Source organism: Methylophaga marina (assembly GCF_030296755.1).
Taxonomy (GTDB): domain Bacteria; phylum Pseudomonadota; class Gammaproteobacteria; order Nitrosococcales; family Methylophagaceae; genus Methylophaga; species Methylophaga marina.
Map to the genome: position 1 here is coordinate 1553814 of NZ_AP027741.1, position 57671 is coordinate 1611484.

58 protein-coding genes (2 of these 58 cut by a window edge) are annotated in these 57671 nt (G+C 44.2%); 27 read left to right on the plus strand and 31 right to left on the minus strand.

Annotation, left to right across the window (positions count from 1 at the left end):
• A protein-coding gene (locus QUE24_RS07995) for a TonB-dependent receptor (protein ID WP_286306061.1) crosses the window boundary here: on the plus strand, nucleotides 1–825 show its 3' end. The gene continues 894 nt to the left of window position 1, outside the view; 825 of the gene's 1719 nt are visible here — the last part of the coding sequence; the start codon falls outside the window, past its left edge; the stop codon is at nucleotides 823–825.
• A 2-nt stretch (nucleotides 826–827) separates the two neighbouring features.
• A complete protein-coding gene (locus tag QUE24_RS08000; RefSeq protein WP_286303335.1) occupies nucleotides 828–1541 on the plus strand; it encodes a TonB-dependent receptor domain-containing protein in 714 nt (237 codons plus the stop codon).
• Between the two features lie 83 nt (nucleotides 1542–1624).
• On the opposite strand, the gene QUE24_RS08005 is transcribed toward QUE24_RS08000, so the two are convergent.
• From QUE24_RS08005 to QUE24_RS08025, 5 genes are all read right to left on the minus strand, one after another.
• Nucleotides 1625–1990 carry a Fis family transcriptional regulator gene (locus QUE24_RS08005; RefSeq protein WP_286303337.1) on the minus strand — a complete coding sequence of 122 codons (366 nt, stop codon included), beginning with the start codon at nucleotides 1988–1990 and terminating at the stop codon, nucleotides 1625–1627.
• A 58-nt stretch (nucleotides 1991–2048) separates the two neighbouring features.
• On the minus strand, nucleotides 2049–2714 hold the full coding sequence (locus QUE24_RS08010) for a pyridoxamine 5'-phosphate oxidase family protein (RefSeq protein WP_286303338.1): 666 nt from the start codon (nucleotides 2712–2714) through the stop codon (nucleotides 2049–2051).
• A gap of 115 nt (nucleotides 2715–2829) precedes the next feature.
• Nucleotides 2830–4464 (minus strand): PepSY-associated TM helix domain-containing protein, encoded by a 1635-nt coding sequence (locus QUE24_RS08015; protein WP_286303339.1) that lies wholly within the window; start codon nucleotides 4462–4464, stop codon nucleotides 2830–2832.
• Between the two features lie 12 nt (nucleotides 4465–4476).
• Nucleotides 4477–4758: a hypothetical protein gene (locus QUE24_RS08020; RefSeq protein WP_286303341.1), complete on the minus strand. Its 282-nt coding sequence runs from the start codon at nucleotides 4756–4758 to the stop codon at nucleotides 4477–4479.
• 340 nt (nucleotides 4759–5098) lie between these two features.
• Entirely contained in the window at nucleotides 5099–7147 is a 2049-nt protein-coding gene (locus QUE24_RS08025) for a TonB-dependent receptor (RefSeq protein ID WP_286303342.1), read from the minus strand.
• 106 nt (nucleotides 7148–7253) lie between these two features.
• Here QUE24_RS08025 and QUE24_RS08030 point away from each other — a divergent pair, with 106 nt between their 5' ends.
• Nucleotides 7254–8366: a helix-turn-helix transcriptional regulator gene (locus QUE24_RS08030; RefSeq protein ID WP_286303343.1), complete on the plus strand. Its 1113-nt coding sequence runs from the start codon at nucleotides 7254–7256 to the stop codon at nucleotides 8364–8366.
• Between the two features lie 221 nt (nucleotides 8367–8587).
• On the plus strand, nucleotides 8588–9094 hold the full coding sequence (locus QUE24_RS08035) for a sigma-70 family RNA polymerase sigma factor (protein WP_286303344.1): 507 nt from the start codon (nucleotides 8588–8590) through the stop codon (nucleotides 9092–9094).
• Here QUE24_RS08035 and QUE24_RS08040 read toward each other — a convergent pair.
• From QUE24_RS08040 to QUE24_RS08090, 10 genes are all read right to left on the minus strand, one after another.
• Nucleotides 9091–9465, minus strand: coding sequence for a YbaN family protein (locus tag QUE24_RS08040; RefSeq protein WP_286303345.1), 375 nt, complete (start codon nucleotides 9463–9465; stop codon nucleotides 9091–9093). The genes QUE24_RS08035 and QUE24_RS08040 overlap by 4 nt on opposite strands.
• A gap of 3 nt (nucleotides 9466–9468) precedes the next feature.
• Complete coding sequence (locus QUE24_RS08045) at nucleotides 9469–10077, minus strand: biliverdin-producing heme oxygenase (protein WP_286303346.1); 609 nt, start codon at nucleotides 10075–10077, stop codon at nucleotides 9469–9471.
• 81 nt (nucleotides 10078–10158) lie between these two features.
• On the minus strand, nucleotides 10159–11418 hold the full coding sequence (locus QUE24_RS08050; RefSeq protein ID WP_286303347.1) for a tetratricopeptide repeat protein: 1260 nt from the start codon (nucleotides 11416–11418) through the stop codon (nucleotides 10159–10161).
• A 103-nt stretch (nucleotides 11419–11521) separates the two neighbouring features.
• Nucleotides 11522–13030, minus strand: a complete 1509-nt coding sequence (locus tag QUE24_RS08055) for a surface lipoprotein assembly modifier (protein ID WP_286303348.1) — start codon at nucleotides 13028–13030, stop codon at nucleotides 11522–11524.
• Nucleotides 13031–13106: 76 nt separating this feature from the next.
• A complete protein-coding gene (locus QUE24_RS08060) occupies nucleotides 13107–13619 on the minus strand; it encodes a Slam-dependent surface lipoprotein (protein WP_286303350.1) in 513 nt (170 codons plus the stop codon).
• The gene (locus tag QUE24_RS08065) at nucleotides 13620–13838 is read right to left on the minus strand and encodes a hypothetical protein (RefSeq protein WP_286303351.1); all 219 of its coding nucleotides are present in this window, start codon (nucleotides 13836–13838) and stop codon (nucleotides 13620–13622) included.
• A 205-nt stretch (nucleotides 13839–14043) separates the two neighbouring features.
• Nucleotides 14044–16953 carry a TonB-dependent receptor gene (locus tag QUE24_RS08075; protein WP_286303352.1) on the minus strand — a complete coding sequence of 970 codons (2910 nt, stop codon included), beginning with the start codon at nucleotides 16951–16953 and terminating at the stop codon, nucleotides 14044–14046.
• 203 nt (nucleotides 16954–17156) lie between these two features.
• Nucleotides 17157–18107 (minus strand): FecR domain-containing protein, encoded by a 951-nt coding sequence (locus tag QUE24_RS08080; protein ID WP_286303354.1) that lies wholly within the window; start codon nucleotides 18105–18107, stop codon nucleotides 17157–17159.
• Nucleotides 18104–19072, minus strand: coding sequence for a FecR domain-containing protein (locus QUE24_RS08085; RefSeq protein ID WP_286303355.1), 969 nt, complete (start codon nucleotides 19070–19072; stop codon nucleotides 18104–18106). The genes QUE24_RS08080 and QUE24_RS08085 overlap by 4 nt, the downstream gene beginning before the upstream one ends.
• Nucleotides 19069–19569: a sigma-70 family RNA polymerase sigma factor gene (locus tag QUE24_RS08090; protein WP_286303356.1), complete on the minus strand. Its 501-nt coding sequence runs from the start codon at nucleotides 19567–19569 to the stop codon at nucleotides 19069–19071. The genes QUE24_RS08085 and QUE24_RS08090 overlap by 4 nt, the downstream gene beginning before the upstream one ends.
• Before the next feature lie 256 nt (nucleotides 19570–19825).
• Between QUE24_RS08090 and QUE24_RS08095 the strand changes: the two genes are divergently transcribed.
• Both QUE24_RS08095 and QUE24_RS08100 read left to right on the plus strand, forming a co-directional pair.
• Nucleotides 19826–22228 carry a TonB-dependent siderophore receptor gene (locus QUE24_RS08095; RefSeq protein ID WP_286303357.1) on the plus strand — a complete coding sequence of 801 codons (2403 nt, stop codon included), beginning with the start codon at nucleotides 19826–19828 and terminating at the stop codon, nucleotides 22226–22228.
• Between the two features lie 5 nt (nucleotides 22229–22233).
• Nucleotides 22234–23076, plus strand: a complete 843-nt coding sequence (locus tag QUE24_RS08100) for an alpha/beta hydrolase (protein ID WP_286303358.1) — start codon at nucleotides 22234–22236, stop codon at nucleotides 23074–23076.
• 131 nt (nucleotides 23077–23207) lie between these two features.
• Here QUE24_RS08100 and QUE24_RS08105 read toward each other — a convergent pair whose 3' ends face one another.
• Nucleotides 23208–23912, minus strand: a complete 705-nt coding sequence (locus tag QUE24_RS08105) for an FMN-dependent NADH-azoreductase (RefSeq protein ID WP_286303359.1) — start codon at nucleotides 23910–23912, stop codon at nucleotides 23208–23210.
• Nucleotides 23913–24051: 139 nt separating this feature from the next.
• Here QUE24_RS08105 and QUE24_RS08110 point away from each other — a divergent pair, with 139 nt between their 5' ends.
• The 6 genes from QUE24_RS08110 to QUE24_RS08135 all read left to right on the plus strand — a co-directional run bounded on the left by QUE24_RS08110 (nucleotide 24052) and on the right by QUE24_RS08135 (nucleotide 28016).
• The gene (locus QUE24_RS08110; RefSeq protein WP_286303360.1) at nucleotides 24052–24903 is read left to right on the plus strand and encodes a LysR family transcriptional regulator; all 852 of its coding nucleotides are present in this window, start codon (nucleotides 24052–24054) and stop codon (nucleotides 24901–24903) included.
• Between the two features lie 128 nt (nucleotides 24904–25031).
• Nucleotides 25032–25712 (plus strand): hypothetical protein, encoded by a 681-nt coding sequence (locus QUE24_RS08115; RefSeq protein ID WP_286303361.1) that lies wholly within the window; start codon nucleotides 25032–25034, stop codon nucleotides 25710–25712.
• A 195-nt stretch (nucleotides 25713–25907) separates the two neighbouring features.
• Entirely contained in the window at nucleotides 25908–26459 is a 552-nt protein-coding gene (locus QUE24_RS08120) for a hypothetical protein (protein WP_286303362.1), read from the plus strand.
• 309 nt (nucleotides 26460–26768) lie between these two features.
• Nucleotides 26769–26978, plus strand: a complete 210-nt coding sequence (locus QUE24_RS08125; RefSeq protein ID WP_284723449.1) for a cold-shock protein — start codon at nucleotides 26769–26771, stop codon at nucleotides 26976–26978.
• Between the two features lie 278 nt (nucleotides 26979–27256).
• The gene (locus tag QUE24_RS08130) at nucleotides 27257–27802 is read left to right on the plus strand and encodes a DUF2975 domain-containing protein (RefSeq protein ID WP_286303363.1); all 546 of its coding nucleotides are present in this window, start codon (nucleotides 27257–27259) and stop codon (nucleotides 27800–27802) included.
• A 1-nt stretch (nucleotide 27803) separates the two neighbouring features.
• On the plus strand, nucleotides 27804–28016 hold the full coding sequence (locus tag QUE24_RS08135) for a helix-turn-helix domain-containing protein (protein WP_286303364.1): 213 nt from the start codon (nucleotides 27804–27806) through the stop codon (nucleotides 28014–28016).
• A gap of 167 nt (nucleotides 28017–28183) precedes the next feature.
• Here the strand turns inward: QUE24_RS08135 and QUE24_RS08140 are convergent, their stop codons facing one another.
• Entirely contained in the window at nucleotides 28184–28471 is a 288-nt protein-coding gene (locus QUE24_RS08140) for a DUF3144 domain-containing protein (RefSeq protein WP_286303365.1), read from the minus strand.
• Nucleotides 28472–28739: 268 nt separating this feature from the next.
• Between QUE24_RS08140 and QUE24_RS08145 the strand changes: the two genes are divergently transcribed.
• Nucleotides 28740–29072 (plus strand): YnfA family protein, encoded by a 333-nt coding sequence (locus QUE24_RS08145; RefSeq protein ID WP_286303366.1) that lies wholly within the window; start codon nucleotides 28740–28742, stop codon nucleotides 29070–29072.
• Nucleotides 29073–29230: 158 nt separating this feature from the next.
• Here the strand turns inward: QUE24_RS08145 and QUE24_RS08150 are convergent, their stop codons facing one another.
• Genes QUE24_RS08150 through QUE24_RS08165 form a run of 4 tightly spaced genes read right to left on the minus strand, consistent with a single transcriptional unit; the run spans nucleotide 29231 to nucleotide 30865 of the window.
• Nucleotides 29231–29596, minus strand: a complete 366-nt coding sequence (locus QUE24_RS08150; RefSeq protein ID WP_286303367.1) for a VOC family protein — start codon at nucleotides 29594–29596, stop codon at nucleotides 29231–29233.
• Nucleotides 29597–29632: 36 nt separating this feature from the next.
• Nucleotides 29633–29836, minus strand: coding sequence for a hypothetical protein (locus QUE24_RS08155; RefSeq protein WP_286303368.1), 204 nt, complete (start codon nucleotides 29834–29836; stop codon nucleotides 29633–29635).
• Between the two features lie 22 nt (nucleotides 29837–29858).
• Nucleotides 29859–30473 (minus strand): class I SAM-dependent methyltransferase, encoded by a 615-nt coding sequence (locus QUE24_RS08160; RefSeq protein WP_286303369.1) that lies wholly within the window; start codon nucleotides 30471–30473, stop codon nucleotides 29859–29861.
• Nucleotides 30474–30484: 11 nt separating this feature from the next.
• On the minus strand, nucleotides 30485–30865 hold the full coding sequence (locus QUE24_RS08165; protein WP_286303370.1) for a hypothetical protein: 381 nt from the start codon (nucleotides 30863–30865) through the stop codon (nucleotides 30485–30487).
• A 271-nt stretch (nucleotides 30866–31136) separates the two neighbouring features.
• Between QUE24_RS08165 and QUE24_RS08170 the strand changes: the two genes are divergently transcribed.
• From QUE24_RS08170 to QUE24_RS08195, 6 genes are all read left to right on the plus strand, one after another.
• On the plus strand, nucleotides 31137–33410 hold the full coding sequence (locus QUE24_RS08170; protein ID WP_286303371.1) for a bifunctional diguanylate cyclase/phosphodiesterase: 2274 nt from the start codon (nucleotides 31137–31139) through the stop codon (nucleotides 33408–33410).
• A gap of 514 nt (nucleotides 33411–33924) precedes the next feature.
• A complete protein-coding gene (locus tag QUE24_RS08175; RefSeq protein ID WP_286303372.1) occupies nucleotides 33925–36189 on the plus strand; it encodes a nitric-oxide reductase large subunit in 2265 nt (754 codons plus the stop codon).
• Nucleotides 36190–36219: 30 nt separating this feature from the next.
• A complete protein-coding gene (locus QUE24_RS08180; protein ID WP_286303373.1) occupies nucleotides 36220–36618 on the plus strand; it encodes a SirB2 family protein in 399 nt (132 codons plus the stop codon).
• A 70-nt stretch (nucleotides 36619–36688) separates the two neighbouring features.
• Nucleotides 36689–37132 (plus strand): CopD family protein, encoded by a 444-nt coding sequence (locus QUE24_RS08185; RefSeq protein ID WP_286303374.1) that lies wholly within the window; start codon nucleotides 36689–36691, stop codon nucleotides 37130–37132.
• 26 nt (nucleotides 37133–37158) lie between these two features.
• The gene (locus tag QUE24_RS08190) at nucleotides 37159–37506 is read left to right on the plus strand and encodes a DUF488 domain-containing protein (protein WP_286303375.1); all 348 of its coding nucleotides are present in this window, start codon (nucleotides 37159–37161) and stop codon (nucleotides 37504–37506) included.
• Between the two features lie 409 nt (nucleotides 37507–37915).
• Nucleotides 37916–38563, plus strand: a complete 648-nt coding sequence (locus tag QUE24_RS08195; RefSeq protein WP_286303376.1) for a hypothetical protein — start codon at nucleotides 37916–37918, stop codon at nucleotides 38561–38563.
• Between the two features lie 36 nt (nucleotides 38564–38599).
• Here QUE24_RS08195 and QUE24_RS08200 read toward each other — a convergent pair whose 3' ends face one another.
• The 3 genes from QUE24_RS08200 to QUE24_RS08210 form a co-directional block, all read right to left on the minus strand.
• Nucleotides 38600–38872: a type II toxin-antitoxin system RelE/ParE family toxin gene (locus QUE24_RS08200; protein WP_286303377.1), complete on the minus strand. Its 273-nt coding sequence runs from the start codon at nucleotides 38870–38872 to the stop codon at nucleotides 38600–38602.
• Nucleotides 38872–39144 carry a type II toxin-antitoxin system RelB/DinJ family antitoxin gene (locus tag QUE24_RS08205; RefSeq protein ID WP_286303378.1) on the minus strand — a complete coding sequence of 91 codons (273 nt, stop codon included), beginning with the start codon at nucleotides 39142–39144 and terminating at the stop codon, nucleotides 38872–38874. Before QUE24_RS08205 ends, QUE24_RS08200 begins: the two co-directional genes overlap by 1 nt.
• A gap of 309 nt (nucleotides 39145–39453) precedes the next feature.
• The gene (locus QUE24_RS08210) at nucleotides 39454–39834 is read right to left on the minus strand and encodes a hypothetical protein (protein ID WP_286303379.1); all 381 of its coding nucleotides are present in this window, start codon (nucleotides 39832–39834) and stop codon (nucleotides 39454–39456) included.
• 198 nt (nucleotides 39835–40032) lie between these two features.
• On the opposite strand from QUE24_RS08210, the gene QUE24_RS08215 reads away from it, so the two are divergent.
• Nucleotides 40033–40974 (plus strand): alpha/beta hydrolase, encoded by a 942-nt coding sequence (locus tag QUE24_RS08215; RefSeq protein ID WP_286303380.1) that lies wholly within the window; start codon nucleotides 40033–40035, stop codon nucleotides 40972–40974.
• A gap of 130 nt (nucleotides 40975–41104) precedes the next feature.
• Here QUE24_RS08215 and QUE24_RS08220 read toward each other — a convergent pair whose 3' ends face one another.
• A complete protein-coding gene (locus QUE24_RS08220; RefSeq protein ID WP_286303381.1) occupies nucleotides 41105–43921 on the minus strand; it encodes a mechanosensitive ion channel domain-containing protein in 2817 nt (938 codons plus the stop codon).
• A 254-nt stretch (nucleotides 43922–44175) separates the two neighbouring features.
• On the opposite strand from QUE24_RS08220, the gene QUE24_RS08225 reads away from it, so the two are divergent.
• Nucleotides 44176–45276, plus strand: a complete 1101-nt coding sequence (locus tag QUE24_RS08225) for a M23 family metallopeptidase (protein WP_286303382.1) — start codon at nucleotides 44176–44178, stop codon at nucleotides 45274–45276.
• A gap of 190 nt (nucleotides 45277–45466) precedes the next feature.
• On the opposite strand, the gene QUE24_RS08230 is transcribed toward QUE24_RS08225, so the two are convergent.
• Nucleotides 45467–47104, minus strand: coding sequence for an inverse autotransporter beta domain-containing protein (locus QUE24_RS08230; protein WP_286303383.1), 1638 nt, complete (start codon nucleotides 47102–47104; stop codon nucleotides 45467–45469).
• Between the two features lie 333 nt (nucleotides 47105–47437).
• Between QUE24_RS08230 and QUE24_RS08235 the strand changes: the two genes are divergently transcribed.
• A complete protein-coding gene (locus QUE24_RS08235) occupies nucleotides 47438–48223 on the plus strand; it encodes a response regulator transcription factor (RefSeq protein WP_286303384.1) in 786 nt (261 codons plus the stop codon).
• 199 nt (nucleotides 48224–48422) lie between these two features.
• Here QUE24_RS08235 and QUE24_RS08240 read toward each other — a convergent pair whose 3' ends face one another.
• The 4 genes from QUE24_RS08240 to QUE24_RS08255 are packed head-to-tail and all read right to left on the minus strand — an operon-like array spanning nucleotide 48423 to nucleotide 52806.
• Nucleotides 48423–49436 (minus strand): ABC transporter ATP-binding protein, encoded by a 1014-nt coding sequence (locus QUE24_RS08240; RefSeq protein WP_286303385.1) that lies wholly within the window; start codon nucleotides 49434–49436, stop codon nucleotides 48423–48425.
• Nucleotides 49433–50959, minus strand: coding sequence for an ABC transporter permease (locus QUE24_RS08245; protein ID WP_286303386.1), 1527 nt, complete (start codon nucleotides 50957–50959; stop codon nucleotides 49433–49435). Before QUE24_RS08245 ends, QUE24_RS08240 begins: the two co-directional genes overlap by 4 nt.
• Nucleotides 50956–51993 carry an extracellular solute-binding protein gene (locus QUE24_RS08250; RefSeq protein ID WP_286303387.1) on the minus strand — a complete coding sequence of 346 codons (1038 nt, stop codon included), beginning with the start codon at nucleotides 51991–51993 and terminating at the stop codon, nucleotides 50956–50958. The genes QUE24_RS08245 and QUE24_RS08250 overlap by 4 nt, the downstream gene beginning before the upstream one ends.
• Nucleotides 51994–52806: a hypothetical protein gene (locus tag QUE24_RS08255; protein WP_286303388.1), complete on the minus strand. Its 813-nt coding sequence runs from the start codon at nucleotides 52804–52806 to the stop codon at nucleotides 51994–51996.
• Between the two features lie 416 nt (nucleotides 52807–53222).
• Here QUE24_RS08255 and QUE24_RS08260 point away from each other — a divergent pair, with 416 nt between their 5' ends.
• Nucleotides 53223–54278, plus strand: a complete 1056-nt coding sequence (locus QUE24_RS08260) for a succinylglutamate desuccinylase/aspartoacylase family protein (protein WP_286303389.1) — start codon at nucleotides 53223–53225, stop codon at nucleotides 54276–54278.
• An 84-nt stretch (nucleotides 54279–54362) separates the two neighbouring features.
• Here the strand turns inward: QUE24_RS08260 and QUE24_RS08265 are convergent, their stop codons facing one another.
• Nucleotides 54363–54995, minus strand: coding sequence for an SDR family oxidoreductase (locus QUE24_RS08265; protein ID WP_286303390.1), 633 nt, complete (start codon nucleotides 54993–54995; stop codon nucleotides 54363–54365).
• A 234-nt stretch (nucleotides 54996–55229) separates the two neighbouring features.
• Between QUE24_RS08265 and QUE24_RS08270 the strand changes: the two genes are divergently transcribed.
• The 4 genes from QUE24_RS08270 to QUE24_RS08285 form a co-directional block, all read left to right on the plus strand.
• Complete coding sequence (locus QUE24_RS08270) at nucleotides 55230–55955, plus strand: hypothetical protein (RefSeq protein WP_286303391.1); 726 nt, start codon at nucleotides 55230–55232, stop codon at nucleotides 55953–55955.
• Between the two features lie 156 nt (nucleotides 55956–56111).
• Entirely contained in the window at nucleotides 56112–56813 is a 702-nt protein-coding gene (locus QUE24_RS08275; RefSeq protein ID WP_286303392.1) for a phosphatase PAP2 family protein, read from the plus strand.
• 6 nt (nucleotides 56814–56819) lie between these two features.
• The gene (locus QUE24_RS08280) at nucleotides 56820–57605 is read left to right on the plus strand and encodes a DUF1206 domain-containing protein (RefSeq protein ID WP_286303393.1); all 786 of its coding nucleotides are present in this window, start codon (nucleotides 56820–56822) and stop codon (nucleotides 57603–57605) included.
• Nucleotides 57606–57629: 24 nt separating this feature from the next.
• Nucleotides 57630–57671: the start of a lipid kinase gene (locus tag QUE24_RS08285; protein WP_286303394.1), read on the plus strand. The gene runs 855 nt beyond the window's last position; 42 of the gene's 897 nt are visible here — the first part of the coding sequence; the start codon lies at nucleotides 57630–57632; its stop codon lies beyond the right edge, outside the window.

Sequence of the window (57671 nt, forward strand, 5' to 3'; positions counted from 1 at the left end):
AAAAATGATTTCGAATATACGCTTGGCCTAAGTTACGAAAGACAAGGTGTGTTTCTGGATGCCGATGGTACCGAAATTGGTGTCGATAATGTGCAGGGCGATATCATGAACTCCAAGAGTTACGACCTGTTTACCAAGCTGGGTTACTGGATAAATGATGATCAGCATATAGAAGCTTCTCTAAATCGTTATCAAGTCAAAGGTGGCAATGATTACATTAGCGTCGACGGTGATATTGAGAAAGGTATACCCACCACCTCAGTCAGGGGAACCCCAGTCGGCGATGCGCCATATATCAGAGTCTTAACTACCAGCCTCAAATACCAGAATTATGATTTGGCGGGAATGGAGTTTACTGCCCAGGCCTATCGTCAGGAGTTTGAAGCTTTATATGGGGCACTAGCATCCAGTAGTTTCGAAGATCCTGTTTTGGCACCTGATAGCATTGATCAAACTCAGATTGAGTCAGTGAAGAAAGGGGCGAAATTCACCTTTGTTAAAGATGGTTTATTGGAAGACAGATTGAAAGTCACGACTGGTTTGGATTTGATTGAGGACAGCTCATTACAAAATCTGGCCATGACAAACCGTAATTATGTACCGGAAGTGGTCTATAAAAATTATGCACCTTTCTTGCAACTACAGTTGCAACCTATAGACGCCGTTGTATTACATGCTGGGGTTCGTTATGAGCACTCGGAGCTGGACGTCGATGACTTCACTACTGTTTATGGCAAGGGCAGTGTTGATGTCAAAGGGGGAATCCTGATTTCAGTGAGACCTTGTTTAATGGTGGTATCGTCGTTAGTCCTCTGTCCTGGATGAGCGTGTTTGCGAATTACTCAGAAGGCTTTGGTATGCCTGATGTGGGGCGTGTCTTACGCGGTGTGAGTGTCGCTGGCCTGAGTGTGGATAGTTTGCTGGATCTAGAACCCATTCTGACGACTAATAGAGAAATTGGTTTACGGTTTGACTGGGACACTGTTGACTTTGAGATCAGCTACTACGAGTCAGACTCTGACTTGGGCTCGCATCTCTCTGCTAATGCCGATAAAACAGAATATTTTGTGAATCGTGAAAAAACAGAAATCAATGGTGCTGAGGCTAACTTAGGCTGGAAAATGAATGATGACCATAAACTCAACTTGGCTTATTCCTATATTCGTGGCCGTTACGACAGCAATGATGATGGCAAAGTCGATACTGATCTCAATGGTCAAAATATTCCACCGAACCGTTTAATTGCTAGCTGGCAGGCAGAATGGACACCAAAGCTGTCGTCATTTGTACAAGCCAGTTACAACTTCGATCGTAACTTTGATGAAGAGCCGGGGAAGGATGAAGAGCAGTTCAAATCCTATGGGCTAATTGATGCCACCATGGCCTATAAACTCTCTGCTGGTAAGCTTCATGCTGGTGTCACCAACCTACTGAATAAGGATTATTTCAGCTACTCATCACAAACCAGTTATGGCTCAGATACTCGTAACTTCAAAGGTCGAGGTAGAACCTTAACAGTAGGGTATTCATTAGACTTTTAATGAGAGTAAAAAAGCCACCACTTCTGTGGTGGCTTTTTTTAGAGGTTAACCTTTGATAAGAGGCTGTCAGTTGGGCGTCGTCATTAATGGCTAGTAAAGCGAGATGGTTCATTTAATCTGCTTGCCCAATGACCATTGTGCTGAAGTGTGCAGTTTTCCTCAGTATCGTAGCTCACATGATCGGCTAGGCGTTTTAACTTGATATTACGTTTCTTAAGCTCCGATTCAATGAGTAATAGCAAACGGTCGTGCTTATCTGATTGAAGGTAGTTGTCCAAACTCTCATTGTCATCAAACACACAGATGATCTTTAGGCTGTTGGGATAGTTGTCATAGTTCACTAAGTGGGTTAACCACTCAAAGCCATGGATATCTTTTAATGCTTGCTCACATACTTCGGTGAGGAGTAGTCGTAAGGCATTGTCTAATTTTTTATCTGTTTTACGCATAATGTGGGTAAGTCTAATAGCCCTAGCTTGTGCTTAAAGATATGGTCTGCGACAAAGCTTACGCCTTGTCATCACCTGATTGAATATAGCTAAACCATTCTTCAATTGGCATGGTGCCCCCTTCTTCGGCTACCTGGTTTAATTCATGCTCACGTAATACATCTTGCAGGCTATCAATACGTTTCCAGGTGGCGATAGGTGTTTTGTATTCCTCTTTAGGAATATAACGTGACTCTTTCACTTTTTGATAACGATGAACATAGCGCGGGCAGTTTTGCCATAGTTCAGAAACGGTTACGCGTACCACCATTTCGGCTTCTTTCCATTCTTTTATCAGTGGATCGTTATTCGATGCTGTTGCTGTACCCTGCACACGAATGCGATGCGGTGTCTCAAAATTAATAAACAATAAACCGACTTCTGGATTGCCCTGAATATTGCCCATGGAGTAATACATACCATTGCCGTCATAGCTGGGAAACGCAATGGTTTTCTCATCCAACACTTTGATAAAACTGCCGGCTTCACCGCCTTTATAAGACACCGTTGGCCGACCACGCTCATCCACCGTTGTCAGAAAAAACATATCACGGCTTTCGATAAAGTCTTTGGCCATCTCATCCACTTCTGTGACTAGCGCCACTTCCTCGACCCGATCGGCCATCTCCCGGCTATTGAATAAGTCCTGAAGAGCCCGATGTTTTTCGTTATAGAGTCTGCTCATAGTGTTTCTCTCTGTGTGTTTCTATTTATTTTTGATAAGCCTTCACTGTACTGTACAAAAACAGTGGATGCCAATAGTGAAAACACGATCAGAAAACGTCGACAAAATGCCCGTTTTATACAGAGCGAATGGCTGGACGGTATGACCAGACGCTGTCGGTGACTTGACTATGATACACGCGTTGAGATGTTGCTTTGGCAAGCATGATAAAACTCACAGCTAGCATGAGTGCCACACTATCCACCATCAAAGTGTCCAGTTCAGTATGCATCCACAGCCCTGTTGATGGAATGAGGATGCTCAGTAAGCTGGTAAGTGGCATCGCAGCAGTAAGCATAGAAGCTAAGTACAGCAACTCAACCAAACTCCGGGCAGCACCACGTATGAAGCTCCATGCGATTGCGGCAAAAAACATAAAGTAATACACCCATTGGAAATGAGCGTAGGTGGCCTGGGACTCTAATGCTAACCATTTACTGCTGGCAAGCATCAAAGAAATGCCACAGACACTGCCCAGGCAAATGCCAACCGTGAGTGAGGCCATCACTTTTACATCTTTTCGTTGAGTGAATAATGTTCCATCGGGCTTACTTCGGCGACGGCGGTTTTCCACCCAGAGTAAATTACCAGTATAAAACAGCCATGCTCCGGCTAGACCCAGAATGAAATATGCCCAACGTATAGGTGAGCCGCCAAAGGTAGCAAAATGCAAAGCAAAAAAACTACTGACTGCTACCATTTCTCCCGGCTGCTGGCCTGGTAAATAATCGGTCGATTGCACTTCTCCCGAATATGGATTGATCGCAATGAAGCCTCCCGGAGCCCGGGGAGCAATGGCATGTGCTTCATGCCCCCAGATCATGACACTAGCTCGTGGTGTGGTTATACCTGAATATTGCAGCTGATAAGGTTCGAACGACGGCGCCACTTCTCTGGCGGTGGCCAGCAATCGTTCTGGTGACAACATCATTGCAGGATCAGTACTTTGTTCAGGATTCGGCTTCGGGGCACTTGAAAATAACGCCTGACGTAACTGGCCTTCATGAATGAGTTTATCCTGAGCGTCATAGATAAGATCATGGTAGGCAAAACCAAAAGCTGTGATCGCCATAATCAAGTGAAAGGGCAAACTGGTCACACCGACCACATTATGGGCATCGAGCCAGACCCGTTTTGGTTTTCTTCCCAGACGGAACGCAAACAGCTCTTTGACCAGAATAGGTAGCAGAATAATCAAGCCTGATACCAGTGCCAAGACATACAAAATGGCAAAAACACCCATAATCCAGCGATTAGGATCACTATCAACCGGCAGACCAACCACCCGGTGCAGGGTATCAATAAATTGAGCAACAGGGGCTGGGCTGACTTCTTCTGTGACGAGTGTTTGCTGTTTATCTAAATGGGCGCTGAAGTAACGCAGTGAGGACACATCATGATCGCCGCCTTTGTCACCTTCAACTGTCCACATGATCTGATGAGTGTGATGTGTTTCGGGGTCTAAATTCACTTGTATATTTCGTGCGGCGGATGGCTCTGACTCAACCAGCTGATCAAGCACAGAGGGTATTTTTTCTAGATCAATACGCTCTGATTGCTGAATAGGCGGTGTAGCCCAATGGGTAATGGGTTCTTTAAAGATGGTTAATGCACCAGCATAAAAAGCGATGAACAATGCCATGCCGCTGATAATACCCACCCAGGTGTGCAGCGATTTATAGGTACGAATAATGTCTGCTTTTACTTTCATGTGGGAGTCATCTCAGAAGGATTTAAATAAAAAATACAGTGCATACAGCACAACATTAGTTAGTCCCAGCCAAAACCAGGCACGAGCACCAGAGCGAAACAAAAAACAGGTGCTGAGAATGGTGAGCCAGATAGGGCCAAGTAACCACATGATTAATTGAGCTTCACCACTTCGACCTATCTGTAGTGGCAAAAGAAAAAACAAACCGCATATCGACATCGCAGCAAAAAAGCCTAAGACGATGCCGGCTAGGGATTTACTGATCCAGTCTGCTCGAAATGGCGTGCTTGTCATTAGCGTGCTCTCCTCAGTGATTTCCAGGCACCTATATAGGGGAATAAGACCAAGAGAAGCATTACCCATATCAGCATCATGAACACACCTGCTACGAGCTGCATGGTGGTGATGACTAATATCAGGCTTATACTCATTAATAAAAGCCCAATTCGCCTTAAATAGGATGCAGGCCAGACCTTGCTCAACCAAAGTTGATGCCGCGAGGCTAAATAAACACACACACTTCCGCCGAACGACAGCATTAGCGCAATATAAGGATAAATGGTCATACTTTGGGATCTCTAAAAATAAAAGCAGCCGTCAATAACGGCTGCTTGGTTTTACCCGTGACTAAGGCTTAAAAGAATGAATACGTGGCAGAGATACCGACGTTACGCGCCTCAACAAAGTCTGCATACGCTACCGGGACTCTAGCACCAACAGGTTCACGAGAACGGCGAGCGCGTTTATCGGTCAGGTTGTTAACAAATGCAGACAACTCCAGATCAGCAATACGATAATTGGCACGTAAGTTTATTAAAGAAAAACCGCTGACTTCACGCTCTTTCGTATTTTCTACATCACTGAAATAACCACTGGTGTATTGAATATTACCGCCGAGATCAAAATCATCAGACACATAATAGGTAGCGGCAAAATTGACCGTTTTATCGGGGGCTGAGTTAAGTTCATTACCATCAAGCCCTGTATAGTCGTCACCAGCATCTTTGATTTCGGTGTGTAATAAACCGATTCCTAGACGAGTTTGAAGATTATCCGTCACCAAGGCTGTACCCTCTATTTCGGCTCCGTAGGTTTCCACTTTCTTGATATTGTCAATGCGGCGAAGCGAATTCACACCTTGATAACCATCAAAGTCATTGAAGAACACATTCGCATGGACTTCGTAGCGGTTATCATCAAAGCTGGTGCGAATAAATGCCTCGTAAGTATCTACTTTTTCTTCGTCAAAGTAGTAATAGGCATTATCCGTTACAGAGAGTGCACCACCGGCAGAGTTATAGCCTTTTACAGCACTGACACCGATCCGAGTTTCTGGCGTGATGTCGTATTTCAACGCGACTTTGGGTAGCAAAATCGTATCGTCCTCTTTCAACGTATATGGTAGCCCACCATAAGTAAAATCACGCTCTTGAGATTCATCCTGATAACGCAATCCGGTTGTTAAAATTAACTTTTCAGTTAAGCCGAAGTTAAGTTCACTGTATATTGCTTTTGAGTCGGTGGTGTCGTCACCGTTATAGTCAGCTGAGCCACCGATACTATCGATATCTTGATCACGTTTGTAATAGTCGAGACCGATAAACCCGTTAAAGGCATGGTTACCTTCACCAAAATTTAATTTCACATCAATGTTTCTGCTTTTATCATCAATATCCAGATTTTGTGTATCAGCAGGATCCGCTTGATACGTTTCAAACGCATATTGGTAGTCTAGTTGAGCCAGCTTGATGTCCAAAGAAGTACTCGTGTTGATTTGATAATGTGCATCAATGCTGTTCATCACACTTTCTGTGTCCATATCACGGAAAAAGGTTTTGAAATACGCATCGGTGTCAGTATCTTCAAAATAACGACGGCCTCCATCACCTTTTTCAGTGTATTGAGAGTGAGTGAACATTAACTCCAAATTATCAGTCGGTGTCCAAAGTAATTTGAAGCGACCTTGTTTGGTATCCAGCTCATTCAAATCAATATTGGTTGGATTACTTTCATAGGGTTCGTTGCTGGTATCGGTTTGTCCATCAATTAACTGACCAGAAAAACGAAATGCCAATGTATCTTCAATAACAGGACCAGACAGCATGACCGCTTTGTCTATATAGCGTTCGTTATTACGGTAGCCCAACCTCACTTTACCTTCCCAATCAAACGTTGGATCAGCTGTCTTGATATACATGGCACCAGCGATACTATTACGTCCATTATTGGTAGATTGAGGGCCACGGAAGACTTCAATTTGCTCAATATCCCACAAGCCAGAATCACCGACTAAGTCAGCGATAAAAGGTTGGTTAACACCATCAATCAATGTTGAAAAACGAGCACTGGCTCCACCTGTTACGGCATTAAAGCCACCTGCAGCACCATTACCTAAAACACCTCGAACATTCGCTACAGCACCGGTTTGTACAACAACATTCGGTACAGAAGAAATAGCATCACGCAAGGTGTGGTATTGGTTTGATTTCAATGCTTCTTGATCAATGACGGAAACGGAAGAAGCTGTGTCTTTCAGAGTCCGTGTTTGTTTTTCACCTTCAACAGTGATGCTGCCTAACTCAACACGGTTGCTCTGATTTGAGTTGCTGTTTACCGCGTCTTCAGCAAAGACTTGTGTACTCATACAGGCTGATATTGCGATGGCTAAGATATGTTTGTTCATAAATCCCCTTAACATTAAGCGTAGATCGATTTTCTTGTTATTGTTTGTAAATGAAAATCATTATCATTATATAATGTGACTATAGAGCAAGTTCCCAAAAAGAGTTATGAGCAAACGTCATAGTGTTATGAAAAATCACCAGTCAGTCGAAAGCGTGCTATCAAATGATGAAAAAACAGCCCTGACAGTAGCTGAACAGAATGACTATTCACCAAACAAACAAAATAATCAGGTGACAGCGAGACTGGATAATATGATTTATCTGTCTGAGCTGAATCGAATGAATGTGCGTTATGTCAGCTTTTCAGAAGACAAGGCACAGGATGAAGTCGTTTTAAAAGGCCTCTTTCATCATCATTTTGATCGGCATGGTCTGTCTGTGCATGCCGGTAACTTAATAGAAATGGCGGATAGAACCAGCTTTGCAGAACTGCCTCCTGCGATCAGCATGACCATCTTATTTGATGGAAAAGTGTCATTTTCGCTTGGCTCGCAACGTTATCAGCTAGGTTGTCTTGGTGAGGGCCGTGTGGAGTGTTCCGCTTTTATTATTAATCAACCTGAAATGCTTAGTCGCCGTTTCGAACGCGGTATGCATGTGAATAAACTCAATATATTTATCGAACGACAATGGCTTGAGGAAAGAGCGACTACACCAGATGAAAAGCAGCATATTCAACAGCTATTTCAAGCTCATGCTGCTTTTTACCATTGGCAAGCTTCTGATGTGGTTGCAAAGCTGGCCAGTGATTATTTATTTAAAGCTCAACAAACGACTATTCAGGATGAGCTACTGAAAGAGGCGATCATCTTTCAACTGATCGCTGAAAATCTAAAGGTACTCACGTCACTTCAACGAACAGAAATGCCACAAAAAACAGATCAACCCTGTGCAACTTCATTACAGGAAAACCAACTAAGACATCAAATTGATGACATGCTGATGCAATCCATGACCGTTGCAGAAATGGCTTCAGCGATAGGGCTGAGTGTGAGCACCTTACAGCGTAAGTTTAAAACGACCTATGGGATGACGGTGAATAACTACTGTCGCCAACGACGTCTGGATATGGCAAAAAAAGCATTATTGGTCGACAAGAAATCCATTGGTGAAGCTGCCTTTATAGCCGGTTATGCTCACCCCTCAAACTTTATTACGGCTTTTAAAAAACGCTTCAAACTCACTCCTTCAGAACTGGTTGCCACCATACTGCCGTGATGTTTCGACAAACAGGGGGTGATCTTGGCTAAAAATGAATAACGGAATTTATCCATACTTAAGTCACTCGGATTAGCGCTAAGGGTGCAATCACGTGAGAATAAATCCAATAAAAATCAATTAACTATTATCTAAACGTGGCATTTGCAATTTTTTAGTTTATAGATGATAATGATTCTCGTTAAGATTTGTAAGTTTTTACTAAGTTTAAGGGGATCATCATGCGTGCTACACACACAGACACTATTGAAAATCTGTACCTGGAGCACCGTGGTTGGTTGTCGGTCTTTATCCAACGCCGCATGGGGTGTCCTGAAACCACCGCCGACCTGATTCAGGATACCTATCTACGAATACTCACGAGTGGTCGATTACCCGAGCAAAAAGATGCCCGTAAATATCTGACGCATATTGCCAAAGGTCTGGTGATTGATGTATTTCGTCGCCGTCGTGTTGAAGAAGCCTATCTGGAATTTCTGAAACAACAACCGGAGGACACAGCCCATTCGGTTGAAACTCAAGCATTGATGATAGAAGCCTTAACCCAAATTGATAGCTTATTGCATCGTTTGCCTGCTAATGTGCGTCAAGCCTTATTAATGAGGCAGCTTGATGGCATGAGCTATAAGGACATTGCTAAACAGTTAAATGTCTCTGTATCCTCAGTGGAAAAATATATCGCCAAAGGTTTGCAGGCATGTCTTGCTACCTCACTCTCATCAGACTAACTCGCGATGTTTGATGGTTCTGGTCGGGTGATTAACCAGTACAACACGGCCACCATCATGCTTGAACTCACACATTTCACCCACAGTGGTAGTCCACTTAAAAATAGCAGATAACAGCTGATTGTCATCGAAACTAACGCTATCACTTTGGCGCGTCGTGGTATGGCTCGGTGTTGCTGCCATTGCTGAATCATATAACCAAATCGTGGATGCGCTAATAACCAGCGATGCAATTGTGGCCAGCCTTTTGCCGAACACCAGAGTGCCATCAAGACAAACTCGGTAGTAGGTAAGCCCGGTAATATCAGGCCTACGAAGGCAATACCGAGAAAAATCAATGCGAAAAGGCGCCACAATAAGGTTATAACCATGGTTTAACTCGCTACAGCATCATCTATCATTACATCGTTAACGGCATCAGTGACAAAAATAAAAGCCTGTGTTGCACCCGCTAATGCTTTTTCACGTTGTGCTTGTGTTAACTCAAGTTGATCTAACATCGCTTTAAACTGTTTCCAGTGAGTGGCGCGTCCATCCGAGTGTGCTGCCATATGGCTGGCACCAAACGTTTCAGACAAGTTCAGTTGGTTTTTGACATGTTTGAGTAACATCGCCGCGCCTAGCGTTGAACCTTCAAGCGCGTATAACCAACCAAGGCCTTCATACTCATCTGCGATCTTGATGTAGCTTGCGATACGCTGATCTTCTGCGATGAGCGTATTATTTAATTCAACGTCCTCACAGTCTGATAAAACCGCATTAAGACGGCTACGACCACTCAAGTCAGGCAGTAAGTTTAAGAGCTTGGTATTGTGATAGAGCGGTTCTGCTGCAGTATGCAGACGTAATTGCATACGCAGAAACCCTTGATAATGTTTGCTATCCGCAAATGGATTTAGTTGCATCACGCGTTTATCCAGTACTTCATGTAAATCATGTGTTTCGCTGCGTAAAGCATTTGAGAGAGTCAGTTGGTCTGTCATCGGTTTATCCTGTTCATAAAATGTCTGTGTTATTTGATATACCGAAGCAGACGCTGATTTCCGTAATGCAGCAGCTGATTTTTAATGAAGTTGTTGTTTAATCTCCTGAATGGCTTGATTGTACTGAGCGGCTTTAGCAGGTTTATCCCAAGCGATATAAAGCGACTGTATATTTTGTAAAGCCAGTAGCAGGTTTTCATCTGTTGCAGATCGGGTCTTTTGCAAGTTCTCTACGGCGGTGAGAAAAGCCGTTTCGGCTTTAGCAAATTGTCGTTTGTTGTAATACAAAGTGCCGAGATAACCGGCAATGCCTGCTGCCTCAACAGGTCTTTCCTGCATACTTTGATATAACGCTAAGCTCTGCGATAAAGATGCTTCAGCCGATTTTGTATCATGTGTCGCCAGTTGTAACGCGCCGAGATTACCTAAAATGGTGGCTTGCTCAATACTGTGTTCTTTGTTCAATAACTTAAGTTGTGACAAGGCTTGCTGATAATACTGTGCTGCCTGCTCAAGATGATTTTGCTGCTGTTGGTATAAGCCTAATTCATTGAGCTGCATCACTGTTGCCATCGAGGCGGGGGCATCATTTTGTGCATTGAGATTTTGCTTTCGGATTGAAGCTGCTTTTTCAGTCTGACCAGATTTGTCATAGGCTATGGCGAGTAAATTCAGTAATTCTGGCAACCGTTCAGCGGTCAGTTTTGATTCACCATTGAGTTTCTTTTTCATCTGTTCAAGTGAGGTGATGGCTTGATAATACTGCCCCTCTTTTAATTGAATATTAGCAGCTGATAACACTAAATCGCTTTCTATGGATAAGGGTAATTGAGCACCTGTTTTATCCATTGAGTCGGATAAGGTGGTTGAAACCAGATGTAATGCCTGCTGCTGATTGCCTAGTGAGATCAGGATTTGCGTCTTTAATAAAATGGCCTGCCACATCTTGCCGTTACCATCACTCTGGCTGAGCTGGAATTGTTCTATCGACTCACCCAACACGCTATCGGCTTTATTTAGCTGATGATTTTTTTGCAGTAACACGCCCTGATTAAATAATAAGGTGGCGAGCTGTTCATCAGGCGAAGCGGATGCTTTTTTGGCTAAGGTCACCGCGGTTGATAAGGAGGCCATTGCCTGCTCAGGCTGACCTTTTGCCTCCTGAATAAATGCCAATAGATTGAGGCTGCTGGCTTTGTAGATATCACCATTATCAGCTTTTTCAGCACGAGCAATGGCTTTGCGGATGGCTGTTTCAGCGGCTTCATAATTGCCCGCTTGATAGGCGCTGGATGCTTCAGATTGCCATTTTTGCCATTCATTTTGCTCAGCAGCTTGCACACTTAATGAGCTGAAAACAAGGCAAACCAGTAAGACAAAAAATGGGGGGTATCAACATAAATAATCCTAATTCTTTTCTGCTTTTGGCTGATTTTAAAGTGGTTTAAAACCGCTTTTCCAATTTCAAACTGGTGATATTCCTATCATAGGAATAAAGCCAATTCACATTGCTATGTACTTTGCGATGCTTGAAGGTAAGGTTTGGTTCCAGCCCATAAAAACTCAGTCCGGGAAACCGCACAATAAGGGTGTAGTTTTGTTCAATATCTTCACGCTGCTCACCCAGTAAAGCGTTAAATTCATCATGCTTACGTTGACGCACAGAGGTGAAAAGGACGGCATTGATGTTGTCACTAAACTCTTTGGAGACACCTGCTCTTATGCCATATTGTTGATAAGCGAAGGGTTCTGTCTCTGCTTCTTTCTTGGTCCAGTCCACCCCGCCAAATAGCGTCCATTGATCAGGGAATACATACCAGGCGGTGGCATAAGCTGACCAAATATCACCGTTGTAAGCAGCGTAGTCTTTTTGTCGATATTGCTGATCTTTATAATCGGCTTCAAGTTTAAACAGCACACGATCGGACACATAATGTAACCACTCACTATGTAGTCCCCAGGCTCCATATATGGATCGATGACCATAACGAGAGAAATCAAAAGACGGTGCTAGTGAAAATTGATTGCGTTGAGTTTGGTAGCTATAACCGAGCTGTGAGGTAATTTGGCTTTCATTAAAATCAGAGTGGTCTTTGTAACTTTGGCCAAATAATAACGAACGAAAAAATAGGCCATGATGACCGGACAAAGCAAATCGTTTATTGAGTGTGGCTTCGTAGTCCAGACCATGTGCTTCCACCGCTTCGGGTGTCTCGCGTTCGTAAAAACAGACATTACCAAAATAGAGTAAACAACTGTAACTCTCGGATGATTGGTTTAAGTTATCAACCCAGGTGGGACCAATCGAAAACGAACCTTGCCAGGACTGACGTTTATCTAACGCCTGCAAAAAACTATCCACTGTGGTGCTAACGCCTTGCTGACGAGCATCGGCGGGATTGAGTGTCTGTTGAATAGTACTGAATACTTTATCTGAGTCTGCATCTTTTCTGTTCTCAAACAGCACGCGTGCCAGCTCTAACTGACCGGGTAAAAAGTCGGGTTTTAAGTCGATAAGCTGGCGGTATTCTGATTCTGCCTGTTCCAGATTGCCTTCCATCCGAGCAATAGCGCCCCGGGCATAAGCGAGCAGCATAGGATCTGTATCAGCAAACTCTTCATATTCTTCTAGAAAAAACTTCACCGATGACCACTGTTTTTTCTGCAATGACACATACAGGGCGCGACCCACATCATTACTGTTGTGCTGAACAGTATATGACTGACCATCAATGATTAAACTGGGCCGTTCACCTCGCAGATAGTCTTCATCTTTCAGGATTTCCTGCTCTTGTTGATCAGCGCGTAACTCAATGCCCTGATTTAAGCGAAGAGACGTGTCTTTATCATCTGCCCAACTGTTCGGACTGGTTAACGATAAAACGGTCAGGCACAAAAACGCTACCCATCTTGAGGTGGGGTAGTGGTGAGATCGGTATACATCAAACATCATGTTGAAACTCATGAAAAGGAAAAAGCCAGATGCCCGGAAGCATCTGGCCATGTTTCATCCTTGAACTAACTAATGATTATTGAGCACCACCAAAAGCAGTGTCATAATCACGGTTAGCAAATTTAGCAATCCCTGCTAAAGCGGCAGCATCTGCACCATAGAAGTGACCTTCAGATGTACCAATCGCTGAGCTATTAGCTACAGCGTCACCTGAGAAGCTGGCATCAGCACTATTAATCGAGGCATTGATAGCAATGCTCAGACCAGTTCGGCTCATTGTTCCAGATAAGTTACCCGTGCCGAAGTTAGCATTCAGCGTTCCGGTCAGTAAGTTAGAGCCGTTGTAATTGTTGATACCTTTAACAGTGTAGGCGGCTGTACCAGTGGTTGGCATGGTAGTGTCTGTGTCATCACCAGAGTAGTAGACCACTCGGGTTGGGTCATTTGTGGTGCCATTTTGTGACCATTCACCGAAATAGATTTCCTGTCCAGCGACCTGAGCAAAGTCAAAATTTCCAAACGCAGCGTGACTTGGAGGCGTCATCGCCGTGGTGATGGCGTAGATATTGTTCGCATCAACGCTGCCCATTCATTTTAGGCTGGAGAAACCAATCATGGTGCCACCATAGAAAGCATTCACTCCAACACCTGGCGCACCTATCGTGCCTGGGTGATCTGGAGATGTACTGGTGGTACCTCCGACGGTGATGGTACCGTCATAGCTTTGACCTGATTCTGTCGCATGAGCCATACCAGTTAGACCTAAAGCTAAAGCAAGAATTGATAGTTTTTGTACTGTTTTCATCATATTGTCCTCGTATTTAAAAAATAGTTAGTTATTCGGTAACGCTGCTTTTTTTGAGAAACCACCTCCTTGTTCCATGATTAAAATTTAGCCGTGAGGCTGAGTTTGAATGTGCGCCCCGGGGCGGGAATAGCAGAACGACTCATCGGATCGATGTAATATTCATTACTGAGATTAGTGCCGGTCAGTTCTACACTGATGTCATCGTTTAACTGGTAGCTGGCATAGGCATCAAATAGCAGAATGGTGTCCCATGACAGGGGGTATTCGCGTAGTAACTAATGGCTGAAGGATCACGGTAGTTACTTTCAAACTTGTCTTCGTGTTTGTAGTAATAGGTGACACGACTTCCTAGCTCTAATTTACGATTGAAAAATCGCCCGCCCAGCGTCCAGTTTGCGGTGTATTCCGGCATGGCCATGCTCACCAGATAACCACCGACAAAGCCATCTTCAACACAATCACTGGTGGATCGATAATCGAGCACAACAGCGGTGGATTCATCACAGACTTCATTTTCGAAGTTATAGGCCAGGCTCAAGTTGGTGAAGAAACCGCCGTTGTCATAGCGACCCTGAAATTCAATACCTTCCAGCGTTTGTTTCTCCAGGTTACTGAAGTTGAGGTTAGGATCTCGCTCGATAACGTTTTCAGTGCGGTTATAAAAGTAACTGAGTTTGATATCGGCATAATCCGCATCAAAAAACCCCGCCAGGTTATGAACATAACCCACCTCATAGTTATAAATATGCTCTGGTTTTAACTCATAATTTGGATTGGGCAGTGAGGCTGAAAAGCTGATGGTATTTTCAAATAAACTGGGGAAACGATAAGCTTGGCTATGGCGAGCATAGATACGACTATCATCATTCAGATCCATCGCAACAGACAGAACCGGAGCCCAACCATCACCTTTAAGGTGTTTCACCTTTTTAATGGTTTGCACATTGCCAATGACTGTCGCTCCGTTAAGACAAGCCGTCACATCAACATCAGCCGTTAAGCAGGGGTGATTATTTCTATAATATTTGCCATCTTTACCGACTTTCCAGACCGTTTCCTGTGTGGCAGTTTCAGTAGTGCCGACAGTGTCCTGAATGCCTTGTATAGCTGCATCAACGTCAACACCCAATGACTCCCAAAACGCGCGGCTATCCTCCCAGCTTTGTATTTGCGGGTCCACATCAGCCTGAGTAATGACTCTGTCATATTCGATATAGATGGTCCTTCCCAAAGTAGGCGCATAACTATTGAGGCTGGTATTACCCGCATCCAATTGGCTTTTACGAAAATCATCAAACGTCCAGAAAGAGGAATAACGCATGCCGGCATCCACACTAAGAAAGTGTGTGGGTTTCCAGGCAAAGTTGAAATTCATTTCTTTTTCTTGACGACGTCCAGCTTTGGGATACATTCGGAAGCTACCCGTCGGATCATAACGATCATCAGAACGTAATTTTTCATGCTGATAACGGCCGCCCACGGTCAGATCGAGGTTATCCATCAAAGCAAAGGTATTGCTCAAGGTGACACCACGACGATCTTCTTTGGCATTTCTTAGTGCTGTATTACGAAGAGTGGTATTACCCGAGGCATTGTTATCATAAGGTTCATTGGGGTAACCACCTGCCGTGTAGGTGTCACTGACGGTATCCGTTCTCCAGACACTGGCATACAAATCGACCCAACGATTGGTTTCAGGGTTGAGCTCGTATTCGACGTTATACGCTTTTGCTTTTACTTCACTTAATGGCCATTGCGGCACACCTTCATCGACAGCTCTTTCCCATGAAATTCGTGACGGGAATATTTCGCCATAGGTAGTGGATGTATCGCGGTAACCAAATGAGAGGCTGTGGTTATCACTGAATTTGAACTTGGCTTTTGCTAACCAGGATTCCATTTCGCTTGAAGTATTGGGCAGTTCATCCCCTGGCTTATAGATGTTGGCCATATCAGGAATCATATTGTCTTGAAGATTATCCGAACCACGAGAGTAGAAACCATCCTGATGTTTCCCTGCAAAATGGTTACCTTTCTTGCGGTAAGCGTAAGCCCCCATGAGATCAAATGCCTCCTGACGGGTACCAACAGCCAGACGATAAGCATAGTCATCAAAATAGTCTTGCCCACCTGAATGGGGTTCGACATAGAGCGTTGGATCGTAGATATCACCTTGAGCATTAAAACCGGGAATATCGGTGTAGGACTGGCCACTGGATAAACGTGGCACACTCGCATCGACTGCATTATTGCTGCCTTCGAGTTTAAGTTCGCCGCCGAATGCTTCACCTGGTTTTAGGATGTCATCCACACTAAGTGTGCTAGCCACTATGGCACCGCCGATACCGCTATGAACATTACGTTCAAGGTTGGGGCCTTTTATCGCTTTGATATTACCGATGAGATTAGGGTCGATATAACTTCGGTTATTGGCACCGTTATAACCACGCCAGATAGTAATTGCCTGTTCAGTGCCATCGATGGTGAGTGGCACACGGCCAGGGCCCTGAATGCCTCGGATATTGGGATCAATACCGCCACTGTTACGGGCATCGGCGCTGTAAACATTGAGCATGCCACTGAGCATATCGGCGGGTGATGAACCTTTGAATCGCTCTAACTCTTGTTTACCGACATAGGTGCTGGAGATGTTTTTATCAAATACATCGTTATAACCAATAGTGTCTTGGGTAAACAGCATCGTGTCACCCACAATGTCGATTTTTCCTAAATCCACACTGCTTTCATCTTCAGAAAGGCTGAGAGTGGGAACGGGTTCAATACGATAGCTGCCGTCAGGCTGTTGGACGGCGGTTAGCCCAGTACCAGTCAGTAAGGTTTGCAGACCTTGATGTGGGGTATAGTCACCCACCAAGCCATTGCTGTGTTGATGATTGACCAAAGAGGAGTCAACATATAAAGCAATACCGGCATTGAGGCCAAATTGACGTAAGACCTGGTCAAGGCTTCCTGCCGACAAAGAAAAAGACTGAACATCCGTGTTGCTGTCTTGTGCATAAACGTGCTGGCTGACACCGGCAAACAGGCCAGTGGCAGCACACATATTAAGCGTGATGAATAGAGTGGGAAGTCGTAAAAAACGACGTAACGGCATGTTTCAGTTCCTTCAGTATTTATTAGTCAGTAAAAGTGGTTTGTACTTGTAATACCGAACGTGGAATGAAAACCCGTAATAATAATTATTCGCATTAACCGGTTGTTAGACGAGTTGATGTATATGAAGTGATTATCCATCTGTTTTAAAAGGGAAATTTAAGCGGGGTGATTAGCTGGAAAAGTCGCTAATGACACAAAAAATTAAGATGTTAAGGGTTTGATTGTGACCCAGTAGGGGGAGAAGTAACTGACTTTCACCGGCAAAATCTCACTGAGCTGTTCCAGTACTCGATCTGTATCTTGCACAGAAAAAATACCGGTAATCGTTAACCGTTTGAGTTCCGGACTGACACGAATCATACCCGAGCGGTATCTGGTTAATTGGTGGACAAACTCATCCAGAGGCATATCAGCTACGGCGAGTTTACCCTCCTGCCATAAGTTGGAGGCGGGATCAGCATGGAACGGCTGAGCGATTTGCACTGCTGAAAAGTTAACACCTTCACCTGCAGGAACAATGGTGTGTATGTTAGTTGTTTCTGTTGGCGTGATTCTCACTCGACCTTCAAAGACCTTTAACTGTGTTTCTAACTCAGATTGCTGCACATTGAAACGTGTGCCGAGCGGCTCTAGCAATCCATCCCGGCTAACAATGGTGAGAGGGCGGGGATCTTTACCGGTATCGATCGCGATTTCACCGTAATGCAATATGATTTTGCGTGTGTCGGCATCATAATCGACATCAACTTTGCTATTGGTATTCAAGGCCAATGTTGTGCCATCCGTCAGTTGCCAATGACGAATCTCGCCTTTTGCCGTGGCATATCGCGTGCCAGGCACGGATAAAGGTCCCCAGTGCTGAACACCCATTGCGCCCACCCCCACGCCAATACCGACGACGGTGAGCAGTTGACGACGACTCATACCGGGGCGATGTTGTAATACCTGACTACCGATACGTCTGTCGGGCACAGCATTGAACTGCTGCTGAAGATTAACAACTTGTTGCCATGCTTTTTGATGGATAGGATCTGCATCAAGCCAGTCTTGAAAGGCCTGCTTATCCTGCTCAGACACATCATCTGCCCAGAGCCTTGCCGCCCAAACGCAGGCTTGATTGATAGGATCTGAATTCGTCAGTGCTTGAGTCATAAAGCACGGTCTCTTGGAACAACCGTCACCCAATAACGTGTGCGAGACTGAATAGACACGGGCAGCGCTTGTGCCATTTGTTGCAAGGCTTTATCAGTATCATTAAGTGGAAAAACGCCACTGACTTTGAGATCAGCAACCGTTGCATCACAGCGTAAAATGCCGGAACGATAGCGTGATAACTCATGAATAAATTCAGACACGGGCATTTGCTCTGCTACCAGCTTATGCTGTGTCCAACTGGTGATGGCAGGGTCCGCTTTAACGGCTTTTGCTAACTCAAGTTGATTAAACCGAATCCTTTCGCCCGCATTTAAGGTGAGTTTTTGTTGTACCTGATGGATTAACACGCTGTCCTGAACCACGGTAACTTCGGTTGAATCAGCATTTTGTCGGACATTAAATTGTGTGCCTAGGGCCTCAATTTTCCCTTCAGCTGTCACCACAATAAATGGCTGACCAGCAAACTCAGCTGCATGACCCGTGGTAATAAACACTTCACCGTGTTTGAGATGAATCAGACGTTGTTTGCCATTAAACACAACATCAATAGCTGTATCGGTATTGAGTCGAAGATGACTGCCATCGGCTAACTGCACATCACGCGTTTCACCGATACTAGTGCTGTAATCAGACATCGCCTGTTGCCATAGTTGTGTTTTTTGCAGGCCATAGCCCACACTGGCAGAGCCGATGAATATTCCGACCCACTGTAAGAACTGACGACGACTACTGGCCGGTGTTGAAGTGAGTAAGGTACTGTTGGCAGCATGTTCTGGAAGGCGATCAAAACGTTCAGCCATGGACGCTAAAATTTGCCAGGCTTTTTCATGCTCCGGGTTTTGCTGACGCCAGTGTTCACAAGCTTGTTTATCTTCCAGACTGGCATCATCTGCCCAGAGCCTAGCCATCCACGCAGCAGCTGTGTCGATGATATCGGGTTGTGGATGTGAAGAAGAACTCATGATGATGCTTTCAAACTATGGAGATAACAGGCTGCTAATGCCTTAGCTACATACTTTTCTACAGAAGACACAGACACATTCATCTTCGTGGCAATCTCTTTGTAACTCAGGCCGTCCAGCTTCCTCATCAAAAAAGCCTGACGCACATGCGTAGGTAAGGCTTGCAGCATCTGGTCAATTTCCAACAAGGTTTCTACCACAATGTGTTGGGTTTCTTCACTGGGGATCTCTTGTTCTGGAAGATGGCGAATAGTTTCCAGATAAGCCGCTTCAATTTGCCGACGACGAAATAAATCAATCATCAGGCTTTTGGCGATACGTGTCAGATAGCGTCGCGGCTGATCATCTGTTGGCAGTGAGTTAGAAAGCATCACTTTGAGGTAAGTATCGTGAGCGATATCAGCGGCACTGTGTTCACATCCCAAACGGCCACGTAGCCAGCGATGTAACCAGCTATGGTGCTCACGATATAAGGTGTCGATATTGTGTTGAGACATGAGTAGAAAACAATGACTTACATTTGATAATGAGATACATTATCGTTTAAATGTCAGCTGATCAAGTTTTTTTACGTTTCGATTTTCTGGTGATGACTCTCATCAAAGTGTAAAGAAAAGCACTTCTCTTAAATAGAAAAGTTATTTATTTTTCAGTCTATTAAGAATTATTTCATCAATAATGAAAAAAACATTACGGATTTGCTTTGTTCAATCGAAGTACAGGTAAAGACACTTTATTCACTATGAGGTTGATATGTCCTACCTGAAAACATCACGTCCACATCGACACGTATTTAAAACCTTGCCTCTCAGCATGATGATGGCTGTGGCTATTGGTTCAGCTGTTGTTACTACACCTTTCCAAGTTCATGCTGAAAATGTTCAGGCCACTACACAGGCCTTTAATATTCCGGCTGGGCCACTTGATCAAGTGCTTAATCGCTTTGCTTTGGCTGCGAATATCGATCTGTCAGTGAACTCACAAATCACAGCCAATAAACGCAGCCGGGGTCTGGATTCCACTGTTGATGTGCAAACGGGCTTACAGCGCTTGTTATCACCGCATGGCTTGGTCGCCGTTAAAACATCAGCAACCAGCTATACCGTTAAACAAATCACAGATGGCTCAGAAGACGGTGTAGATTTACCCGTGGTCAACATTGATGCTGAAGGCATGAGAGAAACAGCCACAAGTTCAGTGGACGGCTATTTAGCCACACGCAGTGCCTCAGCCACGAAAACCGATACTCCACTAATTGAAACACCTCGCTCTGTAACAGTGGTAACCGCTGATCAAATTAAAGATCGCAAAGTGCAAACCGTTGAAGATGCCGTGGCCTATGCTGCGGGTGTTCAAATAGGTGGTTCGGGTTATGACCCACGCTTTGATCAGATTACGATTCGTGGATATGAAGTGACGACCAATGCTGATTATCGTGATGGTTTACGTCAAACCAACACCGGCTGGTTATCGTATTTCAGAACTGAACCCTATGGTTTGGAGCGTATTGAAGTCGTGAAAGGGCCTGACTCTGTTTTATTCGGGCAGATCAGCCCTGGTGGATTGGTCAACCGTGTTAGCAAACGCCCCACAACAGAAACCATTCGCGAAGTAGAAATTCAAGCGGGAACGGATGACCACTATCAAGGCCAATTTGATTTTGCCGGTAAATTGGGGGAAACCAATGAGTGGACCTATCGTGTAGTCGGCTTGGCCCGTAACAGTGATTCCGATATCCGCGGTGTGATTGATGATAATGTCTACTTCGCACCATCTCTCACATGGCGTCCTAATGACGATACCAGCCTGACATTGTTAGCTCAGCGTCAACGTTATGAAACAGCAGGGTCCCCACGTCCATTCCAGCTACCTTCTGGTGAACTGACGGATTTCTGGTCGGGTGATGAAGACTTCGACAAGCTTCTCCAAACACAAACCTCTATTGGCTATGAGTTTGAACATCGCTTCAATGACACATTCACCGTCAGACAAAACGCCAGATATAGCTATATTGATACTACCAATCAATACACAAGTTCATCATTAGATGCGGATGGTCATACACTCAACCGTACAGCAACGGGCGTTTATGAAGATATGCACAACACCGCCATTGATACCGCCGTGGAAAGTCATTTTTCCACCGGTCAGCTGACGCATACATTACTCACCGGTTTGGATTTTTATCAGGTTAATAGCCGAGTGAAATATGCCTATGGCGATGCACTATCAATAGATATGTGGAATCCGGATTACCATCAATCTATTGCTAAGCCATCCACACTGTACTCATTCGGTAATACCCAAACGGAAAGTGAACAGTTTGGTCTGTATGTGCAGGACCAGATCAGTATCGACAAATGGCGTGTGACGTTAGGGCTGCGTCATGATTGGGTGGATAAAGACTCATACAATTACTTCAGTGGTATTTGGACAGACATAGATGATGAAAAAACCACGGGTAGTGCCGGTGTGTTGTATGCATTTGATAACGGTATTAGCCCATACATCAGCTATGCAACGTCATACATTGCACAGTTTAGTACCAATGCTTACGGCTCAAACTACAAACCAACAGAAGGCGAGCAGTGGGAAGCGGGGATTAAATACCAGCCAGTCGGCTATCAGAGTTTCTTCACGGCCAGCGTGTTTAACTTGATTGAAAGCAATGTGCTGACACAAGATCCTAACAACATTAACAATAGCATTCAGAAAGGCGAACGCCGTGTCCAAGGCTTGGAGTTAGAAGCCAATATGAACTTTGATTTTGGCCTGAACCTAGTGGCGAGCTATACCTATCAAGACGCCAAAATCACCGAAAGTAATGACGGTGATGAAGGGAATCAATTTACTGGTGTGCCAAGACATCTCGCTTCCTTCTGGGGTAACTATGATGTGACCCATGACCTGCAAGCTGGATTAGGTGTCCGTTATGTAGGTGAGTCATACAGCAATACACAAAATACCGATAAAAATGAATCTTACTCGATTGTAGAAGCAAGAACGTCTTATAGTCTGGATCAGTGGGTGAGGGGAGCAACACTTGCTGTGAATGCCTCTAACTTGTTCGATAAAGAATATGAGGTGTGTGAAGCTGGCTACTGCTATCGAGGCATCGGTCGTAAAGTCATCGCCAGCTTTAACTACAACTGGTAAGTCCGATGTTGAGATTAAGACACATACTTAGATTTCTCATCATCATATGCTGCTACCTGCCTTTGCAGGTAGTGGCTCAGTCGGTTTCATTACCAGCCACTGAGCAGTTCACCCTAAAAAACAAAGCAGGGCAGGAGTATCAGATCATGGTGAGTTTGCCTGAAAGCCAAACGCCCAGCAAACCGATGCCAGTGCTATACATTTTAGATGGTAACTCCGTGTTTGCTGCTTTTCATGATGCCAAACGAATGGAATCAGACTATGCCGACACATTGATTGTGGCGGTAGCGTACTCAACAGATGAGCCATTTGATTTTTATCGACGTTCTTATGACTTTTCACCGCCTGTGCCCAAAGAAGTGAATGACCCACCTCAAGGTGGTCAGGACGAATTTATCGACTTCTTAAAAAACACCTTACAGCCTGAAATCGCTCGTCGTTATGACATTCACCAAGAACGGCAATCATTATATGGTCATTCTTTCGGTGGCATGTTCACACTCTATGCGATTTACACCCAGCCAACCTTATTTCAACATTACATCGTTTCCAGCCCCAGCCTGTGGTGGGCACATCGCTATCTGATGCCGCATGAGCAAATGTTTATGAAACAAGTGAAAGCAGGTGAAGTATCACTGGTCGATAAAAGCCTGTATCTGCTGGTGGCAGAGGGCGATGATGTGCAGGAACGGCAGGATATTGAACTGCTGGCAGACCGAATGAAAGCCCTGTCGGCCTATGGTTTCCGAAGTGCCTATTACCTCCAAGAAGACGAAGACCATATGTCCTTACCCATCACCATTGCTCATCGTGTTTTACGACAAGCGTTTAATCCAAGGCTTCGTTAAGTCATTTGTTTGGTAACATCAGGTTACAAGCTGATTGATGGTAATAGCTGGCAGGACAGCCCGTAACGTAGATGATATCTTCATCAACTACGTCTTCTCCAAAATGGATGAGAATGTCTTCATTAATAGGGTTACAGATTTTTGACCACATTTTCTGGTGATGTGGCCACGACCGGAAAGCTAAGTTCTGTGGCTATTCTCTCGGCGCGATATTTTGCATCAGCTACAGATCTGCTATGTCTATCGTCGCCAAATTCTTGGTATTCAGCAGCGATCTCATACACCGTATCCGCTCCTAAATATTTACTTAGTGTAAGTAAGTGTGGCGTCAGGTGATTAGAGCCTTCTCTTATTCCACCTTTTTGAAAACCGAACTCTCCACTAGAGGTCACGATAATCAATGTCTTTCCAGAAAGTAGTGGCTGTAATGGGGAATCTCCTCGTGCGAGATCGAAATCAAACGTTTTGTCTATACGTACAATTTGATCGAACCATGCTTTTAGCTGAGCAGGCATGCCGTAGTTATACATGGGAGAAGATATCAAGATAATATCGGCTGCTACCACTTCAGCGATCAGTTTATCTGATAATGCCAGCGTCTCTTTCTGTGCTGGGGTCCTCTTTTCCTCAGGTGTAAACACAGCGCCAACCCAATCCTGAGTGATGAAGTCAGGAGGGTTTACACCAACATCACGATAGATATATTCATCTATAGGACGATTCTTTCTCCATGTATCAATAAATCGGAAAGCAATATTTTTTGATATGGAATTGTGATCTGGATTTGGGTTGGTAGTAGCTCTAACGCTCGAATCTACATGTAATAGTGTGCTCATGGTGATGACCTTAGTTGATTAATGATAGGTACTATTCTGAGAGTCTTTCTCGCGTTGTACAAACGAAAAAGTTACACTTGTAGATGAGTTTAAATCATCTATTTTGTCAAGCGGCTAATGGTTTATTAGGAGATTAAATTTGCAGGTATCGTTACAGGCGTTGAAAGTATTCGAGTCGGCTGCGCGTCAGGGAAGCTTTAAGTTAGCTGCAGAAGAACTGGCACTGACACCGACAGCCATTTCTCACCACATTAGCAATCTGGAAAGTCGGTTGAATGTAAGTTTGTTTCATCGACAGGGAAGGCGAATTTCACTCACAGAAACAGGTGAACTATTAGCGAGAGCAACCACGGACGGGTTTCTGAAAATTGATCATGCACTGGAAGAAGTCGCAAAGGTTGGCACTACGGTCAGGGTGACAACTACTTCTTCATTAGCTGCGATGGTGTTGATTCCTTACCAGTATGAATTTGAACAAAACAACCCAGGTATCTCGATGGAGATATCGACTGGCGAATCACTTGATAATCAATCACATACTATTCCGATTCGTTTCGGTGATATTTCAACTGTTGAAGATTTTGATGTCATTAGAACGGAGTCATTCGATATATTTGGGACTAATGGAGTCGCGTCTGCTTCTTGGTTTAATGATCCTATTACCTTGTATACAACACAGTGGAAGAATAAATTATTACCCAAGCCTCCATTAGACACTTGGTTGAAGTTAAATGGACTGGAAGGGGCCAATATTAACCTTAAAAAATTTGATCAAGAACTGTTCGGGATTCAGCAGGCTATGGCTGGAAATGGGCTAGTATTCTGTTCTACGACGCTCGCTAATAGATTGGTGAAATCCAATCTTCTACAACAATATAAAACGAGACCGGTTCAATCAGAGCTTTGCTATTACATACCGAATAAGAATAATTTTGACACTGGAAGTGCAGTCAGATTTATAAATTGGATTGAAGATATTTTGAATCAATAATTCGTACAAACAATCCTCAACTGATGATTTTAAATGCTGGATGCTTAGAAAGTATGGATCCGAATAATAAACGGTTTATTTAATATTTTTTTCATAAATACACTATTCGTGAGAAATCGGAGTTCATCATGAAAAATTTCGAAATCCGTAAACTTCTAGTCAGTGATGACAGCGAGGCTAGAGAACAGTTCGAGGGGGATTTTTCTAATGAAATTGATGAGCTCTCAGATTTATTCGCTGACTCCTTACAGCATCTTAAAGAGTCTGATTGTGCTAAAGATGAGTCTACGAGAGCTGGAATAGTATCTGGATATCTACACTTGGCTATAGAGTCTGCTGTCACAGCAACACAATTACTTTCCTTAGGTCATATCGCGCCAGCCGGAAATTCTATGCGCATCTCCTATGAGTCTTTATGCATTGCAGCTCTGATGCGAAAGAATATTAAAGTTACCGTTTTAAATGGAAAATATAAGTTCGATTTCTACAATGACTTTATGGATAAGCGTCCTCATGCTAGAGCTGATAAAGTAGTTGCTCTAGTTCTTAAAAATAATAAGTTGCTTTCTATTTCAGACAAAGGTTGCGAGTTTCTGAAAGCAGCAAGAGATTTTTACAATGCCTACAGCCATGCCAGCCATTTGTTTGTTCACTCGAAAATAAAACCGTCAACAAAGCAAATGTATATCGCTGGTGGCTACGATTCTGAGAGAAAATCAGATTTTGAGAGCCTGCTTAAATATATAGTTACATATTGTAAAAACATTAAAACTTGGGTTACATCCATAGCCTACAACGTTCCTAGCTAGATAACTGAGGTGGCGACACACCTTATACTTCATCAATAGGTTAAGGTGTTTGATTTCAATAACTGGAGTCATGTCAAGAACTATTAAGACCAGCCTTGCGACACCGTGGCCGAATAGCGAAAAGTAAGGTATTTTTGTACTGACCCTAAATATTTAATCTGTTTCCCTGACTGAATTATAAAAGGAGTTGAAACGATGCCGGCACATAATATTTTTATCATCAGTGTGACACTACTGTTAGCGAGCATCGGCACCGTGCATGCAGACCTTTTTAATGTGGAATTACGTAAGGCTTATGCACAATGTAAAACAGCGCAAAAAGCATGTGAAACTATCTGCAAACAGGCTGTCATCGCAAGAAAGAAAGCTGCGGCTGATGCCGAAGATAAAACCCAACAATGCATTGCCGAGCATGGTCAGCAATTTCCCGAATCAGTCATCAAGCAGAAAAGTGAAGGAGCGTTGATAGATGGGTTCGCTTGGATGTCAGATGTCACTGGTACCTATATGCGACCAGGCCGAGGCCTATCATATATAGTTGATGCGCCAGGTAATCAAGACTGGGCAAAACACTGCAAGGGAGAAGCCAGAGTCAACCCTGAAAATGCTCAGCAGGTTAAAACCACATTAAGAAATTCACCCAGAGTCATCCCCAGAAAAACGATGTTGAAACTTAGCAAAATTCAATATTACACAGGCCGCGGCCAAACTAAATGCGTGTTTTCTAAAATTGAAGTATTGGAATAGATTCTGCAAAACTCAGTTAAGGCAGATGCTATAGGATCAGGGTGTTTGATTTTATCTTCAACAATATTCTTTTGCTGGTGAATAATAGCGATGAGGAGAAATAACTAATAGCATCAGTGAATTAATATCTGTACATTCCCAGTAAAACCCTATACTGTGTACTCAGCTCGAAAGTAAGACTTTTATTTATACTCTCCATCTCGTTGTTTTATTCGTAATTCCCCGTCCTGAAGTTTCTAGATTCCAGCTCGTTTTCACGCTATTCACGCCTCTAGAGGCATTTTTATATTTGAAATTCAGGTAATTATTATGTCAAACACAGTTAATGGAACAGTAAAATGGTTTAACGAAGCGAAAGGTTTCGGTTTTATCGAACAAGAGTCTGGAGCAGACGTATTTGCCCATTTCAGTGCTATTACTAGCTCAGGTTTCAAAACCTTAGCAGAAGGCCAAAAAGTTGAGTTCACTGTAACTCAGGGCGCAAAAGGACCACAAGCTGAGAACATCGTAGCTGTATAAGCTCGTTCCCGGTTATAAAAAAGGGCAAGTCCGCAAGGACTTGCCCTTTTTTTGGAAGTTAAATTGTCTGATTTACTGCTTTGCCCATTATGGTCGATTTTTCTACTATGTTTAGATCCGGTCTTACACGTGATGTAGCCAAAAACTTTTAAGGTCATTTACTGAATCACGTGACGGGCTAAAATTAAATTATTATTGTTTTACGATAATTTTTTATTCCAAAAAAATAATTTATAGGTTAAAGTCAACACTCATTTAAAAGTTTGAAGGCTTGTGCTATGAAGAATAAAACCAACCAAGATCGTATTTCACATTTTAGTGCTCAACTAAAACTTATATTGACCACTTTTATTATTCTAATTCCAACCCTTACACTCGTTTATTGGTTATTTTTTAATAGCTTGCAAGCTGCTGGTTTCGTTATTGAATTACCCGTTGAAATCACGACTGAAATTGATTTAATAACTCGATTGTTAGCTTTTTTGGTTTGTTTACTGCCGATCACTGTAGCGTTATATGCCGCTGTCCAATTGAGAAGACTCTTTAGTCTCTATCAGCAAGGCATCATCTTCTCTTATGACAATGTCATCTGCTTTAAGCGTATGGGATTAGCTTTACTGGCTTGGGTGATAGTAGGCACTATATCCGATACTTTGCTCAGCTTAGCTTTGACCATTCAAAACCCTGTTGGGGAACGATTACTCACCATAGGATTTGGCTCTTCTGAGATGACCACTTTAATTACTGGCTCTGTGATATTAGTGATTTCTTGGGTAATGAAAGAGGCTGTAGAAATGAAACACGAACAGGAATTTACCGTTTAATATGAGTATCGTTATTAACGTCGATGTGATGCTGGCCAAACGTAAGATGAAATCAAACGAACTGGCGAAACGAGTTGGAATTTCTGAGCAAAACCTTTCCATACTGAAAACTGGCAAAGCAAAAGCTATCCGTTTATCAACACTTGATGCTATTTGCACAGCTCTTAACTGTCAGCCTGGTGACTTGCTGGAATATCACCCTGAAGAAGAATAGCTGGGGTCATAAGGTGATGTCGTCAGTCTACTTTATATTTCTATTTGTAGGGACATGTTATGACTTGAGCGTCATAGCCGTATAACCTCGTTCTCGATCATAAAAAAGGGCAAGTCCGTAAGGATTTGCCCTTTTGTTTTGGCGCTTTATAAACCGTTTGTGGTGAATTACTTCTGTGTATAGTTATCAAACCGAGCGATATATTCTTCAAGGTTTTGATTGAGCATTTCGGCATAACGCTGAGTGAAGTATTCAATAGCCGCTTGTTTTTCGGCTTGCAGGTTTTCTGCGTTTTCAACGGAACGGGCGACGCTGAAAGCATTAAAACGGGCGGCTGAAAAGAGAACGGCTGTATTAACGTCTTCTACAGAACTTTCAGCTGCTTGCTGATTGGCAATCGCGACGAACTCATCGACACGTTCTTGAAATGTTTTGCTTGGTGAATTTTCACTCATTCTTTTTCTCTCATTGGTTTTATAGGTTTGAAATGTATTGTCTGTAGCTAAGGCGTTTTTATTATTTATATCTGAGCTATTTGAACGGAGACATCATAGCAGATAGAAAACATGATAAAACCTTTGCCGCTATAGGGATAACCTGTCCTGTCCAACTAATTGCGAGCGTTCATGAGTATCAAGCAGACAGAGGCTTTGATACATTATCTATTATGGGATGGCTTTTCCAACACAAGGCCATTAAGTAAAACAATTAAGGGAGCATCTGTTGCCCGAACTAAAAATAGTAGGCTTGTTTCTTGTGACGGCTTTAGCAGAAATTATTGGCTGTTACCTGCCGTACCTTTGGCTACGTGAGGGAAAATCCATTTGGCTGCTAGTGCCTGCTGCACTCAGTCTTTCTTTGTTTGCCTGGTTGTTGTCTTTGCATCCAACGGCAGCCGGTCGCGTGTATGCCGCTTATGGTGGGGTATATATTTTCATGGCTATTTTATGGTTATGGGCTGTAGATGGTATTCGTCCTACCGTATGGGATATGGTTGGTTCTGGCGTGGCATTGTTGGGTATGGCGATTATTATGTTCGCACCACGAGGCTCCTAAAGACTGAGTTTTAACTCGCTTGCTTGATTACCGTTATTTGATGTTATCAATGAACAAATCAAGCTTAAAAATGCTCAGGCCAGGGCCTTTGCCAATGCTTTTATTCAAATTACATATAAAGTTGAGTATCAGTAACTTTGATAAGTTATGACACAAGTTCAAATATTCTGAGCGATACGCCATAACACACCACTTGGATCGTAGAGAACAAAGTCGAGCATCCCCCAAGGTTGTTCGGTGACAGCCGATATTTCAACCTTATACTTGTCTGTTATCCCAGCTTCGATAATGTGTTGATGCCAAGACTGCACGTCTTCCACAAGCAGGTGCATCATCAAATTTTCAGCCAGCGTTTGGTCATAAAAATTCTGAAGTAGAAAACTACAGTTACCGTGATAGAAGTAGGTCACACCAGCGGTATCAGATGCCTGCGTGAAGCCAAGGTCAGCATAAAAGGCTTGAGAGATTTCATAGTCTTTAGCCGGAATAAATGCTTTGATTTCAATGGTGTTCATATTTGCCATGGCTAACTGTTCCTTATTAAGGATGAGTCTGTAGGCTTATCGCTTTGATAATTTGATAGCGATACCGATGATACACATCACGAGCCAGACGATATAGCTAGGTAGCCAAGATGCATTCCAAGCTTCAGAAAAGACCATGGCTGCTGGTTGATTGAGATAAAAGTTGGCTAAAAGATTAAGTAATAAAACAATCATTAGACCGATAAGGCCGATCGTTAAGAGCATGTTTTTCCGTTTCATTATTTTCATCCTTGTGGAGAGTTTATTCGTCTATCGAACGGACTTTTTGTGCGATAAGGAAAGTGTGTAATTCCGGATATTGATCATATTCCAGATGCAGACACTGACAACCTAGTTTCATTAATAATGCCAAAAAGCCATTCGTACCTAAACTGGAGTAATACACTTCTGGTCCCATGAAATCATCTGTATGTTCGCCGGGTTCATTCGTGCCGCCAAATGAAAAAATCAATATGCCGCCCATGTTCAGGCTGTTAACCAGCTTAGTTAATACAGGCTTTTGTTGCCCCAGTGGAATATGCCAAATGCTATCCCAGGCGGTAATGAAGTCGTAGCAGTTCTCAATCTCCCATTTGCAGATATCTTCATGGTGAAATGTCACTTCTGGATGACGTTGTCTGGCAAGGTCGATCATTTTGCTGGAAATATCGACACCTTCAACGTGAAATCCTTCTGTTTGAAGGAGGTCGATAAAACGTCCGGTACAACCACAGCCAACATCCAGTGCATTACCTCGATGGTCAGTAAAACTGATAGCACGCTTATGCGCTTCGATACCGTTATTTCTTTTAAAGTCCTTGCTTTGCCAGAGGTGGGTAATGGTGTCGTAGGCTTTGCCAATATCGTCTGGATTCATATGAGAGTAGGTCACAATTTATTGGCTTTTGTGTATTCCTCAATAAACTCATTAATGAGGAATTCAACACTCTCATACAATTCATCCATGTCAGCGATATCTTTGGCATATCGTCCCCAGACAAACCCGTCTTTGCTATAGCATTTTCCATTAACGCGATAGGACATGGTTCTGCTGAAATCGAGATAAAGCAGAAATTCACCCGCATGCACTTCAACACGTAAAAATAGCTGAGCATCATCACGTGGGCTTTGCTGAATATTAGCAGCGTATAACTGACTATCGATGATGGCTTCCAGCTCACTCTCATCAACACTATCCGGCTCCACGGTATACACCACATAAAGCTGATCTGGTTTAGTTATTTCAAGGCCTGTACCAGTGTTTGCCATAACGGAAGAAGCCTGTAGTATAAGACTGACTATGAAGAAAAAAGGCAGGAAGCGTTGGAGTGTTGGGTTTGTCATTTAAGCGCTCAATATCAATTGATGGTATTGGATTCATTGCTGAGTTTGATGATAACAGAGCGTGCCAAGCTTGCGAATTTTAGCGGTTCTTTTTGAAGAACGTTATCAATTATTCCGAATCATTCATCTGTCCTGTTATGGCGTTATATATCCAGCTAAGCTATCGGCTACCTGTAAGAATCGAGTGGTTTTTTTTATGAATACTGTGTGGATGTCAGCATTAAGAATATCCATCATTTACGTGATTATTGGTGGCATATGGATAATCACTTCCGACCAGGCTCTTTCATATTTTTTCATTGATAAACAAACACTTGTTGAGCTACAAACTATAAAGGGCTGGTTCTTTATTATCGCTACGGGTCTCATTCTTTTCTGGCTAGTTTATCGTCAGTTGAGAAATATGAATGAGGCTGAAGAGCGCTTACGCTATGCGCTGAATGCTTCTGGTGATGGCGTTTGGGACTGGGATGTGCCTTCAAGCAAGGTGTGGTACTCCAAGCAGCTGCAAACAATGCTTGGCTATGCCGATGGGGAATTCAGTAACAGCCTTGATGAATGGTCGAGTCGTGTTCATCCGGATGATCTGGCGTTGGTGATGGAAGATTTACAGCGTCACCTTGATGGTAAAACAGATTGTTATATCAATGAGCACCGCATGCGCTGTAAAAATGGGCATTACAAGTGGATTCGTGATAGTGGACTGGTGATTACTCGTGATGAACATGGGAAACCTATACGCCTTGTCGGTACACACGCTGACATAACCACCCGTAAAGAAGCAGATGAAAAACTCAAGCTGGCCAATACGGTATTTACCCATGCTTATGAAGGGATTTTAGTCACTGATACTGATAATAAGATTATCGAAGTCAATGACGCTTTCACTAGAATCACGGGCTACAGCAGAGAAGATGTTATCGGTAAGAGCCCTAAACTCCTTCAGTCAGGTAAACATTCTCTAACGTTCTATGAAGAGATGTGGCATTCAATTAAGACGGAAGGCTATTGGTCTGGTGAGGTCTCAAACATACACAAAAATGGACAGCCATTTATAGAAATGCTGACGATCAGTGAAATTCGTGATGCAGATGGTAACGCCGTTAACTATGTGGCCTTGTTTTCAGACATCACACATATTCGTGCACAACAGATAGCACTTGAGCGACTGGCAAGTTATGACCCATTAACCTCACTGCCCAACCGTATCTTACTGGCTGATTGTCTCAAGCAATCCATGGCACATTGCCAACGTCATCAACAATTATTGGCGGTGGCCTTTATTGATTTAGATGGCTTCAAGCAGGTCAATGACACTTATGGTCATGAAGTCGGCGATAAACTTCTGGTCACTATTTCTAATCGTATGAAAGCGGCGTTACGAGAGGGCGATACCCTTGCTAGGATTGGTGGGGATGAATTTATCGCCGTACTCACCGAGCTGAATGTGTTTGAAGACTGTGAATCGGTGATTGAGCGTCTGTTAACGGCATCCTCTGAGCCTATTTCTACTGATGATAAAACCTTTTCAGTGTCTGCCAGTATCGGGGTGACGTTATTTCCAGAAGACAGTGTGGATGCCGACATTCTCATGCGTCATGCTGATCATGCTATGTATACAGCTAAGCAGTTGGGTAAAAATCGCTATCACCTATTTGATGTGAATCAGGATGATGCCATCCGCTTACATAGAAAACAGTTGCTGGATATTGAGTTAGCACTGAAAAACGATGAATTTGTCATGCACTTCCAACCCATCGTCAATATGAGAACGGGCTCGGTGATTGGTTTAGAGGCCCTGCTTCGCTGGCAGTCACCTGAGGAAGGCTTGTTAACACCAGGTGCGTTTTTGCCCTACATAGAAAACAATCCCATCAGTGTTAATTTGGGTGAATGGGTTATCCATGCAGTCCTGAAACAAATCAGCCTGTGGCAAGCAGCACAGGTCACTATGCCAGATATGATCAGTATTAACATTTCAGCTTTACAGATTGAGCAGGATAATTTTGCTGATAGATTAGCCTCTCTGCTAAATGCTTATCCTGAGGTAGACCCACATAAAATTGAACTGGAAATTTTAGAAACCAGTGCCTTAGAAGACATCGAAAATGTCTCCAATACAATGAATGCCTGTGCCCAGCTTGGTGTGAAATTCGCAATTGATGATTTTGGGACAGGCTATTCATCGCTGACATATCTCAAGCATTTACCGGCGGAAATCATCAAAATAGATCAAAGCTTTGTTCGTGATATGTTGGTAGATGAGGATGATCTGGCTATTGTGAAAGGGGTGATCGGCCTGGCTAATGCCTTCCAGCGAGGCGTCATAGCCGAAGGCGTGGAATCTGCCGAACATGGAAAAGCCCTATTAGAACTTGGCTGTGAGCAAGCTCAAGGGTTTGGTATTGCGAAACCGATGCCAGCAGAGCGCGTGCCCGAGTGGATAGAAGGATGGAAACCACAGTGGTGAGTACCCAATGTTATTCAGACATCCTATCCTCACGAGTTCACTATGTGTTTTGGCTGGCTGAGTGACAGCCTATCTTTAATTATTAATGCTCTCGCTCACTTAGTTTTCAATCTCAAGAAATTCAAACGAGCCGTATCACCATTTTGATACGGCTTTTTTTATCTACTTATTGCGAAATCGTTCGCACCGCACATTATTTCGTCTATTCCTTCATTAATTTCAATTAGGAGATGAGCGTTTTTTTTCCTGTCTTTAAACTTCAACTAGTTCCATTCCTTGCTTTAAATAGGTAAATGAAATACCTTATTAAAAAGACGGGATTTGATAGCTGATGCTATGTTTTTATAAAGTCATTTTATTAAACAGAAACAAAGTGTTAACTGTTGTTCTCAATAGAGAAATATATTGATTGACGCGCAGCTGTCGACTTGTTAACTCAGTCATTCCGTCATTTACTCGGTATTCAATAAAGCCTTGCTCAGGGTATAGGCGCCATCTCACAAAGGAGTGACTGATGACAAACGTAAAAAAACTCTGGTTATTTCTCGCTTTCTTATTGTTTGTGTCTTTTGGGGTGCTGATATGGAGTGGTAATCAGATTTACCAGCAAGCGCCACCTATGCCCGAAAAGGTCCTCACTTCTGATGGTCAGCTACTTTATAGCCGCGCTGAAATTGAAAAAGGACGACAAGTCTGGCAGTCCTTTGGCGGAATGCAACTTGGCTCAATCTGGGGACACGGTGGTTATGTTGCTCCGGACTGGAGTGCCGACTGGATGCACCGAGAGTTGATGGCCTTACTCAATCTCTGGGCGAACCGAGATTATGGTGTGGAAAGTTTTGAGCTTGCCAATGCCGAACAGCAAGCCGCTTTGCAAGGCAGACTGAAGTCCCTAGTCAGAAAAAATACATACAATCCCGACACTGGCGTCATCACTTTAAGCTTGGACAGAGTCAAAGCGATAAGTCAGGTCTCTGAACATTATCAACGTCTCTTTAGTGATGAACCTTCAACGGCTGAGCTGCGTGAAGCTTATGCCATGAAAAATAACACGGTCACCGATCCAGAAAATCGTCGTGTACTCTCCGCTTTTTTCTGGTGGACGGCATGGGCCACTATGACTAATCGCATCGATGGTGACATTACTTATACCAATAACTGGCCTAATGAGCCGTTGATTGATAATAAACCGCCGGCGAGTATGTTTCTCTGGTCGGCTTTCAGTGTGACATTCCTGTTGGCTGGAATTGGTTTAATGGGCTGGTATTACGCGGTGTCTCATGGCAAAGAAGAGGCGACCAGTAAACTGCCGGCAACCGATCCCATGCGCGATTTACGACCTACACCTTCGATGATGGCAACAGCCAAATATTTCTGGGTGTTGCTCGCTTTATTCCTGGTACAAATTCTACTTGGTGCGGTGACTGCGCATTATCAGGTGGAAGGCCAGGTTATGTATGGCTTTGAGTTATCCGAAATTTTGCCTTACTCGATAACTCGCACCTGGCATACCCAACTGGCCGTGTTATGGATAGCACTTGCCTGGCTCGCGACCGGCCTTTATATCGGTCCTGCCGTATCGGGTTATGAACCGCCTTATCAGCGATTCGGGGTGAATCTTCTGTGGGTCTGCTTACTGGTCATTGTGGTCGGTGCCTTTACTGGGCAATGGTTCGCGGTGAATCAGACATTAGGATTGGAGCATAACTTCTGGTTCGGTCATCAAGGTTGGGAATATGCCGATATTGGCCGGTTCTGGCAGTGGTTCCTGTTTATCGGTTTATTACTCTGGTTATGTTTGGTGGGTCGCTCGCTCTGGCCGACATTACGTCAACCCTCTGAAAGTCGTTCCATTATTGGTTTACTGTTCTTATCCACTGTTGCCATTGGCTTGTTCTTTGGGGCGGCACTGGTCTGGAATGAACACACCCATATTTCCATGGTGGAATACTGGCGCTGGTGGTTGGTTCACCTCTGGGTTGAAGGATTCTTTGAAGTCTTTGCCACAGCAGTTATTGCGTTCTTATTTACTCGTCTGGGCTTAATCCCGGTCAAAACAGCAACAGTTGCTGTGCTGTTTGCCACGATTATTTTCATGTCGGGTGGTGTAATTGGCACATTACATCATCTCTATTTTGTCGGATCACCTACACCGGTATTAGCGTTGGGTGCCAGCTTCTCAGCACTGGAAGTGGTGCCGCTGGCCTACATAGGATTTGAGGCGTATCACAATTACACCTTGGGTCATGCAACCGAGTGGATGAAACGTTACCGCTGGCCGATTATGTTCTTTGTGGCCGTGGCGTTCTGGAATCTGGTCGGTGCGGGTTTATTTGGCTTTTTAATTAATCCACCATTATCGCTGTACTACATGCAAGGTCTTAATCTGACACCATTGCATGGTCATACCGCCTTGTTTGGTGTTTACGGGATGTTAGGTATTGGTCTGACCTTGTTCTGTATACGTGGTATCAAGCCCGATCTCATCTGGCCGGAAGGCACGCTTAAAGCCAGCTTCTGGTGTTTCAATATTGGTCTGGCACTGATGGCTTTACTCACGCTGTTACCGCTTGGTGTGATGCAATTGTTTGCCAGCCTGAATCATGGTTACTGGTATGCCCGTTCAGCAGACTTTATGCAGCAACCCGTTGTTGATTTACTGGTCTGGATGCGTGTGCCCGGCGATACCATCTTTGCTGTCGGCGCTTTGTTATTAGCCTGGTTTATTCTCAGCTTATGGATCAAACCAAAATACGAAGGTGGGCAACAACGCGGCTAAAAGCCAATCCGATTGAAGGACTGACTAACGGTGATTGAGTTCTATGATGAGGTGAGGCAAGTACACTGGCTGATGGCCTTTGCCAGTGGCGGCTTGCTCTTCATTCATGGGCTCATTCACCTGAGTCAAGCTGGTCACCTGTTTTCAACGTCCGTTCGTTATCTTCGCTACGGCGTTGATACGGTGTTAATCACGGCAGCGTTAATGCTGACCAATATCGTGCAGCAATTTCCTTTTATCGATGCTTGGCTCACGGTGAAGTTTCTGCTGCTGATGGTTTATTTGTTTCTCTCACACATCATGCTCTACAACACTCGAAACCAGCGGCAATATGTCATAGTTTGGGGGCTGGCCTTGATGACCTGGTTGTTTATTTTCAGCGTGGCGAAAACCCACAATAGCTGGGGCATATTTAGCATGCTCTTTTGAGATGAAAGTACATTCAAGCCTATGACTGGCTTGTTGAAAGCCATTTTCTAGGTGCATTTAGAGGATAGTTATGTACGGGACATTATTACTGCTTCACATACTGGCTGCCACCATATGGACGGGAGGACATATCGTCTTATCGGTTGTGATCTTGCCTAAGGTATTAAAGCATCGTTCGCCTGAAGAGCTGCTTAGTTTTGAGTCAGTGTATGAAAAGATTGGTATGCCCGCCCTGATTATTCAAATCTTAACGGGGTTGTATCTGGCTTATCATATGCTGCCAGACATCACACAATGGTTTAACCTTACAAATACCGTCTCACATGCCATCATAGCAAAATTGTGTCTGCTGCTTTTAACACTTAGCTTTGCTGTACACGCACGATTTCGCGTGATTCCTCACCTCTCTCCAGACACACTCAAAGTGATGGCCTGGCACATCATTCCCGTCACCCTTCTTTCCATCTTGTTCGTCGTTGTTGGCGTGTCATTCCGAACAGGTTGGCTTTATTAATCACGCTGCAATAACAGGAGGCATACATGAACATTAAGCTACATCGCATTTATGAAAGTGATGCACCCACAGGTTACCGAGTGCTGGTGGACCGATTATGGCCACGTGGCGTATCAAAAGAAGACGCCGATCTGGATGCTCACTGGGAAGAACTCACCCCCAGTGATGAACTACGTAAATGGTTTGACCACGATCCTGACAAATGGAACAGCTTTCGTAAACAATACCTCAGCGAACTGAGTGAACATAAACAAACCGCCAAAGACTATCTAGCCGAAGTTACCCAAAAAAATGTCGTGCTCCTCTATGCAGCAAAAGACAAACAACACAGCCATGCACATATATTAAAAGAGTATCTGGAGAAGTTGGGTTAGCAAGCGATTTTCACGTCAAACACAGAACCCGTTGGTATGAGTGCCATTCAAAAATAGAATTACCCCTTTTTATTTTATGGTTTTATATGCCACTGATAATAAATGAGTTATAGTCAGCTTTAATCAGGTAGTGAAAGAACGTTTTGTGATGACAACAAGGATTTGATTAAGAATAGAAAGGGAAAGCTTGCCATGAAATATCCGAGTCTCAGAACACTAAAAGCTAGGCACTATTTTTCACCGTTAGCTTAAAAATTTGGCCTTATAACTCTGTGAATAAGAAATTACTTTTATTAATAAACAACAAGTTATAATTTTTGGCGAGGAATTATAAGGCCGCCTGTTTAATATTTATTATGAGGCCACTGGCCTCATAAAACACACTGTTAGTCATTACTATGAGAAATTCATGAGCTGGGAAAAAGAAAAAGTAATACTTATTGTATTGGGGGTGATTTTACTGGGAGCAATGTGTTTTTTGCTTGGAACTGCTTTAGGCGTTTCTATAGATCGCGGTAACTTCACAGAAACATTGCTACCAGTGCTTTCAGTTATAGGCTCATGGGTATCTGGTGTTGGGGCATTAGGTGCCGTTACAGTCGCGTTATGGATCGCAGAGAAGCAGCGTCGTAGCGAGAAGGAAGATCTTGAGCTTGATTTTGGCTTCGTTATTGTTCCAGGATTTCAAGAGGCAGTGTTGATGATTTCGGCTGTTTCAGTTGGAAAGCGACCTTCTGAAATTAATTCCATATCGGTTTATGGCAAAAATGCCACCGTCATAATGCATGTAGCTAGATTTCTAAACGTGAGTAGCCAACTGCCAACGAATCTAGGCTATGGAAAAAAGGCTAACTTTCTGTGCGAAGAAGGATTTGAAATTCATATTGGGGAATATTTGAACACATATTGTGATGGAACCTCTAAGGACCTAAAGGTATGTGTTAGTACTACTACTGAGAATTTTATATACATTCCCGATGAATCAATGAAAAGTGCCCTCGATTCTTTTGCTAAAAAAGCAGGGCGGGCACCTGAACCAATTAAGAAAAATGGCTAACAAAGCGTTGCACCGGATTAACCGGTGAACGCGGCGTTACCGGAACAATTCGCTATGCGTTCCGATTCTTGCAAGTTTTAAAGAATCTGTATCAATTTTATAAATTAAAACTAAGTCAGGTTTAATGTGGCAATCACGATAGTTTTTCCAATCACCTGATAATGGGTGATCTAGATATTTTTCAGATAAGGTTTTGCCAAGTTGTAGTTGTTTTATGACGTGACCCACTTCAACGATATCGGGTATGGATAGTTTGGCAATTTTCTTAAAGTCTTTTTTAAATTGTGTTGAGTATTCGAGCTCAAGCATCAACGAAGCTTTCCAATATTCAAATTGCTAAATAATTCTTCAACATCTTTAGCAGAACTGGCATTGCCAGCTTCAAGCTCAGCAATAGCAGCGGCGGTTATCTCATTGGGTTGGCGCACTTTAAGTTCAAAAGGAATACCACCATAATTAACCACCGCTTTGGCAAATAGCTTTAGCGCCTGGGAGGTGCTTAATCCCATATCTTCGCATACGTTAGTAAATGCCAATTTGGTATCGGCATCAATTCGGGTGCTTAGCATTTCTGTCTTCATGTTGTCACCAAAAGTTGTGTATTGTCATACAGTGTATGACAAATTGTAGCAGTTGATATGCAAAAATCAATAGTTTCAGAGTAGTTGATTTATCAGGCCACTGGCCGCATAAAACATACTGTTATGTGATTAAAGGAGGTCTCTGTCATGGACGTTCACAATTTTGGAATGCACGCTTTTCATCAACAAATGGAATTACAGCGAATAGAAAGAGGTGCTGTATATCACTATAGAAATCCTGTAGTTAAAGCCTGCAAAGCTCTATGAATATGTCCAAAAGTTTGAACAAGAATTAGATGATGAGCTCTTCTAACGTACCGCAGAATCTAACTTCGTTACTTTTGTAGGGTTCTCAACACGGCACTGCTCAGGCCTGTGTATCATCGTTCTATTAATAATTGATGTTTGCATCATTTTATTTGGGATCATAATGTTTGCAACATAGTCCAAAGTACAATTGCACTGCGGTATTGTTCTGAGGCTAAGTGACTGAATTCTTGGGTCACTAACACCTTTTACGCAATCGTTATAATTTCTGACAATCGGCCCTGTAAAAGCCTTACCCGCGCCTTCAGGTAACATTGCCAAGATTTCAGCTTCTGTATGAACCTTGCTATCGTAAGTTTGTTGTGCAAAAGCTGCAGATGATGTGGCAAGTAAAAATAATGATGTAAATAAAATGGTTTTCATTGTGAATCCTTCAAAAATTTTATGAAGTATAGTTTGGATAACCCTTTTACAAAGAACAGCTTATACTGCTTTATGCTAAATAGAGTAGTAATCTTCTAAATTATCTTCTGCTATATACGAATCTGATAAATCAATAGTGTCAGCAACGGTCTTAAACTGAAAAACAAAGAACAAAACCGTCATGAAAACAGTATCAACATGAAATTCTATTTATTGGTTGCTTTGTTCTTTTTTGCTAGTGATCTGTTTGCTGATCAAACAGAAACCATCATTAAGTTGAAAACCGAGACAGGAATACTGGAAGGCTCCCTCATGATTCCCACTGGAAATAGTCCAGTGCCTGTTGCATTAATCATTGCAGGCTCGGGGCCGACGGACAGAGATGGCAATAACCCTGCGATGAAGAATAATTCTCTAAAAATGCTGGCAGAGGCGTTGTCTGAAAATGGTATTGCCACTCTGAGGTATGACAAACGAGGCATTGGTAAAAGCCAACAAGCGGGTGTAAATGAGAGTGAGTTACGGTTTGATCATTACATTTCAGATGCGAAAGACTGGGTAGCGTTATTAAACAAGGATGAGCGGTTTAGTGGCATCACAATCATAGGACACAGTGAAGGTTCATTGATTGGCATGGTGGCGGCTCAGGAAAGCTGTGTGAAAAACTTCATCTCTATTGCTGGCCCAGGTCTTTCGGCAGATAAGGTCATATTGGAACAAATAGAGTCACAATCGCCGCAAGTTCTAACTCGTGTATTACCCATCATTGAGCGTCTTAGGCAAGGCAAAATGGTTAATGACGTTAATCCGCAACTGTATGCTTTATTTAGGCCGAGTGTGCAGCCTTACATGATATCTTGGTTTAAGTATGACCCCACCGAAGAAATAGCCAAACTTAAGATGCTAGTGTTGACTATCCAGGGGTTGAACGACATTCAAGTGAGTGAAGCCCAAGCAAAAATGCTAGCCAAAGCTAACCCTCATGCACAGTTGAAGCTGGTTGATGACATGAATCATATTTTCAAACAGTCGGGGACAAGTCGGGCAGATAATCTTGCTAGCTATAATCAGCCCGATCTACCCATTAATCCTGTCCTGACTCATGTCATCACTGACTTTGTTATGAAAAATGATAAATAAGAATCTACATTAGCTCATAAGCAAAGCCGTACAGCGCAATAGCAGGTTTTTGATACAGGCTGATTGGCTTCAAAATTAATGGTGTCTGACTAACTGAAATAAAACGATTCAGATACGATTGAAAAATCGATTACGATGACTCCTTTGATAGAACTGGTTCACCCTCAGATACTGGTGCCGTGCGGATATGAATGTCACGTTGCGGAAAGGGAATTTCTACTTCAGCATCTTTAAGTGCATTGGTAATGGCGGAGTGCATTTCATGTGATAACGGCATAAAGTCCATTATGTCTCGTACAAAAGCTCTCACCTCAAAGTTTAGTGAACTGTCTCCCAAGCCCACACAAAATACGGCGGGTGCAGGTTCTTCCACCACTCTTTCATTGTTTACCACCACCTCATGCAGAATGTCACGTACTTGATCGACATCTGAACCATAGGCAACACCAACTCTAATAATGACTCGGGTAATTGGATCTGAGAGCGTCCAGTTGGTTAGATCTTGGGTAACGAAGGTTTTATTGGGGATAATTTGTTCTTTTCGGTCCCAGTCGACCAGTGTGGTTGCCCTAATGCGAATACGGGATACGGTGCCAGTTGTTTCTCCTATTGTCACCGTGTCACCTACGCGAATTGGACGTTCAAACAATAAGATAATACCGGAGACAAAATTAGCTACAATTTCCTGCAAACCAAAACCAAGTCCGACCCCCAAGGCGGCAACTAGCCACTGTAGTTTGGCCCATTGCAGGCCGATGACGGCAAGTGCTGCGCCTAAACCGATTAATACAATGAAATAGGTGACTAGCGTGGTAATAGCATAACCCGCACCTGGCTCAAGATTGATATGACTCAATATGGTTACCTCAAGTGTGCCTGGCAGGTTACGGATTGCCAAAAACGTGCCTACGCCAATCAGTAACGCCAGCATGAGATCACCAAGGGTAACGGGTAGGGAGCTTTCACCCTCGATATCAGTGCTGATGGTCCAAAGCGTAATATTGTCAAAAACCTGTAGGGCAGGTATCACGTCAGCCCAGAAAATCCACAGTACATAAGTCGAGAGTACAACGGCCAATATGCGGACAAGTGACTTACTTTGCTGACTGATATCTGCCAGATCCATTTCGGGCATGTTAAGCGTAACTGGTACACCTTCTCCCGAGTTTTCTGCGGCCTCCCGGGCTTCGGCCAGTTTGCGTTCGGCAGCACGTTGCTCAAGCAAACGTTTAAGAGTCATTCGTCTTTCTCGCACAGACATGCTGCGCAGTGCCAGGTAATATAAGAGCATCATAAAAGCGAGCCAGCAGGTGCTTATAAACATCAGTCCTTCCAGCTCGACGGCGGTGTAGTGATAGCCCCATAGTGAGGCTATGGCGAGCAACAAGGGTGTGGCCACCAATAGCTGCTGTGTTACTTTCAGAAAAGCCTTGTCATGCGCTAATTGCCGTAAAGCGGTCATCACTCGGTAAGCGAACCAAGCGAGAGCCAGTGACGCTACGGTAAATAGCAAGCGGCCTATACTGTCACTGTAAATCGTGCCTTCTGGTGTTTCCATTGTTGGCAATATAATCACTACCGGGAGCAATACCGCCAGTAACATAGGGATCTGCTTTCGAATAGCTGCCAAAGTGGTGCCGTTCCAGTTGAAATGTCTTTCACCCAATCCATTTCGACGTGCGACGGAATTTAATACACCTAGTAGAAGCGTCATAAAGGCGGCATCCGAAAACCCTGATGACAATGCAGCGATGAAATTATTGCCCTCTTTGAGCATCAGAGCTGCGGTAGATAATGCGATTACTCCTGGTAATGCCAATAAGAAACTCAACAGTAATGCTTTGAGTGTATTTGAAAACCTGTCATGACTGACGTTACCCACATCCTCTGCTGACTCTGTCAGCTTGGTTAACATAGTACGACGTCGTACTAATAAGATAACTAATGTCATCAGCAGCATTACGATACCGATGCTTCGCTCGGCTAAGGAGTTCTGCATGGCGTCAAAGAATGGCTTAATCTGAAAAGCAGAGACAAACCATACTGTTCCCTGATAAAGCTCTTTGATTGTGTGTATATCGACACGTACAGCACTGGGAAGCCAAAAAAGTCGTTGCTGTAATAGTTCTTGATAGGCTTCAAAACGTTCTTGGAGTTCGACGACAGTATTGTAGTATTCATCGAGAACATCGATATGTTTTGTCACGACAGCATGGAGCTCAATGACGACTTCCTGACGGGCTTGTCGAAGTCGAACTTGAGCCGTCGCGTCAGGGTCTTTAATCGCCTCGTACTCTTCGAGTCGAAGTTGTTCTTCCCGTGCTGCAGATAGCTGCTCACTAATGCCTTGGGTTAAGCCGCTGGCAATTGTCTGGCTTCTAAGGCGTTCCAATCGTTGACGAAGCAATCGCGCATAGTCATACGTTAGGTTAAGGCCAGCCTTCTCAAGTCGTAACTCAAAACTGCGGTACTCATTATCCAGCCGTTTCAGTAATGACTGGGCATGAGCTAGCCGACTTTTGCTGCTCTCCAACGCTGACTGGCGCTGCTCCAATGACTGGCGAAGGTTTTGTATCTGCTGACGAATATCATCGTGTTGAGGCGACGATAATTTACTTTCCAGTGGAAGCTCTGGCTCGGGATCAAGTGTTGGCTGGACTGGAATAGCAGAAGGTTTTGGTAGTGGTTCTTCCGCTTTTTTCTCTTCACCGGACTCGTTGCTCTCAGTGGCTTGCTGATCACCCGAATTTGCAGTGCCTTTTGTGGTTTGCTCCGTGCCAGATGATAATAGATCCACGACTCCTGCTGTAGCGGTATGGGACAGCACTAATAACAAACAGGCTAGAAGCAGTACGGTAATAAAATGAATGTTGTTGGATGACGGTATGGCTGTCATTTGTGGCAAAGCCTGTTTAATCAGAAATGTGATAGTGTAACGATAATACATTCAATGTTGGCAAGTTTGGATTACATTCATCACCAAAATTCCGCATGTTTAAGTGTTATATATTTGGCTTATTTAATGCTCGATAACCTGATGGATGATTAATAGCAGTAATCAATTAAACTAAGACCTTGTAAACTGGTTGTTTTTCACAGTCACTCTCTCAACACTTTAACTTCAATTAATACCTCTCCGAGCATTTCACCTTACAGTTTGTCTTAACAGTGAGTTCACAAGACAGTAGGTTGAATATCTGTATGAATGATCCGACAAAAGCATCTGACAACGAAGAAACGCCTGTACCTGAACAGGGTGAGATGAATCAGGTGGTGGATAATAAATCGTCTGCCACTGAATCTGCCAAGCCTTGCAAACGTGTGATGCGTTTCTGGTTACTGTTTATTGTGTTATCTGGTTTGGTGGTATTGCTCAGTGTTCGTGATGACCTGCGTCAAAATGCTGTTGAGAGTAGTGAACAGGCAGTTCACTACATTGCCTTCGATATGCTGGGTTGGTCACCGCGAGAGCTGTTTATCTGGCGTTTAAGGATGGCAGGATTATTAGAAAGTCCATTAGGCCAACGCTGGACACATGCAGTTGATCGAGCCAGCAAAAAACCAATACAAGCTGGTGCTCAATATCGTACTACTGAGACTTTTGAAGATGATGAAGTGGAAGCCCATATTTATCAGGTCTCATTAGAACGAGGTGAAAAGCTGGTATGGCAACTCACACGACAGGATACGGCTGATAGTCGCTTATACGCCAGCCTGGAACGACGCAAAAGAAATGATGAACACTGGACGACAATAAGTCATCTAGAGGCAGAAGGCGACACCCAGACGAGAATCGCATCAGCAGCTGGCGATTATCGCGTTGTGTTACAGCCCGAGTTATTTGCCAAAGTCGATTATTCCTTAGCCATGGCGAGTGGTGGTTCATTACCTTTTCCTGTAGAGGGCGCTAAGCAACGGGATATCGGTAGCGTTTTTGGTGACCCACGTGATGGCGGTGCCAGAAAGCATCATGGTGTCGATATTTTTGCTAAAAAGGGCACGCCTGTTACGGCTGTGATTGATGGTTACGTCCGTACTGGGACCGGTGGATTGGGGGGCAAATACGTCTGGTTGTCAGGTGGAATGTTTGGTTTAGGCAGCGCCCGATATTACTACGCTCATCTGGATGACTTTGCTGTTGAATCGGGTGATAAGGTTAAAAAAGGTGAGGTTATCGGCTATGTGGGCAACACGGGTAATGCCAGAACCACGCCACCTCATCTTCACTTTGGGATCTACGCTGGTGGCCCAGTTGATCCTGAGCCGTTTCTGAAGCCTCAGCCAGAATTGCCTGCAAGCTGAGTATCGTCTAAACAATATAGATTTCATTATTTTTAGATGAGCGAGCAATAAGAATCAAAGTTCTGAGTTTAAATGCATCAGGACTTTGAGCCAGATATTTTTTTGAATACACCACCTACGCATAAAACAGCAGTTGCTCGTGTTAGGTTGGCAAAGAGACGAACTTTTTTACTGCCCAACACGATTTAGCTTAGGGTGGGCAGAGATTAATGCCATTGGTCTCAATTGAGCCTGTAATGGTATAGCCGCCAGAGATATTACAGGTGACGAGGTTTGATGTATTGCCTGTTCCCGAAAGGTTATTAATCGTCACCCCCGTCCCGAGAAAGTATGTCACCCATTTACTCACTGGGGATGTGCCTGCCATGTTCAGGTTATTATTAGAAAAGTCGATATTGGCGTTATTATTGAGAATTTGTAAGACCGCACCATTATAACCATTGGCGATAAGGTTCATTTTGTTATCACGTACGGTGACATTACGGCTATTTCTTATCGTTAGAATAACTGCTGATGAGCCACTACTCACCTCTGAGGTGAGCGTGTTGTTCAGAATCTTGACATTCTCTTTGCCCTCTATTTTGGCGATCATTGCTGAAGATGAATTTGTTATTTTGGCTTTCACACCGATAAGACTGCTGTTATCTGCCATCTCAAAAAACCGGAATAAGCCACTGCCATTATTATCGCCTTCCCCTGAGAGGCTGGCTGATGGTGTGGTAATGCTGACGGTTCTTCCTGAAGGAGTTTTGACCTTAAGGTTTGCAGCCCCCAGAATGTCTTGGCCTTGCTGTACTGTCGTGAGGGTATTTACCCCGTTGTAATCACCGTTCAGGATGACGGTCGTGTTTTCACCTGCGTTAGCAATGGCGGTACTGACATTATTGCCATTAACGCTGTCATCAAACAGCACAATGCGTTTCCCATCGGCGGTTTCGCGAATCACTTCTGGCGAGCCATAACTGCCTCCCTGGCTGACCACATCGACATCGCGGACAACAGGATCTGTCATCCGTTGCTCCATTGCTGTCAGCGCTCGACTTGATCTAGCCTTTGTGCCCCCCAATGGAATGCTGAGTCGCAACATGGCAAAACGCTGGCTGCCACGCGGATCGTCATGCTGGTATTCCAGCCCCAGCGATAAACGCGAACCTCTCGACAAGAAAGGTAATGCGTTGAATTTCATCTCTAATCTTGCGCGTGGTCCCTGGATGGTTTCTGCCCGGCTGTCGGTAAACCGGTAACCACCGGCATAGATACGTAATTGCTTATCGTCCTCGGAAGAAAATACGGGTATACGCCAACCGATTTCAGCGTCGTAACCGCTCATGGAACGTTCTTCACCGGCACGATAGGTGATAGCTGTGCCGGAAAAATCGACCGTGTCTAAACTTTCTTCAAAGTGGCGAGTTTCTCCTACGGGGATATAGGCATTGGCGCGTAAATCCCAGTCCATCGACAAGGCTTCGACACCTAAGGTCACTTGGTTGAAGAAATTGTCATAGGGGCTTTTACGACGGTCAAAATAGCCATAGCCACCGAGGTTCCAACCATTGTCCAGCATGTGCCGAAGACCCACACTGATGTTGCCTTCATAGCTGTCATCGTTATCCATTCGACCGCGCAGATTGGCAAACAGCAGGCTGTCGTTGTTTTGCCAAAGCGGTATCAATAAATCTGCTTCACCCAGGCTACGCTCGTTACCCAGTTTGCCTTCAAAGTCGATGCGTGGCTGCCACTTATCAGTTGAGGGGGCTGTTTCAGCTTTGGCGTCAGCGATAGTGACAAAGCTGGCGGTGAGCATGAGAGAAAGCAGTGTTTTGTTCATCAATGTTCCTTACTTCTGAGTTTTCATTTGATGCTGGCTGAACATCAGCATTGAGAGTGTGGAGAGTTGCATCCATGCCTTTAGCCGTGCATTATCGATATGTAATGCAGCATATTTTTGCTTTTTCGCCGAAAATCCTCACAGAATTTCGATAAATCAAAGATTTTCCAAAACAAAAAAGTTGTTATTCGGTTAGAACAAACGGTTTAACAATTTGGCTGAAATGGTTTTGCGTATTAAAGCGAAAATTCAGACATGCATATTAGGTAAAGACACAACGCGGTGATAGTCACTGATTAGTGACACTTTTGATAATTAAGTATAGAAACACACATGGAAGACGCTCAAAAACAAGCCATTCATCAACTTTGGGATGAGATGGCCGCTAGCAGTGCATCTCGCTCATTGGAAATGCTGGATACCACACTGCAAAGACTGGCCGATCTGGTTGATGCTCAGCAGGCCTACTGGATAGGCTCGTTAAGAATTGAAGCTATTGCTGAAAATGACCCAGCCTCTGGCTGGCGAGCTCGCCACAATTATTATCTGCATCATACCGCCGAACGTGAAGCTGTTCGCAAAGAACACTACCGTCTGCTCGATAGTGGACAGGTTGATCCCAGCATTCTTGCTAACCTTAAGAATGCCGGCACATTCAGAATCAATATTAAACATGAGATGGTGCCACCAGAATGGTTTGAGTCGGAGATTTATAAAAAGCTGTTTGTGCCATTTGATATTCGTGATGTCATTTTCGTGGCCACACCAATCAGCCCTGATGTTGAGTCCTGGATGGTGTTTGAACGCAGCGGTAAAGATTGGGTAAATTTTGGTGAAGCAGAACGCCAGTTATTGGATTATGCCGTGCGTCCGACAAAGTGGTTCCAAAAACAAGTCACATTGCATCATGGTATTTATCTCGCCGAAGAAACACTGACTGCAGCTGAGCGTCGGGTGCTGAGTGGCCTACTCACTGAGAAAACAGAAGCCGAGATTGCCGATGAACTGGGCCTAAGTCACAGTACGGTTCACACATATTGCGTTCGAATATGTCGAAAGTTTGGTGTGCGTGGTCGTAATGGGCTTATTTCATTATGGCTTGGCGAAACACAAGAATAAACTTTCTATCCAAGAGAAAAATCTGAACACTTTTTTCAGTGTGTCATGCCACTGAAATCGGAGCTAGTCAGGCATCATCAGAATGGTATCCGTTCAGTGTTAGAACGCCACAATCTCGTCTTATTTAGGACCTGTTATTCGCTCAGCGTGGCGAATCCAGAATCACATTTATCGCTTTCTAACATCGTAAAATTGGTGTTTAGCGCTCGAAAACGGCTAGAGGATGTGTCGTAATGATATGCATCATCACACGCTGACCTGGTTCTGCGATGTTTTCATGACTGCAACGAATTTTCACCGTTGCTCCAGCATCGGTTTTGACTCCATATAGACGAGCACTGCCTTCATAACGACTCCAGATAATTTCGCCATTACCCGCTTCGTCGAGCGTTAATGAGAGATCGTCAGGTCGAAGTAATAAATCCACCTCACCTTGTGCATCATTGACGGGGGAGGCTGGTGCATTACCTAAAGCAGTGGCGACAATGTTACTACTGGTATTAAGTGTGCCGGGTAGAAAGCTGGCATCACCGAGAAAACGAGCTACAAAGCGACTTTGTGGTTTACTAAAGCAGTTTTCTGGTGTGTCGATTTGTTGTAGTTTGCCATCTTTGAGAATGCCAATCCGGTCACCGACAGACAGGGCTTCTTCCTGATCATGGGTGACCCAAATGGCTGGTACGCCTGCTTCTTTCAGTGCCTGACGAATTTCCCAGCGTAAATCATCTTTTAAGGCTGCATCCAGATTGGAGAGTGGCTCATCCAGCAACACAAAGGCAGGCTCATGTGCCAACGTTCTAGCTAGTGCCACACGTTGTTTCTGACCGCCAGAAAGGTTCGCCGGTTTGACATCACGCCAAGGCGTTAGGCCCAGTAATTCGATCCAGTAGTCGGCTTTAGCATTGTCTTTCAGTTTGAAGCTGACATTCTCTATAACGGTCAGATGGGGAAACAGTGCAAAGTCCTGAAACACCATACCAACCTGGCGTTTTTCCGGCGCGATGGTTTTAGTGGCAGTTACTGTGTGTGAGCCCAGCTTAATCGTGCCATCAGAAATAGGAATAAGCCCAGCTAATGCTTGAAGAATGGTTGTTTTACCGCATCCAGTGGGGCCAACCAGTGTTAACAGTTCAGCGTCACCGAGTATAAAGCTAAGGTTATCAACCACTTTTTTCTGTCCGTAATGGACAGAAACATTCTGCACTTCAATCATGAGAGAGAGGGTTCCTCTTCGATGATATCCGTCTGGTTCCAGCGCTCACCATAAAACATGATGGCCATGGCCAAAGCGGAAATCACTACTAATAACAATCCGGGAATGGCTGCCTGACCAAAATAACCGGCTTCATAAACGCGCCATAAATAGGTGGCCAGCGTTTCAAAATCGAGCGGGCTCAGGATCAGCGTTGCCGGTAATTCTCGCATGACTTCAAGGAATACCAAAGCGGCACCGGCAACGATGCCGCGAATGCTTAAGGGCAAGGTAATGCGACGAAACGCTTCTTTTCGGCTGGCCCCTAGTAAACGAGCCGCTTTTACCAGACTGGGATCAAGGCGTTCGGAAGTCGAACGAATGGAACCAACCGCTAGTGGCAGAAAGCGCATCACATAGGCCAACACCAATAAAGCCAGTGTCTGATAAAGAAAGGAAAGCTGTAAGCCGACATAGACCAGGGCGGTGCCCATGACAATACCGGGCACACCAAAACCAAGGTAACTCACACGCTCCATCAGACGACCAAACTTACCACTGATGGCAGCCTGTGCGACAGGTAAGGCAAAGATGACAGTTGCGATGGCGGCGAAGAAAGCCGCATAGGCTGAGTTCCAGGCATAAACCAGTTCAAAGTTACCGGCACCTTCACGCCATAACCAGATGCAAAACACAGCCAGCGGTAACAGGATAGATAAGGCAATTACAGGCAGAGAAGCCAGCAACATTGCGGATGTGCGAAGTTTACCCGGCCATAAGGTCAATGATTTACCCGGTCTTTCGTGTGTGCCTTTAACGCGCGACTCAAGAAACAGGATAAGACCCACAATCACCAGCAATTGCAGTGATAGCATCGCCGCTTGGCTGAGACCGAAGCTGTTGTATTCCACATAAATCATGCGGGTAAAGGTATCCAGCCCTAAAATGGCTGGCGTACCAAAGTCAGACAGGGCATACATAGCTGCCAGTAAAGCGCCAGCAGCAATACCATTGGTGATACGCGGTAAAACGACAGACCATAGACTACCGAGCAGCGACATACCTAACGTGCGTGCGGCATACACCAAACTGGCATCAAGACTAAGCAAAGAGGCACGCACAGTCAGCATGACAAAAGGATAGGTGTATAGGGCCATCACCACACTCGATCCAAACAGGCCATCAAAACTCGGTGTAGTCAGACCGGTGAGTTGTTCTATTTCGCCACCGGGTCCAAAAGCGGCATAAAGCGTGAAAGCGCCAATATAGCTGGGAATGGCTAAAGGGGAGGCCAGTAAAACCAACCAGAATTTACCCCAGGGGAGTCTGACATACGCAGTGAGTAATGCCAGCGGAACACCAATTAAGACAGCACCTCCAGCGGTGAACACCATCAGGGCTAACGTATTGCTAAGAATCTCGAGATTACGAGCATCAAACAGCTGTGGGCTGTCGGATGCCAGTGAAATCAATACCACAACAGGCATTAACGCTATCAGCGCAATGATCAATGCCAGAGGGTAAGACGGAGACCATCGCTTCATAAAACGCCGACGTTTCGCATCAAGTCGATGGTCGGACGCAAGTCACCCAGACGGGTTAAATCAATTTGTGGCGGATTAATGCTGTTTAATTTTGGTAATCCCTCTGGCGGATGGACGCCAGTCACAAGTGGAATTTCACAGGCTTCTTCAGCAAGGTAAGACTGCACTTCTTTAGTTAATAAATAACGGATGAAGTTGACCGGTAAATCACCTTCCTTGAGTGCCAGAATGCCAGAAGCATTAACCAGACAACCCGCATCGTTATTGGTGAAAGCCAGATCGACATTCGCATCCGGCTTACCTGCTTTTAAACGCAATGTGTAGTAATGATTAGCCAAACCGATATCTACTTCACCTCGTTCCACAGCCATTACTACACCGAGTTCACCTGCGAATTTTTTGGCTTTTTGGTTCATGGCTTTTAGCCAGTCAGCAGTCGCTTTATCACCCTCCAGAATTCGCATGCCGGTAATAAAAGACTGAAACGCCGCATACGCCGGGGCCCAGCCGACACTCAAGTCGGTATCGGGTAAAGCCATAATATCGTCTGGGATTTTATCGGCAGTCAATTTCTCGGTATTAAACGGAATGGTTCTGATACGACCGGTAATAGGCACCCAGTCAGGAAACTGGAATTCATCACGCAGTTGGCCTGTCAGATCCTTGGGCAGTGGCTGTGCAAGCTCGGCCGATGTGACCATGCCCACCGCGCCAGAATCGACGGCCCAGAACAAATCTGCCCGACGGACACCAGCCTTAGCTTCAGCAAGGATGGCATTGGTCAGAGAAGCCGTCGGTCCACGACGGATGCGTAACTTAAGATCAGGGTTACGCTTTTCAATGGCTTTGATGACATTTTCATACAGTCCACCCTCACCGCGACCAAGGTAGAGGGTTAACTCGCCTTCGAGTTTAGGTAAATCCTCAACCGACATCGCATTTGCAGGATCGGCGAGAACTTGTTTAATACTCAGTGGCAATGCACCGGCAGCGGCGAGCGCTGCCAGAGATTGTATGAATGTTCTACGTTGCATTTAGAAAACGTCCTTTCTCTCTTCCGCCGATTTTTCGAGTAAATCATGCGCTGTATCGATTTTGCCTTTCATCGTGTTCACAACTTCGCGAACTTCATCCAGGCTCTGGCCCTTCTGAATCGCTTGTGGCAGCACAACATTAAAATCTTTTTCCAGATCTTCTACCAGCCCGGCATCCAGTGAAATCAATTCACCTTCAACACCTTCAAACAGGTTCAGATAGGTATCGTGCACAATGCTGACAGCTTCTTTATCTAACTGCTCAGCATATTTGGCAACAACGCGATCCAGACGACCTTTGATCGCTTGAAGTGCTTCCAGAGAATTCGTTGGGTTGGCTTCAGTCGTGGCGACTTTGTCAGTCAGGCCTTTGTCTTGGTATTGAGCCGCTAATTTTACTGCACCTAGGGCTTGCCATAAAGATTGTTCGAGGAAACGTTGTTGAATACGGATGTCTTCAATCGACTCTTGTTCTTCCAAGGCATCCTTCACACCGTATAAACCCTGCCAAATAGAAGCGTAAACAGGAACATAATTGGTTTCGATAGCGGAATGGAATTTCACCTCTTCCCAGTATTCAACGAGTAATTCAGGTTTGGCTTCTTCTACACCACCTTTCTGATAACGGCTAATCATTTCTTCGACTTTTGTATTCAGCCACTTCACTTCTTTTGAGTAATTATCGAGGTTGTCAGATAAATGATTGACGTGTTCACCGACTGGGCCGTTAGCGAAAGTAACAGGGGCTGTAAATAATGCAGCAGCGCCTAACAACGCTATAAGATGTTGGCGTTTGAACCAATTAATCGTCATCGTTTGTATCTCCTGGAGTTGCGATGGGTTTTTGATTTAAGGTTATTTTTGATAATGATACTTATTTCTATTACCAGGGTAAACTAACTATTGTCTGGATGTTAGCTCAAATGGTGTGAGTTTTTTGCAAACTTGGCATTGTGTTTACACCAGATTGCAGGCTTCGACCTTATTTCGCGAGCGTTGTTTCATTTTGTTTGAGATATATAGGTTGCTTATACAAACGATAGGAAAGTGAATCACCCGGTGACTGAAAAAAGACGCCATGTTTGGCTAATGGAGCAGGCAAGCAATAAGTTTTGAGTGAGACGTTCAGTGTGCATTTTCAATATGGTCGCTATTGACAGTCATGCTATAAGTTTTTGAAGCATTTCAACTCCAACACTTTTTTATGACTTCAGGATGTCTGAATTAAGATGATCAGCAAGAAATATAGTTTTGATTTTGTCAGCAAATACTTGTGGCTTTTTAGTTTATTACTTAGCAGCGCCGCTTTTGCACAATCACCCTTTGAGCTTGCTGATGTGCTTACCGAGGCGGGGGAATCACATTCCTATATGGCCAAAGAAAAAGACCTAGAAGTGCCTGTTACCGTCATTCATGGTGCGGAGTCCGGTCCAGTTTTATTGCTAACGGCTGGTATACATGGCGATGAGTTTCCCGCTATTTTGGCCTTGCAACGTTTACGTGAAGAAGTCGATGCAAAGCAGTTAAAAGGTACGTTGATTTTGGTGCATCTAGCCAATTTACCGGGCTTTCATGCTCGCCGTGTTGCTCTGCATCCAGCGGATAATAAAAACCTGAATCGTGAATTTCCGGGTGAGAAGAATGGCACGCCGACCGAACAGCTGGCTGAATTTTTCACCCGTGAATTCATCAGTAAGATGGACTTCCTTATCGATATGCATTCCGGTAGCTGGAATCAGCAACTACTGCCACACGTTTATTCCCCCTTTGTAGATAGCGAAGAATTGGATGAGCTGACCTTTGAGTTTGCTAAAGCGACAGGTATGCAACATATCGTGATGTATGGTGAACGACCACGTGATCCAGCGAATTCAATTTCTTATCCGAATACGGCGATGACGCGTGGAAAACCAGGACTGACCACTGAAATTGGTCATCTGGGTCAAAGTGATGAAGCGTTTGTTGAAGCGACGCTTGAACTGTCACGTAACGCGCTCTATTTTCTGGATATGTTGCCGGGTGAGCCGACCCCGCATCCAGCCCCTGTGATTTATGACAAACTGAAATCAGTCGTCAGCCCTGTTGATGGTTTATTTACTCCCCGCGTTGAAATTGGCAGTGTGGTAGAAAAAGGCACCATCGTCGGTGAGGTGAGAGATTATTTTGGCAATGTGGTTACTGAGTTAACTTCTCCAATAAACGGCACCGTGATGATGATTAACGAAACCCCACCTGTTAAAGCGGGTGAAAGTCCAGTGACAATTGGGATAGAGCAGGAAGTTTAAGTCAGCATTAAGTAGACAAATATTGAATAACACCTCGGCCAATTAAACGTCTGGCCGAGGTGTTTATCGTCTTGGTGGCAGCTATTACCAGCTAAGCTCTGGGTCGATACATTGATAAATTTGCCCCACACTCTGTTCAGTATTGAGTAGCTCATGGGCCAGTCTCGCTACTTCTTTCCGGTGAATCAAACCATGGACTTCCTGGTGTTGTGAGAGCTGACCGGTGTGGGTGAGATCACCGTCTTTCAGGCCGCCAGGGCGCAGAATGGTGTAATCAAGCGTACTGGTTTGCAGCCAGGACTCGGCTAGTGACTTCTCTCTTGCCGCTGCCCCAAACCCTTGTTTAGAGCGCTCAGACAAATATTGCCATGAGTCACCACAACCTAGGGATGTCACCAGTAGAAAGCGCTTGATATCGTGAACTTCCATGGCATTAATCAGGTAGCGATGACCGATATAATCCACTGGTACGTCAGCACGATAACTGCCCATGGTCGAGATGACCCAAGCCTCTTTTGGCAGGCTGGATACCGTCTGTTCTACCTGTGATTGAATGGTGGCGTCACAACTTAGTGCCTGCACTTTTAGCTCGGCTAAACGTGGGTTTTTTGCGGGGTCTCTAGCGACACCTATTACTTCAAAACCCTGCTCATGAAAATACTCCACCATGGCAGCGCCTAAACCACTGGCCGCACCGAAAATAACAACCGTTTGCATACTTTCTCCTAGTTTGAACAGGTGATCAGTGTCTATTGATTCTGGAAGAAATACCAGTGACCCCATCATACAAATCCGGTAGAACTATGAATATGGAAAAAGTCATGGCTGGGAAACCATTTTGTCCTGATTTCTGAACCGAATAGGGCAAAGCTTCAAACGCCAATGAACCACATGAAATTAAGTGGCTGGCATCAATAAAGCAAAATAGATTCAACATCCATAGGAGAAAGTATGAGAGAAAGAATAAGAATGCAGTTGCTGGTATTTATCACCTTAATATTGATGGGGCATGCTGCATTAGCTGAATCGCAAAAAGAGAGAAACAACCTGAACGGTTTTTGGGTGGAAACCTCTGGCAGAGGAGTGTTAGCGATTGACGGTGATATAGCGACTTTTTCTCCAAAGGGTGATTTGCAGGCTGATGATCGATATCAGGTCGAGCAGAACGGCAATGAAGTGACACTGACGCCAGGCAAAAACAGTGTCACATTTCATAAAACAATGACCACAACCATTGACTGGAATAAGGCTGTGCTGAGCTTTAAACATAATCGTTATACATTCGTTCCGGCACCAGAAATAAAAGCTGCTGAGCTGGACGGTTACTGGGCTGAAGAGAGCAAAACAGGCAATACGCTGGAAATACGGGCGATGGAGTACAAAGACCAGGCGAGTCGCTATGATTTCTATTGGTGGAAGGTGAATAACGGCTATGCGAGTTTTCAACAAGGTGTGGATGAAAATGTACCACTCAAAATCGTCAATGGTTTTGTTTTTACTAATCCCAACTTATCTGATGCCTATCGTCACTACGCCATAAAACGAGAAGGTGACACTATTTATTATGTCGATAGTAATGGTGCAACCTGGTCAGAAACTAAAACCAAGACGCTCAAACAGTATCAACCACCCAAAGGTTATAGAGATATGACGGCCATCGTCGAGCAATATCAGTGATCTTCCTTCATCATGAATAACGCTTAATATTAAGGGGCTAAAGTGATGGCCCTTTTTTATTCCCCGTGGTGATAGTTTTATCCAGGTTAGTGACGTCTTTCACATTTGCAGATAAGGTAGAGCGACTTCATCATTTTCATAGCAATAAGGATGCGTATGCAGAGATTACTGACCTGGTTTGGACGACGAGAACTCGCATTTTGGATTGTGCTGCTATTGCTGTCAGGCTCTATGTGGTTATTCATGGAAGTGGCCGACGAAGTCATGGAAGGTGAGACTCAAGCGATTGATGAAAGGATTTTGTTGTCTTTACGTCATGCTGATAACCCTGAAGAACTGTTGGGCCCACCCTGGTTAGAACAAGTCGGGCATGACATCACCGCGCTTGGAGGCAATACCGTACTGACATTGCTCAGCGTTTGGGTGATGATTTTCTTATTACTGATTCATAAACGTAAATTAGCCTTGGTCGTTCTGCTGGCTACCGGCGGCGCATTACTTGCCAGCTTTATGTTGAAGAGTGGCTTTGACAGGGCAAGGCCGGATTTGGTGACACACGCCACCATGGTTTACACATCAAGCTTTCCCAGCGGGCACTCCATGTTATCAGCCAGTACTTACCTGACACTGGGGGCTTTGCTGGCACAGTTTCAAACCAGCTGGCAGGTGAAAATACTCATTATTTGTACATCTATTCTGCTAACAGTATTGGTCGGTATCAGCCGTGTTTATCTGGGCGTGCATTGGCCGACAGATGTTGTCGCTGGTTGGACGGTAGGTTCTGCCTGGGCCCTTATGTGTTGGTATCTGTCTCGTCAGTTTGTGCATGAAAAAATCGACACGGTGCCGAATGAGTAATCAGCTTTGAGTCACTCAACGACATATCAAATTCTGGCACGGATGGGCTATGCTGCCAGAGGGCTTATCTATGTCACTATCGGCGTGTTGGCTTTTCTCTCTACGCTAGGATTGGGAGGAGAAGAGGCGAGTAGCAAAGGTGCCATTCTCAATCTCAAAGAGCAGCCTTTTGGTCAAACGCTGTTAGTCATCCTTATTATTGGTTTGCTTGGCTACATTATTTGGCGCTTTACTCAAGGCATCAAAGATGCCGATGGGCATGGTCATTCGTTTAAAGGCTTGGTTGTGCGTGGCTCCTTAATCGTAAGTGCCATTACTCACAGTATTCTTTGTTACTGGACCATCAAGTTATTGCTTCATAACACAGAGGACTCGTCAGACGATTCGGCATCTTCCAGCCTCTCGGCCTATCTGGGATCAGACATCACGGCTTTCGTCGTTGGTATTATTGGCTTGATATTAGTTGGTGTGGGTATTGCTCACTTGTTTAAGGGCTATAAAGCTCGATTTGAGCAATATATGGCGATGCCAGAGTCTCAATATCGCTGGATGAAGAGAGTCTGTCAGTTCGGGCTGATATCGAGAGGCATCGTCTGGTGCATTATTGGCTGGGTAATTTTGCGTTCCGCCTTTATTTCTGGCACCAGTGAAAATAAAGGGATCAGTGACGCGTTGGAATGGTTACAGACAACACCTTTTGGCAGTTGGCTCACCATGACGGTGGCTATCGGCTTAATAGCTTTTGGTCTTTATAGCTTTCTGGAAGCGGTATATCGCCGTATTGAGCATTAAGCGATCACATACAGGGAATAATTTATGCAGCATGCCTTGATACTGATTAACCCTCACAGCCGCAAT

Excerpts from the sequence above, each read along its gene's own strand:
- QUE24_RS08225 (WP_286303382.1), top strand. The coding sequence starts at position 44,176 with ATGAATGATCCGACAAAAGCATCTGACAACGAAGAAACGCCTGTACCT.
- QUE24_RS08190 (WP_286303375.1), top strand. The coding sequence starts at position 37,159 with ATGAACATTAAGCTACATCGCATTTATGAAAGTGATGCACCCACAGGT.
- QUE24_RS08215 (WP_286303380.1), top strand. The coding sequence starts at position 40,033 with ATGAAATTCTATTTATTGGTTGCTTTGTTCTTTTTTGCTAGTGATCTG.
- QUE24_RS08260 (WP_286303389.1), top strand. The coding sequence starts at position 53,223 with ATGATCAGCAAGAAATATAGTTTTGATTTTGTCAGCAAATACTTGTGG.
- QUE24_RS08140 (WP_286303365.1), bottom strand. The coding sequence starts at position 28,471 with ATGAGTGAAAATTCACCAAGCAAAACATTTCAAGAACGTGTCGATGAG.
- QUE24_RS08240 (WP_286303385.1), bottom strand. The coding sequence starts at position 49,436 with ATGATTGAAGTGCAGAATGTTTCTGTCCATTACGGACAGAAAAAAGTG.
- QUE24_RS08175 (WP_286303372.1), top strand. The coding sequence starts at position 33,925 with ATGACAAACGTAAAAAAACTCTGGTTATTTCTCGCTTTCTTATTGTTT.
- QUE24_RS08115 (WP_286303361.1), top strand. The coding sequence starts at position 25,032 with ATGAAAAATTTCGAAATCCGTAAACTTCTAGTCAGTGATGACAGCGAG.
- QUE24_RS08270 (WP_286303391.1), top strand. The coding sequence starts at position 55,230 with ATGAGAGAAAGAATAAGAATGCAGTTGCTGGTATTTATCACCTTAATA.
- QUE24_RS08015 (WP_286303339.1), bottom strand. The coding sequence starts at position 4,464 with ATGAAAGTAAAAGCAGACATTATTCGTACCTATAAATCGCTGCACACC.
- QUE24_RS08250 (WP_286303387.1), bottom strand. The coding sequence starts at position 51,993 with ATGCAACGTAGAACATTCATACAATCTCTGGCAGCGCTCGCCGCTGCC.
- QUE24_RS08125 (WP_284723449.1), top strand. The coding sequence starts at position 26,769 with ATGTCAAACACAGTTAATGGAACAGTAAAATGGTTTAACGAAGCGAAA.
- QUE24_RS08035 (WP_286303344.1), top strand. The coding sequence starts at position 8,588 with ATGCGTGCTACACACACAGACACTATTGAAAATCTGTACCTGGAGCAC.
- QUE24_RS08020 (WP_286303341.1), bottom strand. The coding sequence starts at position 4,758 with ATGACAAGCACGCCATTTCGAGCAGACTGGATCAGTAAATCCCTAGCC.
- QUE24_RS08235 (WP_286303384.1), top strand. The coding sequence starts at position 47,438 with ATGGAAGACGCTCAAAAACAAGCCATTCATCAACTTTGGGATGAGATG.
- QUE24_RS08200 (WP_286303377.1), bottom strand. The coding sequence starts at position 38,872 with ATGCTTGAGCTCGAATACTCAACACAATTTAAAAAAGACTTTAAGAAA.
- QUE24_RS08025 (WP_286303342.1), bottom strand. The coding sequence starts at position 7,147 with ATGAACAAACATATCTTAGCCATCGCAATATCAGCCTGTATGAGTACA.
- QUE24_RS08090 (WP_286303356.1), bottom strand. The coding sequence starts at position 19,569 with ATGTCTCAACACAATATCGACACCTTATATCGTGAGCACCATAGCTGG.
- QUE24_RS08210 (WP_286303379.1), bottom strand. The coding sequence starts at position 39,834 with ATGAAAACCATTTTATTTACATCATTATTTTTACTTGCCACATCATCT.
- QUE24_RS08060 (WP_286303350.1), bottom strand. The coding sequence starts at position 13,619 with ATGGGCAGCGTTGATGCGAACAATATCTACGCCATCACCACGGCGATG.
- QUE24_RS08150 (WP_286303367.1), bottom strand. The coding sequence starts at position 29,596 with ATGGCAAATATGAACACCATTGAAATCAAAGCATTTATTCCGGCTAAA.
- QUE24_RS08135 (WP_286303364.1), top strand. The coding sequence starts at position 27,804 with ATGAGTATCGTTATTAACGTCGATGTGATGCTGGCCAAACGTAAGATG.
- QUE24_RS08220 (WP_286303381.1), bottom strand. The coding sequence starts at position 43,921 with ATGTATTATCGTTACACTATCACATTTCTGATTAAACAGGCTTTGCCA.
- QUE24_RS08120 (WP_286303362.1), top strand. The coding sequence starts at position 25,908 with ATGCCGGCACATAATATTTTTATCATCAGTGTGACACTACTGTTAGCG.
- QUE24_RS08130 (WP_286303363.1), top strand. The coding sequence starts at position 27,257 with ATGAAGAATAAAACCAACCAAGATCGTATTTCACATTTTAGTGCTCAA.
- QUE24_RS08030 (WP_286303343.1), top strand. The coding sequence starts at position 7,254 with ATGAGCAAACGTCATAGTGTTATGAAAAATCACCAGTCAGTCGAAAGC.
- QUE24_RS08005 (WP_286303337.1), bottom strand. The coding sequence starts at position 1,990 with ATGCGTAAAACAGATAAAAAATTAGACAATGCCTTACGACTACTCCTC.
- QUE24_RS08170 (WP_286303371.1), top strand. The coding sequence starts at position 31,137 with ATGAATACTGTGTGGATGTCAGCATTAAGAATATCCATCATTTACGTG.
- QUE24_RS08165 (WP_286303370.1), bottom strand. The coding sequence starts at position 30,865 with ATGGCAAACACTGGTACAGGCCTTGAAATAACTAAACCAGATCAGCTT.
- QUE24_RS08230 (WP_286303383.1), bottom strand. The coding sequence starts at position 47,104 with ATGAACAAAACACTGCTTTCTCTCATGCTCACCGCCAGCTTTGTCACT.
- QUE24_RS08105 (WP_286303359.1), bottom strand. The coding sequence starts at position 23,912 with ATGAGCACACTATTACATGTAGATTCGAGCGTTAGAGCTACTACCAAC.
- QUE24_RS08265 (WP_286303390.1), bottom strand. The coding sequence starts at position 54,995 with ATGCAAACGGTTGTTATTTTCGGTGCGGCCAGTGGTTTAGGCGCTGCC.
- QUE24_RS08095 (WP_286303357.1), top strand. The coding sequence starts at position 19,826 with ATGTCCTACCTGAAAACATCACGTCCACATCGACACGTATTTAAAACC.
- QUE24_RS08045 (WP_286303346.1), bottom strand. The coding sequence starts at position 10,077 with ATGACAGACCAACTGACTCTCTCAAATGCTTTACGCAGCGAAACACAT.
- QUE24_RS08080 (WP_286303354.1), bottom strand. The coding sequence starts at position 18,107 with ATGACTCAAGCACTGACGAATTCAGATCCTATCAATCAAGCCTGCGTT.
- QUE24_RS08275 (WP_286303392.1), top strand. The coding sequence starts at position 56,112 with ATGCAGAGATTACTGACCTGGTTTGGACGACGAGAACTCGCATTTTGG.
- QUE24_RS08085 (WP_286303355.1), bottom strand. The coding sequence starts at position 19,072 with ATGAGTTCTTCTTCACATCCACAACCCGATATCATCGACACAGCTGCT.
- QUE24_RS08055 (WP_286303348.1), bottom strand. The coding sequence starts at position 13,030 with ATGATGTTTGATGTATACCGATCTCACCACTACCCCACCTCAAGATGG.
- QUE24_RS08065 (WP_286303351.1), bottom strand. The coding sequence starts at position 13,838 with ATGATGAAAACAGTACAAAAACTATCAATTCTTGCTTTAGCTTTAGGT.
- QUE24_RS08160 (WP_286303369.1), bottom strand. The coding sequence starts at position 30,473 with ATGAATCCAGACGATATTGGCAAAGCCTACGACACCATTACCCACCTC.
- QUE24_RS08040 (WP_286303345.1), bottom strand. The coding sequence starts at position 9,465 with ATGGTTATAACCTTATTGTGGCGCCTTTTCGCATTGATTTTTCTCGGT.
- QUE24_RS08255 (WP_286303388.1), bottom strand. The coding sequence starts at position 52,806 with ATGACGATTAATTGGTTCAAACGCCAACATCTTATAGCGTTGTTAGGC.
- QUE24_RS08185 (WP_286303374.1), top strand. The coding sequence starts at position 36,689 with ATGTACGGGACATTATTACTGCTTCACATACTGGCTGCCACCATATGG.
- QUE24_RS08205 (WP_286303378.1), bottom strand. The coding sequence starts at position 39,144 with ATGAAGACAGAAATGCTAAGCACCCGAATTGATGCCGATACCAAATTG.
- QUE24_RS08075 (WP_286303352.1), bottom strand. The coding sequence starts at position 16,953 with ATGCCGTTACGTCGTTTTTTACGACTTCCCACTCTATTCATCACGCTT.
- QUE24_RS08195 (WP_286303376.1), top strand. The coding sequence starts at position 37,916 with ATGAGCTGGGAAAAAGAAAAAGTAATACTTATTGTATTGGGGGTGATT.
- QUE24_RS08155 (WP_286303368.1), bottom strand. The coding sequence starts at position 29,836 with ATGAAACGGAAAAACATGCTCTTAACGATCGGCCTTATCGGTCTAATG.
- QUE24_RS08245 (WP_286303386.1), bottom strand. The coding sequence starts at position 50,959 with ATGAAGCGATGGTCTCCGTCTTACCCTCTGGCATTGATCATTGCGCTG.
- QUE24_RS08100 (WP_286303358.1), top strand. The coding sequence starts at position 22,234 with ATGTTGAGATTAAGACACATACTTAGATTTCTCATCATCATATGCTGC.
- QUE24_RS08010 (WP_286303338.1), bottom strand. The coding sequence starts at position 2,714 with ATGAGCAGACTCTATAACGAAAAACATCGGGCTCTTCAGGACTTATTC.